At 71.7% G+C, this 56,739-nt stretch carries 53 protein-coding genes and 1 pseudogene (1 of these 54 only partly in view); 25 read left to right on the forward strand and 29 right to left on the reverse strand.

Translation table 11 applies throughout. From position 1 onward, the window contains the following. Positions 1-744: pseudogene (locus tag NBZ83_RS02380) on the forward strand (hypothetical protein); the annotation flags it as partial. 280 nt (positions 745-1,024) lie between these two features. After that, complete coding sequence (locus NBZ83_RS02385; RefSeq protein WP_261565802.1) at positions 1,025-2,290, forward strand: ornithine cyclodeaminase family domain; 1,266 nt, start codon at positions 1,025-1,027, stop codon at positions 2,288-2,290. 6 nt (positions 2,291-2,296) lie between these two features. Here the strand turns inward: NBZ83_RS02385 and NBZ83_RS02390 are convergent, their stop codons facing one another. The 5 genes from NBZ83_RS02390 to NBZ83_RS02410 all read right to left on the reverse strand — a co-directional run bounded on the left by NBZ83_RS02390 (position 2,297) and on the right by NBZ83_RS02410 (position 6,639). Continuing rightward, the gene (locus NBZ83_RS02390) at positions 2,297-3,220 is read right to left on the reverse strand and encodes an ROK family glucokinase (protein WP_438803141.1); all 924 of its coding nucleotides are present in this window, start codon (positions 3,218-3,220) and stop codon (positions 2,297-2,299) included. A gap of 191 nt (positions 3,221-3,411) precedes the next feature. Further along, a complete protein-coding gene (locus tag NBZ83_RS02395) occupies positions 3,412-4,065 on the reverse strand; it encodes a hypothetical protein (protein WP_261565804.1) in 654 nt (217 codons plus the stop codon). Beyond that, complete coding sequence (locus NBZ83_RS02400; RefSeq protein WP_261565805.1) at positions 4,062-5,276, reverse strand: ArsA family ATPase; 1,215 nt, start codon at positions 5,274-5,276, stop codon at positions 4,062-4,064. The genes NBZ83_RS02395 and NBZ83_RS02400 overlap by 4 nt, the downstream gene beginning before the upstream one ends. A gap of 6 nt (positions 5,277-5,282) precedes the next feature. Next, positions 5,283-5,717, reverse strand: coding sequence for an SRPBCC family protein (locus tag NBZ83_RS02405; protein WP_261555615.1), 435 nt, complete (start codon positions 5,715-5,717; stop codon positions 5,283-5,285). Between the two features lie 154 nt (positions 5,718-5,871). Then, on the reverse strand, positions 5,872-6,639 hold the full coding sequence (locus NBZ83_RS02410) for a metallophosphoesterase family protein (protein ID WP_261565807.1): 768 nt from the start codon (positions 6,637-6,639) through the stop codon (positions 5,872-5,874). Between the two features lie 299 nt (positions 6,640-6,938). Here NBZ83_RS02410 and NBZ83_RS02415 point away from each other — a divergent pair, with 299 nt between their 5' ends. After that, complete coding sequence (locus NBZ83_RS02415; RefSeq protein ID WP_261565808.1) at positions 6,939-8,744, forward strand: AMP-dependent synthetase/ligase; 1,806 nt, start codon at positions 6,939-6,941, stop codon at positions 8,742-8,744. Positions 8,745-8,785: 41 nt separating this feature from the next. On the opposite strand, the gene NBZ83_RS02420 is transcribed toward NBZ83_RS02415, so the two are convergent. From NBZ83_RS02420 to NBZ83_RS02430, 3 genes are all read right to left on the reverse strand, one after another. Next, positions 8,786-9,925: a glycosyltransferase family 4 protein gene (locus NBZ83_RS02420; protein ID WP_261565810.1), complete on the reverse strand. Its 1,140-nt coding sequence runs from the start codon at positions 9,923-9,925 to the stop codon at positions 8,786-8,788. Between the two features lie 82 nt (positions 9,926-10,007). Further along, on the reverse strand, positions 10,008-10,253 hold the full coding sequence (locus tag NBZ83_RS02425; protein ID WP_261565812.1) for a hypothetical protein: 246 nt from the start codon (positions 10,251-10,253) through the stop codon (positions 10,008-10,010). A gap of 193 nt (positions 10,254-10,446) precedes the next feature. After that, complete coding sequence (locus NBZ83_RS02430; protein ID WP_261565814.1) at positions 10,447-11,757, reverse strand: NYN domain-containing protein; 1,311 nt, start codon at positions 11,755-11,757, stop codon at positions 10,447-10,449. 362 nt (positions 11,758-12,119) lie between these two features. On the opposite strand from NBZ83_RS02430, the gene NBZ83_RS02435 reads away from it, so the two are divergent. After that, positions 12,120-13,541: a DUF4352 domain-containing protein gene (locus NBZ83_RS02435; protein WP_261574244.1), complete on the forward strand. Its 1,422-nt coding sequence runs from the start codon at positions 12,120-12,122 to the stop codon at positions 13,539-13,541. Positions 13,542-13,608: 67 nt separating this feature from the next. Here the strand turns inward: NBZ83_RS02435 and NBZ83_RS02440 are convergent, their stop codons facing one another. After that, positions 13,609-14,004: an HIT family protein gene (locus NBZ83_RS02440; protein WP_261565817.1), complete on the reverse strand. Its 396-nt coding sequence runs from the start codon at positions 14,002-14,004 to the stop codon at positions 13,609-13,611. Between the two features lie 155 nt (positions 14,005-14,159). Next, positions 14,160-14,573 (reverse strand): VOC family protein, encoded by a 414-nt coding sequence (locus tag NBZ83_RS02445; protein WP_261565818.1) that lies wholly within the window; start codon positions 14,571-14,573, stop codon positions 14,160-14,162. Positions 14,574-14,775: 202 nt separating this feature from the next. Between NBZ83_RS02445 and NBZ83_RS02450 the strand changes: the two genes are divergently transcribed. Next, on the forward strand, positions 14,776-16,608 hold the full coding sequence (locus NBZ83_RS02450) for a DEDD exonuclease domain-containing protein (protein WP_261574245.1): 1,833 nt from the start codon (positions 14,776-14,778) through the stop codon (positions 16,606-16,608). Between the two features lie 27 nt (positions 16,609-16,635). Here the strand turns inward: NBZ83_RS02450 and qcrB are convergent, their stop codons facing one another. Genes qcrB through ctaE form a run of 4 tightly spaced genes read right to left on the reverse strand, consistent with a single transcriptional unit; the run spans position 16,636 to position 21,099 of the window. After that, positions 16,636-18,243, reverse strand: coding sequence for a cytochrome bc1 complex cytochrome b subunit (qcrB, locus tag NBZ83_RS02455; protein WP_261565823.1), 1,608 nt, complete (start codon positions 18,241-18,243; stop codon positions 16,636-16,638). Then, entirely contained in the window at positions 18,240-19,565 is a 1,326-nt protein-coding gene (gene qcrA, locus NBZ83_RS02460; protein ID WP_261565825.1) for a cytochrome bc1 complex Rieske iron-sulfur subunit, read from the reverse strand. Before qcrA ends, qcrB begins: the two co-directional genes overlap by 4 nt. After that, the gene (gene qcrC, locus NBZ83_RS02465) at positions 19,562-20,455 is read right to left on the reverse strand and encodes a cytochrome bc1 complex diheme cytochrome c subunit (protein WP_261565827.1); all 894 of its coding nucleotides are present in this window, start codon (positions 20,453-20,455) and stop codon (positions 19,562-19,564) included. The genes qcrA and qcrC overlap by 4 nt, the downstream gene beginning before the upstream one ends. A gap of 5 nt (positions 20,456-20,460) precedes the next feature. Next, a complete protein-coding gene (gene ctaE / locus NBZ83_RS02470; protein WP_261565829.1) occupies positions 20,461-21,099 on the reverse strand; it encodes an aa3-type cytochrome oxidase subunit III in 639 nt (212 codons plus the stop codon). Between the two features lie 562 nt (positions 21,100-21,661). On the opposite strand from ctaE, the gene NBZ83_RS02475 reads away from it, so the two are divergent. Then, a complete protein-coding gene (locus NBZ83_RS02475) occupies positions 21,662-22,096 on the forward strand; it encodes a hypothetical protein (protein WP_261565901.1) in 435 nt (144 codons plus the stop codon). A 270-nt stretch (positions 22,097-22,366) separates the two neighbouring features. On the opposite strand, the gene NBZ83_RS02480 is transcribed toward NBZ83_RS02475, so the two are convergent. The 4 genes from NBZ83_RS02480 to NBZ83_RS02495 form a co-directional block, all read right to left on the reverse strand. After that, positions 22,367-22,906 carry an SseB family protein gene (locus NBZ83_RS02480; protein ID WP_261565830.1) on the reverse strand — a complete coding sequence of 180 codons (540 nt, stop codon included), beginning with the start codon at positions 22,904-22,906 and terminating at the stop codon, positions 22,367-22,369. Between the two features lie 352 nt (positions 22,907-23,258). Beyond that, positions 23,259-23,855: a DUF3501 family protein gene (locus NBZ83_RS02485; protein WP_261565832.1), complete on the reverse strand. Its 597-nt coding sequence runs from the start codon at positions 23,853-23,855 to the stop codon at positions 23,259-23,261. 188 nt (positions 23,856-24,043) lie between these two features. After that, positions 24,044-24,484 (reverse strand): rubrerythrin family protein, encoded by a 441-nt coding sequence (locus NBZ83_RS02490; protein WP_009742898.1) that lies wholly within the window; start codon positions 24,482-24,484, stop codon positions 24,044-24,046. Between the two features lie 24 nt (positions 24,485-24,508). Beyond that, a complete protein-coding gene (locus NBZ83_RS02495) occupies positions 24,509-24,949 on the reverse strand; it encodes a Fur family transcriptional regulator (RefSeq protein ID WP_261565834.1) in 441 nt (146 codons plus the stop codon). Positions 24,950-25,353: 404 nt separating this feature from the next. On the opposite strand from NBZ83_RS02495, the gene NBZ83_RS02500 reads away from it, so the two are divergent. Together NBZ83_RS02500 and trpD are read left to right on the forward strand one after the other, a co-directional pair. Beyond that, entirely contained in the window at positions 25,354-25,782 is a 429-nt protein-coding gene (locus NBZ83_RS02500; protein ID WP_261565903.1) for a hypothetical protein, read from the forward strand. Between the two features lie 98 nt (positions 25,783-25,880). Continuing rightward, positions 25,881-26,960: an anthranilate phosphoribosyltransferase gene (gene trpD, locus NBZ83_RS02505; protein WP_261565836.1), complete on the forward strand. Its 1,080-nt coding sequence runs from the start codon at positions 25,881-25,883 to the stop codon at positions 26,958-26,960. 170 nt (positions 26,961-27,130) lie between these two features. On the opposite strand, the gene ctaF is transcribed toward trpD, so the two are convergent. The 3 genes from ctaF to ctaC are packed head-to-tail and all read right to left on the reverse strand — an operon-like array spanning position 27,131 to position 30,203. Next, the gene (gene ctaF / locus NBZ83_RS02510; protein WP_261565838.1) at positions 27,131-27,532 is read right to left on the reverse strand and encodes an aa3-type cytochrome oxidase subunit IV; all 402 of its coding nucleotides are present in this window, start codon (positions 27,530-27,532) and stop codon (positions 27,131-27,133) included. Positions 27,533-27,546: 14 nt separating this feature from the next. After that, positions 27,547-29,229 (reverse strand): aa3-type cytochrome oxidase subunit I, encoded by a 1,683-nt coding sequence (ctaD, locus tag NBZ83_RS02515; RefSeq protein WP_438803140.1) that lies wholly within the window; start codon positions 29,227-29,229, stop codon positions 27,547-27,549. Next, positions 29,226-30,203 carry an aa3-type cytochrome oxidase subunit II gene (gene ctaC / locus NBZ83_RS02520; RefSeq protein ID WP_261574246.1) on the reverse strand — a complete coding sequence of 326 codons (978 nt, stop codon included), beginning with the start codon at positions 30,201-30,203 and terminating at the stop codon, positions 29,226-29,228. Before ctaC ends, ctaD begins: the two co-directional genes overlap by 4 nt. 246 nt (positions 30,204-30,449) lie before the next feature. On the opposite strand from ctaC, the gene NBZ83_RS02525 reads away from it, so the two are divergent. Together NBZ83_RS02525 and NBZ83_RS02530 are read left to right on the forward strand one after the other, a co-directional pair. Then, positions 30,450-31,598 carry a cysteine desulfurase family protein gene (locus NBZ83_RS02525; RefSeq protein ID WP_261565841.1) on the forward strand — a complete coding sequence of 383 codons (1,149 nt, stop codon included), beginning with the start codon at positions 30,450-30,452 and terminating at the stop codon, positions 31,596-31,598. Between the two features lie 166 nt (positions 31,599-31,764). Then, positions 31,765-32,049 carry a sulfurtransferase TusA family protein gene (locus NBZ83_RS02530; protein WP_261565843.1) on the forward strand — a complete coding sequence of 95 codons (285 nt, stop codon included), beginning with the start codon at positions 31,765-31,767 and terminating at the stop codon, positions 32,047-32,049. A 19-nt stretch (positions 32,050-32,068) separates the two neighbouring features. Here the strand turns inward: NBZ83_RS02530 and NBZ83_RS02535 are convergent, their stop codons facing one another. Together NBZ83_RS02535 and erpA are read right to left on the reverse strand one after the other, a co-directional pair. Further along, complete coding sequence (locus tag NBZ83_RS02535) at positions 32,069-33,049, reverse strand: carbohydrate kinase family protein (RefSeq protein WP_261565844.1); 981 nt, start codon at positions 33,047-33,049, stop codon at positions 32,069-32,071. Between the two features lie 215 nt (positions 33,050-33,264). After that, positions 33,265-33,627: an iron-sulfur cluster insertion protein ErpA gene (gene erpA / locus NBZ83_RS02540; RefSeq protein WP_261565846.1), complete on the reverse strand. Its 363-nt coding sequence runs from the start codon at positions 33,625-33,627 to the stop codon at positions 33,265-33,267. A gap of 475 nt (positions 33,628-34,102) precedes the next feature. Here erpA and nadA point away from each other — a divergent pair, with 475 nt between their 5' ends. The 3 genes from nadA to NBZ83_RS02555 are packed head-to-tail and all read left to right on the forward strand — an operon-like array spanning position 34,103 to position 36,943. Continuing rightward, entirely contained in the window at positions 34,103-35,308 is a 1,206-nt protein-coding gene (gene nadA / locus NBZ83_RS02545) for a quinolinate synthase NadA (protein WP_261574247.1), read from the forward strand. Next, complete coding sequence (locus NBZ83_RS02550; protein WP_261565849.1) at positions 35,308-35,922, forward strand: DUF3043 domain-containing protein; 615 nt, start codon at positions 35,308-35,310, stop codon at positions 35,920-35,922. The genes nadA and NBZ83_RS02550 overlap by 1 nt, the downstream gene beginning before the upstream one ends. Positions 35,923-35,977: 55 nt before the next feature. Beyond that, on the forward strand, positions 35,978-36,943 hold the full coding sequence (locus NBZ83_RS02555) for an aldo/keto reductase family protein (RefSeq protein ID WP_261565851.1): 966 nt from the start codon (positions 35,978-35,980) through the stop codon (positions 36,941-36,943). A gap of 53 nt (positions 36,944-36,996) precedes the next feature. Here NBZ83_RS02555 and NBZ83_RS02560 read toward each other — a convergent pair whose 3' ends face one another. The 3 genes from NBZ83_RS02560 to NBZ83_RS02570 form a co-directional block, all read right to left on the reverse strand. Next, entirely contained in the window at positions 36,997-37,602 is a 606-nt protein-coding gene (locus NBZ83_RS02560) for a TetR/AcrR family transcriptional regulator (protein ID WP_261565853.1), read from the reverse strand. 41 nt (positions 37,603-37,643) lie between these two features. Further along, positions 37,644-38,129 (reverse strand): nitroreductase family deazaflavin-dependent oxidoreductase, encoded by a 486-nt coding sequence (locus NBZ83_RS02565; RefSeq protein ID WP_261574248.1) that lies wholly within the window; start codon positions 38,127-38,129, stop codon positions 37,644-37,646. A gap of 287 nt (positions 38,130-38,416) precedes the next feature. Beyond that, complete coding sequence (locus tag NBZ83_RS02570) at positions 38,417-38,629, reverse strand: hypothetical protein (protein WP_261565856.1); 213 nt, start codon at positions 38,627-38,629, stop codon at positions 38,417-38,419. Positions 38,630-38,971: 342 nt separating this feature from the next. Here NBZ83_RS02570 and NBZ83_RS02575 point away from each other — a divergent pair, with 342 nt between their 5' ends. Beyond that, complete coding sequence (locus tag NBZ83_RS02575; RefSeq protein WP_261565857.1) at positions 38,972-39,142, forward strand: hypothetical protein; 171 nt, start codon at positions 38,972-38,974, stop codon at positions 39,140-39,142. A 27-nt stretch (positions 39,143-39,169) separates the two neighbouring features. Then, positions 39,170-40,621: a bifunctional adenosylcobinamide kinase/adenosylcobinamide-phosphate guanylyltransferase gene (locus NBZ83_RS02580; protein ID WP_261565859.1), complete on the forward strand. Its 1,452-nt coding sequence runs from the start codon at positions 39,170-39,172 to the stop codon at positions 40,619-40,621. A gap of 32 nt (positions 40,622-40,653) precedes the next feature. Here NBZ83_RS02580 and NBZ83_RS02585 read toward each other — a convergent pair whose 3' ends face one another. After that, the gene (locus tag NBZ83_RS02585) at positions 40,654-41,031 is read right to left on the reverse strand and encodes a PIN domain-containing protein (RefSeq protein WP_261574249.1); all 378 of its coding nucleotides are present in this window, start codon (positions 41,029-41,031) and stop codon (positions 40,654-40,656) included. A 221-nt stretch (positions 41,032-41,252) separates the two neighbouring features. Between NBZ83_RS02585 and NBZ83_RS02590 the strand changes: the two genes are divergently transcribed. The 8 genes from NBZ83_RS02590 to NBZ83_RS02625 all read left to right on the forward strand — a co-directional run bounded on the left by NBZ83_RS02590 (position 41,253) and on the right by NBZ83_RS02625 (position 50,148). After that, on the forward strand, positions 41,253-42,185 hold the full coding sequence (locus tag NBZ83_RS02590) for a MurR/RpiR family transcriptional regulator (RefSeq protein ID WP_261574250.1): 933 nt from the start codon (positions 41,253-41,255) through the stop codon (positions 42,183-42,185). A gap of 110 nt (positions 42,186-42,295) precedes the next feature. After that, complete coding sequence (locus NBZ83_RS02595; protein ID WP_261565863.1) at positions 42,296-44,470, forward strand: outer membrane protein assembly factor BamB family protein; 2,175 nt, start codon at positions 42,296-42,298, stop codon at positions 44,468-44,470. Next, positions 44,467-45,402, forward strand: a complete 936-nt coding sequence (locus tag NBZ83_RS02600) for a carbohydrate ABC transporter permease (RefSeq protein ID WP_261565865.1) — start codon at positions 44,467-44,469, stop codon at positions 45,400-45,402. Before NBZ83_RS02595 ends, NBZ83_RS02600 begins: the two co-directional genes overlap by 4 nt. Then, positions 45,399-46,229, forward strand: a complete 831-nt coding sequence (locus tag NBZ83_RS02605; RefSeq protein ID WP_261565867.1) for a carbohydrate ABC transporter permease — start codon at positions 45,399-45,401, stop codon at positions 46,227-46,229. The genes NBZ83_RS02600 and NBZ83_RS02605 overlap by 4 nt, the downstream gene beginning before the upstream one ends. A gap of 118 nt (positions 46,230-46,347) precedes the next feature. Continuing rightward, on the forward strand, positions 46,348-47,676 hold the full coding sequence (locus NBZ83_RS02610; RefSeq protein ID WP_261565868.1) for a type 2 periplasmic-binding domain-containing protein: 1,329 nt from the start codon (positions 46,348-46,350) through the stop codon (positions 47,674-47,676). Positions 47,677-47,682: 6 nt separating this feature from the next. Beyond that, positions 47,683-48,786, forward strand: coding sequence for an ABC transporter ATP-binding protein (locus NBZ83_RS02615; RefSeq protein WP_261565870.1), 1,104 nt, complete (start codon positions 47,683-47,685; stop codon positions 48,784-48,786). Then, complete coding sequence (locus tag NBZ83_RS02620) at positions 48,783-49,514, forward strand: HAD family hydrolase (RefSeq protein WP_261565872.1); 732 nt, start codon at positions 48,783-48,785, stop codon at positions 49,512-49,514. The genes NBZ83_RS02615 and NBZ83_RS02620 overlap by 4 nt, the downstream gene beginning before the upstream one ends. Further along, complete coding sequence (locus NBZ83_RS02625; RefSeq protein WP_261565873.1) at positions 49,507-50,148, forward strand: metallophosphoesterase family protein; 642 nt, start codon at positions 49,507-49,509, stop codon at positions 50,146-50,148. The genes NBZ83_RS02620 and NBZ83_RS02625 overlap by 8 nt, the downstream gene beginning before the upstream one ends. Here the strand turns inward: NBZ83_RS02625 and NBZ83_RS02630 are convergent. Next, complete coding sequence (locus NBZ83_RS02630; protein WP_261565875.1) at positions 50,141-50,989, reverse strand: helix-turn-helix transcriptional regulator; 849 nt, start codon at positions 50,987-50,989, stop codon at positions 50,141-50,143. The genes NBZ83_RS02625 and NBZ83_RS02630 overlap by 8 nt on opposite strands. 179 nt (positions 50,990-51,168) lie before the next feature. Here NBZ83_RS02630 and NBZ83_RS02635 point away from each other — a divergent pair, with 179 nt between their 5' ends. Beyond that, positions 51,169-52,191, forward strand: coding sequence for an aldo/keto reductase (locus NBZ83_RS02635; protein ID WP_261565877.1), 1,023 nt, complete (start codon positions 51,169-51,171; stop codon positions 52,189-52,191). A 149-nt stretch (positions 52,192-52,340) separates the two neighbouring features. Beyond that, positions 52,341-52,985, forward strand: coding sequence for a GNAT family N-acetyltransferase (locus NBZ83_RS02640; protein ID WP_261565879.1), 645 nt, complete (start codon positions 52,341-52,343; stop codon positions 52,983-52,985). Between the two features lie 94 nt (positions 52,986-53,079). On the opposite strand, the gene NBZ83_RS02645 is transcribed toward NBZ83_RS02640, so the two are convergent. Further along, positions 53,080-56,739, reverse strand: the 3' portion of a protein-coding gene (locus tag NBZ83_RS02645; RefSeq protein WP_261574251.1) for a DUF4062 domain-containing protein. It continues 270 nt past the right edge of the window; only the last 3,660 of its 3,930 coding nucleotides appear in the window; the start codon falls outside the window, past its right edge — the gene reads right to left on this strand; it ends in the stop codon at positions 53,080-53,082.

Genomic DNA, 56,739 nt, shown 5'->3' on the forward strand with positions numbered 1-56,739 from the left:
CCGCCGACCCCGCCGACCTCGGCAGCCCCGCCGACCTCGGCAGCTCGATCGGACCCCGCGGCCGCGGCCACGGGGAAGCATGAGGCAGACGGTGTCACCCCTGCCGGGGGTGGCCTGTCCGGCCCGGTCGACGGGGAGCCACCCCGGCCTGGGCCCGGCGGATCCGCCGCGCGGTCCGAGCCCCGGTCTCAGGAGGCCGACGACGCGGCCTTCCTCGACCTCATCGCGCACTTCGACGACGAGCCGGAGGCCCGCCGGTGGCCGGCGGTGGAGGACATCGGCGACACCCGTCGCCCGACGGTGATCATTTTGCGCCCGCCGTTCGAGCCCGGCGACCTCCCCGCGCCGGACGGCCACACCGATCCCGGCCTGAACGAAGCGCCGCCCCCGGGGCTGAATCCACCCGGCATCGGCCACGGGGGCAGCGCCGACCCGGCCGACTTCGTCGTGATCGACCTCGGCGGATCGACGGACGCCCCGGCCGACCCGGCGTACGACCACTACGTGCCGCCGCCCGCGCCGCCCCTGCCCCGGATCCGGCCGGTGACCCGATGGGCGCTGGGCTCGATCGCCCTCGGGGTGGTGTTCCTCGTCGTGCCAACCTTGATCGGCTTCAATCAGTCCCGCACGCAGGACGTCAGCGGCGTGCTGCTGATCCTCGGTGGGGTCGGCACCCTCGTCGCCCGCATGGGTGACCGACCACCCACCGATTTCGACGGCCCCGACGACGGCGCGGTGATCTGACCGCGACGGTTCGACAGGCGTTGGCCGCCGCGATGAACCTGCGGCGGCGAACCGGCGGTGCGGCGCCGGTGCTCGGCCGCGTGCCGAGACGCGCACCGCGCCGACGCCCCCGCGACCCGGCGCACACGGGGAAACGGGTCGCATCCGGGGCACACCGGAAGAAGAGCAGGGCAGATGCGCGGCATCGGCCTGAGGACGACGTCGGCATGGCAGCCGTCGTGGCGGGACCGAGGCGTGGCGGCACCAAGTCGTAGTGGCACCGAAGGGAAAGGCGTTGGGCGTGCGTTATCACGAGAAGGTCGAGGTGCACGGGCACCTCATGGACACCGGTGTGCTGGCCCGGGTGCTCGACGACGTGCTGGACTACGGCGGCGACTACCGGGTGGATCACATCGACCTGGGACGCAGCCACGACGACGAGTCCCACGCGGTGATCACCGTCGGCGCCGAGACGCCGCGCCGGCTCATGCGCATCCTCATGCGGATCCAGGTGCATGGCGTCAACAAGGTCGAGGCGGGAGCGGCGCGCTGCGAGCCCGCGGACCGCGACGGCGCCTTCCCGCCGGACTTCTACTCGACCACCAACCTGGAGACCGTCGTCCATCTCGACGGCCAGTGGGTCCCGGTGGAACATCCCGAGATGGACTGCGGCCTGGTCGTCTCGGGGGGGCGGGTGCGCACCGTACCGGTGACGGACGTCCGGGCCGGCGATGTGATCGTCTGCGGGGTGGACGGCGTGCAGGTCGTCCTGCCGGTCACCGACCACTCCAGTCGGATCTACGCCGAGTACGAGGCACTGGGCGCACCGCTGCCGAGCTCCGCCCAGCCCCAGGCGGTCCTCGTGAAGGCGATCGCCCGCCAGGTCCGTGAGGTCAAGGCCGAGGGCGCCCAGGTGCTGTGGGTGGCCGGGCAGACCGTCGTCAGCACCGGCGCCGCGCCCGCGCTCGTCGCCCTGGTCGAGGCCGGCTACGTCGACGTGCTGTTCACCGGGAACGCGCTGGCGACACTGGACGTGGAGGCCGCGCTTTACGGCTCCCCGCTCGGCCTCGGGCCGCTGCGCAGCGGCCGAGTGCAACGCGGCAGCGAGCAGCACATCCGCGCGATCAACGCGATCCGTCGCGAGGGCTCGATCCGGGGCGCGGTGGAGTCCGGCGTCCTCACCCAGGGGATCATGCACGCGATGGTGAAGGCGAACAAGACCTTCGTGCTCGTCGGCTCGGTGCGCGACGACGGCCCGCTGCCCGACGTCCACACCGACGTCGTCGAGGGGCAGCGGGCGATGCGGGCGGCGCTGCGCGGAGTCGGCTACGCGCTGATGGTCGCCAGCGCACAGCACTCCGTGGCCACCGGCAACATCCTCCCGGCGTCGATCCCGGTCGCCTGCATCGACGTGAACCCGACCACGGTGCACGCCCTCACGGAACGCACCAGCGCGCACGCCGTCGGGGTCGTCGCCGACACGGGCCTGTTCCTGGAGGAGCTCGCCGTCGAGCTGGTACCGGACTTCCGCCCGCCCCGCCCGGGGCCCGGCGGGGCGGGGTTCTGAGCCCGCCTAGATCCGGGCGAGGTCGGCGGCGCCGACCAGACCGGCCTGGGAGCCGAGCTCGGCGATGACCACCTCGGCCCGGGGCCGGTGCTCGCGACCCGGCACCGTCTCGGCGAACCGCTCGCGGGCGGGGCCGAGCAGCAGCTCCCCGGAGTCCGAGACCCCGCCGCCGATGACGAAGCGGTCCGGGTCGAGCACAGCGGTCAGGCTCGCCATGCCCTCCCCGAGCCAATAGCCGATCTCGGTCAGGCAGCGGATGGCCGCCAGGTCGCCCTTGCGGGCCGCCTCGGTGACGTCCGGGCCGGTCAACCGCTCGGCGTCGCCGCCGCACGCGGCCAGCATCGCCGCGGCAGCGGCCGGGTCCGAGGCGGCGATCTGGCGGGCGGCCCGGACCAGCGCCCGGCCGCTGGCGTACTGCTCCCAGCAGCCGCGATTGCCGCAGCCGCACAGGTGGCCGTCGGGCACCATCCGCAGGTGGCCGGTCTCGGCGCCGATACCGAACGCGCCGCGGTAGAGCTCGCCGCCGAGGACGATGCCGCTGCCGATACCGGTGCCCACGGTGAGGCAGACCAGGTCACGCCGGCCGCGGCCGGCACCGAACCGGTACTCGGCCCAGGCCATCGCATTGGCGTCGTTCTCGACGACGACGGGCAGCCCGATGCGGCCACTCACCTCGTCGCGCAGCGGCTCGTCCCGCCAGGCGAGGTTCGGGGCGAACAGGACCCTCGAGCGGTCCGCGTCGATCCAGCCGGCCGCGCCGATGCCGACTGCCTTCACCTCGTAGTCGGCGCGAAGCTCCGCGACCACGGCGGCGATGGTGTCCGCGACCTCGGACGCCGAATGGCCCGGGGTGGGCCGGCGGATCGACGCGAGGACGACGCCGGCGCCGTCGACGACGCCGGCGGCGACCTTCGTTCCACCGACGTCCACGCCGATCGTCAGGCCCGCGGTGCGCCGATCTTTGTCGACTGGCGTCTCGGCGGTGGCGGGCGGCAAGGGGCTCTGTGGGGCGTCCGAACCCGGGAAACGGGTTGAGGAGGAGTCCGGGGTGCCGGGACGATCCGGGTTACCGGGACGATCCGAGCTGCCGGGACGATCCGAGCTGCCGGAAACAATGGTGCTCACGTGACATCGATCCTCTGGACGCGGGGTCTGGGCGCTGTGGCGGAACGGGTGCCTGCGGCGGCCCCCGGCCGCGGGCCCTGATGGGTGGTGCGCCCCGCGCCCGGGGACGCGGGGTCGGGAGGAGTGCCGGTCTCGTTGCGGGCGTGGGTCTCGTTGCCGGAGTAGGCGTCGAGAGCCAGGCGGAAGGCCGCCGCCAGCGACTCCGCCGCGGTCAGCAGATGGCGGACCACCTCAGGCCGATCTCCGGCGAACATCGCCAGCAGCCGGCACAGCGGGCACGATGTGCACGGCCGTCCGTGGCCGGTGCAGTCCGGCCCACCGTCCGTATCAGCCGCGCCCGCGGGGGCGTCGGCATCGGCCGACGCGTACGCGCCGGCCCCCGCACCGCCGGCGGCGACACCGCCGGCGGCGTCGGCAACGGTTTCCCAGAGACGGCCACCCGATCCGGTGCCGGCCAGGCCGCGCAGGGCGTCGGCGAGCAGGGCCGCCTCGACCGCAAGCGGCCCGGGCGGGGGTGGACGGTCCGTCGTTCGCCTGCCGGAATCGCCGTTCGGACCAGCACCGCCGTTCGGACCGGAATCGCCGTTCGGACCGGAATCGCCGTTCGGACCGGAATCGCCGCGGGGCGGGTCGGTCGAGGCGGAGGTCATGCCCGCACCCACTGGTCCGGATCGGGCACGAAGGAGACCACCAGCCGATCGCCGCGCAACCGGGCGGTACTGACGTCGCAGCGGCGCAGCGCCGCGGGCAGCGGGACCGCGCGACGGAACGCCCCGACGGTGACGATCAGATCGTCACCCAGCCGGGCCAGGTCGATCTGGGAGCTGTCGACGAACGGAAGACCGAATGACAGCGCGTACCCGTCCTCGGTGCGTTCGACCCGCGGCGCCTCGCCGGCCCTGGTAGGCGCGGCGCCGAGGACGCCCGCCGGGTCGAGCTCGCCGTAGGTCGCCGCGCCGAAGGCCGCGAGCTCCTCCAGGCCGACCGGCTCACCCGGACGGTAGCCCACCGGGAGGATCGGGGTCGGCGCGAACGCCCCGGTGATCTCGGCGAGCGCCTCTCGGTGGGCGGCGGCCCAGCCGGCTCGCCAGGCGTCCGCCCCGGCCGGGGAGAAGATCCGGTTGACGACCACACCGTCGAGGGTGAACCCGTGCAGCGACAGCGCGGTGAGGCTGCTGCGCGCTGCGGCCAGTGCCCCGCTCTCCGGGGTGAGCACGAGCCGGATGCTGGTGGCCGCGTGGTCGGTGAGGATCGCCCGCAGGTCCACGGCGGCGCGGTGCACCCGGGAGACGGTGTCGTAGGCGGGCGCGGCGAGGTTCCCCCAGCGTCCGCCGAACGCGCCCGCCCACCCGAAGCCGGGCCGCAGCCAGCGGGCAAAGGCGCCGTCGGGCGGCAGCAGTCGCCGGCAGTACCACGACAGCGTCTCCGGGAAGGCGAGCAGCCGCAGCAGTCCGGCGACCGGGCCCCCGTCGACGATGACGACGTCATGGTCGGCGCTGGCCAGGCCGTCGCGCAGTTCGAGCAAGGTCAGCGTCTCGATGGCACCGGGCAGGAAGGCCAGCTCCTCGAGCTCGACCGGGTCGACGTCGAAGGACGGCCAGGTGCCGGCCAGCACCTCGCGCACGGCCGGCCAGCGCGTGCGGACGGCGCGGCGCAGGTCAACCTGCTGGCCGGTGAGCCCTGGTTCGAGCGGGGTCGGATCGGCGCCGATGGGATGGTCAAGCGCGCCGGCGAGCCCGGCCGCGGGGTCGACGGACAGGACCAGGGTGCGATGACCCCGTTGCGCGGCAAGGATCGCGGTCGCCGCCGCCACCGTCGTGGTGCCGGCGCCGCCCTTCCCGGTGAAGAGCACACACCGCACGTGCGCTCAGCTCTCGACGTGCTTCTTGAGGTCCTTGAGAGCGGCATCCACGATGCCGCTCTGTACCTTGCGCCGGAGCAGTCCCGGAATTTTGATCTTGGTCTCCGCGGTGAGGTCGTAGGTGACCTCGGTGGTGCCGTCGCCGCGGTCGCGCAGGGTGTAGCTGCCGTCCTGCGACGACATCGCCTGCCCCTCGACCATCGACCAGGTGACCTGGACGTCGTCGGACCAGACGTACTCGTTGACGAACTCGTCCTTGACCACGACGGCGTTGATCCGGAAGCGGGCGCGCCGGGGCCGGCCGTCCGGGCCGACGTCGAGCACCTCGGCCTCCTCGATCTGACCGACCCAGGTCGGGTAGGCGGGGATGTCTGCGATCGCCCCCATCACCGCGGCGGGCCTGGCGTTGATGACGATGGTCGATCGGGCGTGGTCCGCCATGGGAGAGCAGCACCTCCACATTCGTCAAGCACGTCTGAAGGAGCACGGCGTCGCCGGCCCACCGGCAACCCGGATCTCTCCGGGATCCCGGATCATTCCCCGACCGATCGCCTGAGGCTACCGGACCCTGGGCCAAATCTCGCCCAGCGGCCAGCTACCACTCGAGGACGAACGGGGTGCCTCGGGCGTTGAAATGACCGACGTTCACGCAACGCGTTCCGTCGATCTCCAGACTGGTGGCGAGAGGTTGGTGAACATGCCCGAAGAGCACGTAGCGGGGCCGAGTGGCGTGAATGGCCTCAAGGATCGCGACGCTGCCCCGCTCGAAGCGCCGGGCCTTGACGTCATAGACCAGCTCCGGCAGGTGCGGCGGAATGTGGCAGCACAGAACGTCGACCTCGCCGACGGCGGCCACCTTCGCGGCGAAGACGTCGTCGTCGATCTCGTACGGCGTGTGCATCGGGGTCCGCAACCCGCCGCCGACGAAGCCGAATCGCCAGCCGCCGATCATTGTGGTCTGCCCGTCCAGCAGGGTGATGCCGTCGCGCAGGTAGTCGGGGTAGAGGTGGGGCAGGTCGACGTTGCCGAACGTCAGATAGGTCGGGGTGGGGAAGGCCGCGAACAGCCGCTCGTACTGGCGGCGGATGGCGGTCTCGACGATCTGGGCCCGGTCGCCGCCGAAGCGCGCCCACAGCGAGCGCGACCACTCCCGCGCCTCGTCGAAGCGCTGCGCCGTGCGCAGCTCCACCATCCGGCCGACGGCCTCGGCGCCGAACAGATCACCCATGATCCCCCGACTGTGATCATGGTAGTCGATGAACAGGATGAGGTCACCGAGGCAGATGAAGACGTCGGCGCCCTCGGCGGCGGCCGGCAGGGCGTCCGCGCGGCCGTGCACGTCGCTCACCACGTGGACCCGCATACCAGGAAGCTTAGGCCGCGAAGAGGGACAACCGGCCCGGTCCCGACGGGTCGGTCGGCCGGCACCGCAGTGCCATCCGACACCCACGCGCGCAGGGCGGGCCCGCCCCGTCGCGAGCAGCCACCATCCGTACGCGGACGGGCCGCGCCCCCCCGTCGCTGCAGGCACGGTCGCCAGCATCCGGTCCGCCCGCTAACGTCTGGTGCCCTGGGCGGACATCCACCGTTCGGCGGCGTCGTCATCCGACGGACGCCCGAGGGCATCCGTAGGACGCACGAGAGCACCTGGTAGGAGTCGCAGTGCGGGAGTACACCTCTGCACCCCTGGTCACCATCGCCGACAATGCGACGCTGACGGACGCCCTGTTCCGACATGCCGCCGCCCGACCGAACAAAATACTGATTCGTCACAAGGCGGCCGAAGAGTTTGTCGGGATGACGACCGGCGAGTTCCACGATCACGTGGTGGCCACCGCCCGGGGACTGGTCGCCCACGGGGTGGAAACCGGTGCCCGGGTGGGGATCCTCAGCCGCACGCGGTTCGAGTGGACCGTGGTCGACTACGCCGCCTGGGCCGCCGGCGCCGTCTCCGTGCCCATCTATGAGACATCCAGCCCGAGCCAGATCGAATGGATCCTCCGGGATGCGGGGATCGAGCTGCTCGTCGTCGAGAACGCCGAGCTCGCCGAGCGGGTCGAGCAGATCCGCGGCGAGACTCCCACCCTGCGTGACGTGCTCATCCTCGACGACGGCGCGCTGGCCACCCTCGCCGCCGACGGCGCGGGCGTCAGCGAGGAGCGTCTCGCCGCGGCGCGGGCGTCCCTCGATGCCGACAGTCTCGCGACGATCATTTACACCTCCGGCACCACCGCGCAGCCGAAGGGCTGCGAGATCACCCACCGGGCGTTGCTGTTCACCGCGGAGGCGTCCATCGCCATGCTGCCGGAGGTGTTCAACCCGGACTCCGCCACCCTGCTGTTCCTGCCGCTGGCCCACGTGTTCGCCCGGATGCTGCAGGTGGGCGTGGTTCAGGGGGCCTACGAGCTCGCCTACACACCGGACTCGCGCACCCTGCTGCCGGACCTGGCCAAGGTGCGGCCCAGCTTCCTGCTCGCCGTTCCTCGGGTCTTCGAGAAGGTGCACGCCGGCGCGCGACTCAAGGCGCACGGCGAGGGCAAGGGCCGCATCTTCGACGCCGCCGAGAACACCGCCGTGGCCTACAGCGAGGCCCTCGACCGCGGCGGCCCCGGGCCGCTGCTGCGGCTGCGGCACCGACTGTTCGCCGTGCTGGTGTATGGCAAGCTGCACGCGGCGCTGGGCGGGCGGGCCCGGATCGCGATCAGCGGCGGAGCACCGCTGGGCCCGCGGCTCGGTCACTTCTTCCGCGGCATCGGCTTCACCGTCGTGGAGGGCTACGGCCTGACGGAGACCTCGGCGCCGGCGACGGCGAACCGCCCGCACTCGGTGCGGATGGGCACCGTTGGGCAACCCCTGCCGGGGGTGACGGTCCGCGTCGCCGACGACGGGGAGATCCTCATCCGGGGCGACCTGCTGTTCCGCGCCTACCGCCACAACGAGACCGCGACGAAGGAAGCACTCGACACCGAAGGCTTCCTGCACACCGGCGACCTCGGGTCACTCGACGACGACGGGTTCCTGCGGATCACCGGCCGGAAGAAGGAACTGCTGGTCACCGCCGGAGGTAAGAACGTCGCCCCGGCTCCGCTGGAGCACGTCATCCAGTCCCACCCGCTGATCAGTCAGGCGATGCTCGTCGGCGACCAGCGCCCGTTCATCGCGGCGCTGGTCACCATCGACCAGGAGGCCTTCGAGCACTGGCGCGACGGTGCCGGCAAGCCCGCCGGGGCGAGTGTCGCGGACCTCGTCGACGATGCCGACCTGCGTGCCGCGGTGCAGCAGGCGGTCAACTCGGCGAACGCGACGGTGTCGCACGCCGAGAGCGTCAAGAAGTTCGTGATCCTGCCCCGGGACTTCACCGTCGAGACCGGGGAGCTGACCCCGAGTCTGAAGGTCCGGCGCTCGCTCGTGATGGACCGCTTCGGCAGTGCCGTCGAGGGCCTCTACGCCGACGCCCGCCGCTCCTGAGGCACCGGGCCGCCGAGATCGGGCCGGGTCTCAGCCAGCTCTCAGCCGGGTTGGCCGGGTTGGCCGGCGAGCAGCGAGCGTAGCTCGGCGCCGAGCACGTCCCAGCGCCAGCGCAGCTCGACCCAGGCCCGCCCGGCGGCGCCCATCGACGCGGCCCGGTCCGGATCGGCGAGCAGGTCCCCGACGGCCCGCTCCACCGCGCCGAGATCGGTGCCGTCGACGACGAGGCCGGTGCGCTGGTCGAGCACCGCGTCAGGGGCACCACCGCTGTTCCCGGCCACCACCGGCAGGCCGCTCGCCGACGCCTCCAGGTAGACGATCCCGAGACCCTCCACCTCCAGCCCGCCGAGCCGGGACCGGCACGGCATGGCAAACACGTCGCCGGCCGCATAGTGCGCGGGCAGCTCCTCCCAGGGCACCGAACCGGCGAACGTGACGTGCTCGGCCACGCCGCTGTCCCGGGCGAGCCGTTCGAGGTCCGCGCGATGCGGTCCGCCGCCGACGATGAACAGCGCCGCACCCGGCACCCGGCACCGCAACGCCGGCAGGGCACGCACCAGCATGTCCTGCCCCTTGCGCGCGACGAGGCGGCTCACGCACACCACCACCCGCCGCCCGGTCAGGCCGTACCGGCGGCGGGTCTCCTCCCGCCCGGCGCCGGGGCGGAACAGCGCCGCGTCGACGCCGCTGGGCAGGCGGGCAAGCATCGGATGAGCTCCGAGCACGGGCCCGATCCTGGCCCGGGTGTAGTCGGTCAGATAGGTGACGACGTCCGCGGTCGCGCCGATGCGACGCAGTAGCTGGCGGGCGGCGGGCAACGCCGCCCAGCCGACCTCATGCCCGTGGGTACTCGCCACGACGCGGCCCACCGCCGTGTCCTGGCGTAGCTTCGAGCCCAGTAGCGCGAGCGGGGCGGCGGCACCGAACCACACCGTGTCGCAGCCCTCCGCCCGGGCGATCTGACGAGCCCGGCGCAGCACGTCCGGGGTCGGCAGCATGAGCGAGGACCGGTGGCGCACGACCGGGAAGTTCTGCGCGGCGTCAAAGGCCGCGGCGCCCTCCCACGACGGGGCGTACACGACGATCTCGCCGGCCGGCAGCCGCGCCGCGAAGTTGTGCACGTAGGCCTGGATGCCTCCCGGGCGGGGCGGGAAGTCGTTGGTGACGGCCAGTACACGCATTCGCCCATGTTCTCCCACACCGATCGGCAGCCACCGCCCGGCTCCGGCCCCACGCCCACTCGCGCCTCGACACGGCGGCCGCTCAGCCGGCGCGGCGCGGCGGCCGGGCCGCCCCGCGCTCGGCGGCACCGCGAGGCACGCGCTGCAGCACCGAGCCGGCCAGCTCCGCCAGCGGCGGCAGCAGCCCAGCGGCGCTCAGCACAGCGAGCGCGCGGCGCTCCTGCGGGTCCCACTCGATGCCCCCGCCCTCCTCCACGAACATGACGGTGACCACGCAGTCGGCGCACCGGGCGCCGCGGCCGACGCAGGAGTCGCAGTCGATCAGCATCGCACCCACCTTCCCAAGGACCGGCCGGTGACGGCCGGCGGCGGCACAATCCGCGCACCGATGTCCCGACGCGATCGACGGTAGAACCCGGGTCCGACAACTTTCGACAGCCGGTTGGACAGCGTGCGGCGCAACGCCTGGGACGGCTCGACGACGGTCCGGCTCGCGCTCGGGTGGTCTGGACGCCTGAACGCTAGCGGCCGAGCCGCGCCAGCAGCGCCGCCGACGGCACTGCCCGGGCCCCGGCCGCGGCGCTGTTCTCCGCCACCTCCCGGTCGGAGGTGACGACGAAGACCGGGCGGCCCTGCGGCTCCATCCGCACCAGCCGGATGATCTCCTCGTCGGCGAGCTGCCCGGGGCGGCTGAACAGCACCCGAACCCCACGGGGCGTCGCAACGCCGATCGGGCGGGCGACGACCGCGGTCGCGTCGAAGACCACCGTGACCTCGCTGTCCGGGTTGCGCCCGGCGAGCGCGCCGAGCCCCGACAGCAACCGTTCCCGCTGTGCCTGCAGGGTGAGCCGGCCGTAGCCGCGCTTGGTCACGTTGTACCCGTCGATGATCAGATGTACGCCGGGCACGCCGAGCACCTCGTCGATGAGGGTGGGGTCGTCGTCGGGCCGACCACGCGCCCCGACGAACGCCTGCGGCGCGCTGCTCGGCCCGTCGCCGCCGCGGGCGAGCAGGTCCGCCGGCCGGGCGACCATCGTCGGCAGGTCGAGCTCGCGACGCACCCCGTGGGCCGAGGCGATAAGCGTGTCGAGCAGGACACGCATGCGGGCGTCGTCCACGCTGCGGGAGTCGCGGGAGTCCCTGCGGGCGGCGGCCAGGGCGCTCTCCAGCTCGGCGACCCGGCCGCGCAGTCGGCGCACCTCGGACTCGGCGTCACGGCCGGCGACGAGCGCCGCGTCGCGGGCCGTCTCGGCCGTGGCCACCGACTCCCGGGCGGCCTCCTCGGCACGGCGGATCCGATCCGACGACGCCCGCAGCCGCCGCCGGGCCTCCTCCGCCTCGACACGGGCCGCCGCGAGGCCCTCGCGCAGCTGCCCGAGCTCGCCGGCGGCGCTGCGCTGGTTCGCCTCAAGCTGGTCGGTGAGCCGGCGGATCGTCCGTTCGGCCTCGTCGGCCCGGCCGCGGACCTCCGCCTCGGCGGCCGCGACCGCGGCCAGCTCGACCAGTTCGGGCCAGTGCGGGACGCGCAGCAGGTAGGCCACCGCGGCGACCTTCTCCGGCGGGGCGGCCGGCGGCGGCCCACTGGCGGAATCGGCGGCTTCGGCCAGTTCCGGCTGGTGCCGACGGATCCACTCGGCGACTCGGCCGCGGAACACCTCGCTGTCAACGGCGGCGGCCAGCGGGATCGCGCCCGCCTTCGCCCGCCGGGACGCCTTGAACCGGCGTACCGCGACAAGCGAGGGCGGAACGTCGGACTCCGGCAGGTCGGCGAGCGTCTGCGCGGCGAGCTCGATGACGTACTCCCGCACGGGCGCGGGCAGCGGCCCCGTCACAGCCCGCTCCCGCGTGGGGCGACCGCCGCGGACACGGTCCGGACAGACCGCGCGCGGAAATGTCCCTCAGCGTCCGGATGACGCGAGAAATCGGACGGGCCGCGTCTGCGACGGCTCGTCCGACCGGCCAGACAGCTAGGCACGTGGGACTCCGGAGCCGACGGGAAGAACGATGAAGGTACAGCCTATCGAGAGAGCTCAGAGGGCTCACGCGGACCACCGCTGTGGGATCACCGACCGGTGAGCCCAGCCAAGGCGGGCATTGTCTCATGCGATAGCCGGCTTATGTAGCCTCGCGTGGTGCGTTCCCCCACGCTCGATTTATTCCAAACGCGGCCCGGGCTGCGTCGGAGAGGACCATCGTGACCGACCAGAACCCTCCTCACCAGCCCCCCGGCGGTGACGGGAGCCAGGAGACGTGGAAGCAGCCGAGTAATCCCTGGCACCAGCCCGCAGAGACGCCGAGCGAGGGCGCCGAGTCCGGCCCGGCCGGCTCGACTCCCCCGCCGGCCCCGGTCTGGGGCACCGGGCCGAACCAGTCCGACGAGCAGACCCGACTCGCCTGGTCCACCGGCACCACCCCGGCGCAGGGCGGAATTTCCGCGAGCGGACCACAGGGCACCGGGCCCGCCGGCGCCGGGCAGCAGTGGGGAACGGACCCGCGCCCCGGCGCGGAGCAGTCCTGGCCGCCTCCGCAGCAGTCCGGCGGCGGTCCCGCCGGCTGGGGGCAGCCCGGCGCGGGACAGCCCGGCGCGGAACACCAAGGCTGGGGGCAGCCCGGGGTGGGACACCAAGGCTGTGGGCAGCCCGGGGCGGGACAACCTGGCAGCGACCAGCAGGGCTGGGGGCAGCCCGGGGCCGGCCAGCCGACCCTCGACCACCAGCAGGGCTGGGGGCAGCCTGGGGCGGGACAGCCGGGCGGCAACCAGCAGGGCTGGGGGCAGCCGGGTGGCTGGCCTCAGGGCGGCTATCCCCCCGGTGGCGCCGGCGCGTACCAGGGTGGCGCGGCCTACCAGGGCTCGGGCGGCTACCCCGGCGCGCAGGGTCCCTACCAGCAGAACCCGCCCGGCGGCTGGCAGCAGGCCGGCTGGCAGCAGGGTGGCGGCTGGCAGCAGGGTGCCCCCCCGCCGCCGCAGCGGCGCCGCAACCCGCTGTTCGTGGTCGTGCCGCTGGCGGTCGTCGCCGCGATCGTCCTTGGAGTGGTGATCGCCCTTGCGGTCGGGGGTGACGACTCGGACGACATCACCGCGCCCGTACCGGCACCGTCGTTGAACGCACCTGCACGTCCGGAACCGACGGCGGCCGCGCCGAGCGCCACCGCGACGGGTCCGATCGGTGTCTCGAACTGCGTCGCGGTCACCCCGCAGGGTGCACCGGGGGCCGGCGTGGCGGGCATCGGCGGCTCGGGGACCGTTGACGGCGAGGCGAACTCCTCCGTCAGTGACTTCGAGGCCCGGGTGACCCTGAACAGCGTCTGCTCGACCACCGGAAAGGTGACCGAATACGGCGACCCGCCGAACCAGGGTTCCTACTACGTGCTGAACGTGACGGTCGAGGTGACCCACGGGGACACCTCCGCCTCCCCGTCGGACTTCTACGTCCAGACGTCGGACGGGACGCGGTACGACGGCAGCTACGACAACGTGGAGCCGCGGCTGTCCGCGTCGACGGTGAAGGCCGGACAGAAGGTCCGCGGCAACGTCGTGATCGACGCGCCGCCCGGGCACGGCCTGCTGAACTGGGAGCCGCTGTTCGCGGTCAGCCCGGCCAAGTTCCAGCTCTGAGCCCGCTGCGGGCGCACCGGGTGGGATGACCCGGGATGGCCCCCGTTGAACCCGCCTGATCTCGGCGTCAGCCGACGGCGGCGCGGATCCGTTCCGCGACGGCGTCGAGTTCGGCCGAGTCCGGGTTGTGGTCGACGAGCGCGAAGTCGATCTGCGACTCGTTCTCGATGGGCAGGAGGTGCACGTGCACGTGTGGCACCTCCAGCCCGGCGACGAGCGCCGCCACCCGCCGGGGCCGGAAGGCGGCGTCGATGGCCCGACCGACCCTCGCGGCGGCGGTCCACAGCGCCGTCTGGACGCTGTCGGGCAGGTCGATCCAGTGGTCGATCTCGGCACGCGGGACCACCAGCGTGTGGCCCGGCCGGATCGGCGCGATCGTCAGGAACGCCACCGTGTACTCATCGGAGTACACGATGCGCCCGGGAAGCTCGCCGTTGATGATCCGGGTGAAGACGCTCGGCATGGCTCACGACCCTACCGACCATGTCCCGCCGCGGGCCGACCGGCAGGCGCGGCCCGGCGGACGCGCCGGCACCCGCCGACGACGACGCCGACCTGCCGGCCAACGCCCGACTTGCCGGCCAGCGCCCGACCTGCCGTCCGACATCTGCGCGGTCATCAGACGTAGGGCCGGGCGAAGCCGGCCGGACCGGCCGTCATCACCCGGAACTCGTTGCCCTCCGGATCGGACAGAACGTACCCGCGCTCCCCGTCGTCGTCGTACCGGCCGACCCGGCGAGCGCCGAGGGTGGACAACCAGCCGATGACCCGCTCGGCGTCGACCGCGTAGAGGTCCAGGTGCAGCCGGCTGGGACCCCCGCCACGGCGGGCCCCCGGCCGCAGCAACAGCTTCGGCCCCGCACCAGCGGGGTGGCGCAGCAATGCCGCGTCGTCGTCACGCCGGTCCACCTCGTAACCCAGCGCGGTGGACCAGAAGCGGACCATCACCTCCACGTTCGCGCAGTCCACTGCGACTCGCCCCACCCGGATGCCGTTCGTTTCAAACCACGCCACCTGCGCATGATTTCGCATTCGAGGCCGGTTGGCCCGCCGAGTTGCCGCCGCGTGTCTGCGGCGTGGCGCCGCCCGAGGCGCAAGACAGCCCCACACCGGCCGCGATGACGCCCGCATGCAGGCCCATCTTCATCCGCCACGGGCGCCCCGCGGCCCCTGCCTCCGAGTTCGAGGGGCGACCCGCGGCGAAACTGTCGGCGGCAGGGCTTACCGTGACGCCGTGCGTCCAGACCCTGCAGACCGCCCCACCACCGCCGACGCCGGCCTCCTCGCCGAGGGCGTCCCCGGGCACCGCCAGACCAGCCTGGACGAACTCGGCCGGCCGCTGTCCGACCTGACGTTCGTCGTGGTCGACCTCGAGACGACGGGGACCTCGGCGGCGACCGCCGAGATCACCGAGATCGGCGCGGTGCGGGTGCGCGGCGGCGAGGTGCTCGCGGAGATGTCCACCCTGGTCCGGCCGAGCGTGGGCATCCCGCCGATGGTGTCGGTGATCACCGGGATCACTGACGCGATGGTGGCCACGGCCCCCGCGGAGGCCGAGGTGGTGCCGACGTTTCTGGAGTTCGCCCGCGGTGCCGTGCTGGTCGCCCACAACGCTCCGTTCGACCTCGGCTTCCTGCGTGCGGCGGTGCAGCGATGCGGCTACCCGCCGCCGGCCTGGGAGCACCTCGACACCCTGCGCATGGCGCGGCGGCTGATCAGCCGCGACGAGGCCCCCGACTGCCGGCTCGCCTCGCTGGCCCGGCTGTTCCGCAGCTCGACCGAGCCCTGCCACCGCGCGCTGGCCGACGCCCGGGCCACGGTGGATGTGCTGCACGGGCTGTTCGAGCGGCTCGGCAACGCCGGGGTGCGCACGCTGGAGGAGCTGCACGAGTACAGCGCCCGGGTCTCGCCGGCCCAGCGCCGCAAGCGCCACCTCGCCGACGGGCTGCCGACCGGGCCGGGGGTCTACATCTTCCGCGACGCCGACGGGCGGGCCCTCTACGTCGGTACCTCTCGCTCGGTCCGGTCCCGGGTGCGCAACTACTTCACGGCGAGCGAGCCCCGCACCCGGATGGCCGAGATGGTGGCCTTGGCCGAGCGGGTGGACGCCATCGGCTGCGCACACGCCCTGGAAGCCGAGGTTCGGGAACTACGGCTGATCGCGGAGCACAAGCCACCGTACAACCGCCGCTCCCGCTTCCCGGAACGCACCGTCTACCTCAAGCTCACCGACGAGCCGTTCCCCCGGTTGTCCCAGGTCCGCGCCACCCGGGACGGGGCGACCTACCTCGGTCCGTTCGCCAGCACCCGCGGCGCGGCCGACGCGGCCGACGCGCTGCTCGCCGCCGTGCCGCTGCGCCAGTGCACCGGTCGGCTTTCGCCGCGCGTCCACCGTCCCGCCTGCGCCCTGGCGGATCTCGGCAGGTGCGGTGCGCCCTGCGACGGCCGGGAGGATGTCGCCGCCTACGCCCGCCACGTCGCCGCCGCCCGGGCTGCGATCACGGGCGATCCAGGGCCGGTCATCGCCGCGTCGGCCCTGCGCATCGACCGTCTGGCCGGCGAGCAGCGCTACGAGGAGGCCGCCGTCCACCGCGACCGGATGGTGGCGTTCGTCCGCGCCGCCGCCCGCGGTCAGCGACTCGCCGCGCTGACCCGCATCGCGCAGCTCGTCGCGGCAGCGCCGACCGCGCAGGCCGGCTGGGACCTGGCCGTGGTTCGCCACGGCCGGCTGGTGTCCGCGATCAGCGTGGCCCCGGGAGTCGACCCGCGCCCCTGGGTCGACGCCGCGGTCGCGAGCGCTGAGACGGTGCAACCGCAGCCGGGTCCCGCGCCGTGCGCCTCCGTCGAGGAGACCGAGCGGATCGCCCGCTGGCTGGCCGGGTCCGGGGTGCGGCTCGTGCACCTCGACGGCGAGTGGAGCTGGCCGGCGGCGGGCGCCACCCGCGCCGCGCTGCGCTACGCCGACGTCCATCGCTCCCCCGACCTGCCGGAGCCGGCGGCAACGGCCGCGGGGCCGGCCCGCCGGCAAGGCGGACCGGCCCCGCGGCCGGTGTCAGCTCAGCGCTGACGGATCAGTGGCGGTTGTTCAGGTTGTTCAGTGCTTGCCGCCACCGACCGGGGTGCTCGGACCGCCGGGGCCGGTCTCCTTCTCCTCGACGAAGAAGCCGCTCACCGCCTTACCGGCGCGGCGGGCGAGGCCCTTGCCGTCGCCGTCACCGTGACCGTTCGCCGACGGCAGCGCGAACCGGTCGTTCGGAACCTGCGGGTGGTCGGGCACCGGGGTCGGCTTCGGCCGGTGGTCCTCCACGAACTCCCCGCTGGGCAGCTGGCGGATGATGCCGGTCTCGATGCCGTGATGCTCGACCTCGGCATCCTTCTCCTGCAGGCTGAGGCAGATCTTCTTGGTGATCGCGTAGGCAATCGGCGGGACGATGATCAGGCCGATGCGGCCGGCCCACGTCATCGCGTTCAGCGAGATGCTGAACGTCTTCGCGATGACGTCGTTACCACCCGAGATCCACAGGACCAGGTAGAAGCTGATCGACATCGCACCGAGCGCGGTCCTGGTCGGCGCCTCCCGAGGCCGCTGGAGCAGGTTGTACGACTTGGTGTCGCCGGTGAACCTGGCCTCCAGGAACGGGTAGAGCGCCAGCAGCGTGAACAGGATGCCGGGCAGGACCGCCGTCGGCCAGAACACGGCCGGGACGGTATGGCCGAGGCCGCGGAACTCCCACGGCGGCATCAGTCGGGTCGAGCCGTCGAGGAAGCCGATGTACCAGTCGGGCTGGGACGCCGAGGAGACCTTCGACGGGTCGTACGGACCGAACATCCAGATCGGGTTGATCTGCGCGAGCCCACCGAGCAGGGCGAGCATGGCGAAGACCATCATGAAGAACCCGCCGGACTTCACCGCGAACACCGGGAACACCCGGTGGCCGACGACGTTGTGCTCGGTCTTGCCCGGGCCGGGGAAGTCGGTGTGCTTCTGGTGCCACAGGATGCCCATGTGCGCGCCGATGAGGGCGAGCAGCACACCGGGCACCAGCAGGATGTGGATCACATAGAGCCTGGGCAGGAAATTATCGCCCGGGAACTCGCCGTTGAACAACAGGAACGACGCCCACGTCCCGATGATCGGAATGGACTGGGCGATCGAGGCGGCGATCCGCAGACCGGTGCCGGAGAGCAGGTCGTCCGGCAGGGAGTAGCCGGCGAAACCCTCGAGGATGGCGAGGATCAGCAGGCCGACCCCGATCAGCCAGTTGACCTCGCGCGGCTTGCGGTAGGCGCCGGTGAAGAACACCCGGAACAGGTGGACGACGATCGACGCGACGAAGATCAGCGCGGCCCAGTGGTGGATCTGGCGGAACACCAGTCCGGCCCGGGTGTCAAAGCTGATGTCCAGCGTCGAGGCGTACGCCCGGCTCATCTCCACGCCCTTGAGCGGGACGTAGGAGCCGTTGTAGATGACCTCGGTGTTCGACGGGTCGAAGAACAGCGTGAGGTAGATGCCCGTGAGCAGCAGAACGATGAAGCTGTAGAGCGCGATCTCCCCGATCATGAACGACCAGTGGTCGGGGAAGACCTTGTTCAGGTTGCGCCGCAGCCCGGGCTGGGTGCCGAACCGCTCGTCGATGGCGCGGTTGGCCTTGCGGACCGGGGTCGGCCGCTTGACGAACTCCGGTGGGGATGCGGTTGTCATGAGCGCTCCCAGAAGGCGGCACCGACCGGCTCGTCGTAGTCACCGTTGCGGGCGTAGAGGAATCCGTCGGCGTCCGCGGCGATGGCCAGCTGCGGCAGCGACCGACTGGCCGGCCCGAAGATCGCCCGGCAGCCGTCCAGCACGTCGAAGACCGACTGGTGGCAGGGGCAGAGCAGGTGGTGGGTCTGCTGCTCGTACAGGCTCACCGGGCAACCGGCGTGCGAGCAGATCTTGGAGTAGGCGACGTGACCGTCGATCGACCAGTTCTCCCGCCCCTTGCGCGGCCGGTCGATACCCGGTGGCAGCCGAATGAGGATCGTGGTGCTGTCTGCCTTGGTGTGCACGTCGGTCTTCGGCTTGTAGGTGGTCGTGCCGTCCGACTCGGTCACCGGGATGGCCGGGAAGACGGTCTCGATGCCGCCGATGGAGATGTCGCCGAGCTTGACCAGGCGGCCGTCCTCGGTGACCAGGCGCGAGCCCTTCACCCAGGAGGTGTGGTCGAGCTTCTTACCCGGCTTGGAGTTGGTCAGGTTCAGCAGCGGCACCACGACCAGCCCGCCGAGCACGGTGCCGGCGCCCAGCAGGGTCCGGCGCAGCAGCGGGAAGCGGGCGAGACCGGTGTCGGCGAAGCCGGCGGTGATCTCGGCCTCGGTGACCGCGATCTCCTCCTTGGGGGAGGTGAACTCGTGGCGATCCTGGACGGCCTGCTCGTGCGGCATCAGCCGCTTGGCCCACAGGATCATGCCGATGCCGAGGCCGCCGACGGCCAGGCCGAGCGCCGAGCCCAGGCACGGCGTGTAGTACGCCTGGTGCTTGTCACCGACGAAGTTCGTGATGACGAAGCCGACCGTGCCGACCACCGAGATCAGGAACCAGCAGGCGATCAGCCGCTCCGCCCGCCGCTCGGCGCGGCGGTCGACGTCCTCGGCCCGCGGCGGGCGGACGGTGACCCCGCCACCGCCGCCAGCGTGCGTGCCGTAGGTCGGCTGGGCCACCCCGGCGGCACCGGTCCGCATCACCGTGGTCTCGGGATCGCGGGTGGAATCCGTCTGGTTCGGCGGGGTGCCCAGGGCCTCCGGGCCGTCGGAGGTGCCGGCCGGGACGTCTGGGCCCCCGGCCGAGATCCCCGACCCCCCGGCAGGGGCGCCCGAGGTGTCGACCGGGTGCTTGGCCCGCTTGAAAATGCTGCTCATCGAGTCCTGGTCCGACTTGTCTGCTGGCTCACCCTGGTAGCCCGCGTAGTGCACGCGTTCCTGGGCGGAGTCGCCTGGCTGGTCCCCTCCGCCCGAGCCCGCCGTCCCCGGGCCCGTCTGGTCACTCATACCTTCTGCCTCGCTCCGATCCACAGGCACACCACGAGCAGGCCGCCAATGCCTACCAGCATGGCCAGCAACCCTTCCGGCACCGGGCCGTACTTGCCGAGGCTGAAGCCACCGGGACTCTTGCTGTCGGTCAAGTGCTTGACGTAGGCCGCCACGGCGACGGCGTCCTCTTCGTTGACCTGACGGTCACCGAACACCGGCATGGACTCCGGCCCCGTACGCATGGCCTCGACGATCTGCGTCGGAGTGGACTCGCTCAGCGAGGGCGCAAACTTACCGTAGGTCAGCGGGGCACCCTGGGCGACCGCCTGATGGCACTGCGCGCAGTTGGCCCGGTAAAGCTCGCCGCCGTGAGACAGGTCGGCGTCGCTGAGCGCCTGGTCGGTGACCTTGGGCACCTCCGGTCCGCCGCCGAGGCTGTCGACGTACGCGGCGAGCTGGTCGATCTGCGTCGCCGAGTAGATCGGCGGCTTGCGGTCGGCCTGCGCGGCCGGGGCGGCCAACGGCATGCGTCCGGTCGAGACCTGGAAGTCCACCGCGGCGGCGCCGACGCCGATGAGGCTGGGGGTGTCCTTCGTGCCCTGCGCGCCCAGGCCGTGGCAGCTGGAGCAGCCCTGCTGGTACAGGGCGCGGCCCTGCCGGACGGCCTCGTTGGCGTCCGCCGTCTGCGCGGCGTTGCCGGTGGGAGCCAGCATCGTCCACAGCACCCCGGTGGCCAGCAGGCCGAGCACGAGGACGAGGGCGGAGGATCTCCGGCGCCGGCGCGCGGAAGGACCACGCTTGCGCGCGGACCGCTTCGTGGTGGCGACCGGTGTCGCGACCTTGCTCGGCGTGGAGTCCGACGGCGGGTCCGACGGTGTGTCGGACGGTGTGTCCGGGGTTTCAGTCATGTCGCTCACTGGAGGAGGTAGATGGTCGCGAACAGGGCGATCCAGACGACGTCGACGAAGTGCCAGTAGTACGACACGACGATCGCCGATGTCGCCTTCTCCGGCGTGAAGCGCCCGAACGTCGATCGACCCAGCACCATGGCGAAGGCAACGAGACCACCGATGACGTGCAAGCCGTGGAACCCGGTGGTCAGGTAGTACACCGAGCCGTAGGCATGCGAGGACATCGTGAACTTGTTCTCGCCGAAGTACTCGTTCGCCTGGCCGCCGACGAAGACGAGGCCCATGAGCAGCGAGATCAGGTACCAGCGTCGCAGTCCGAAGACGTCACCGCGCTCGGCGGCGAACACCCCGAGCTGGCAGGTGACGCTGGACAGCACCAGGATCACGGTGAAGAACAGTGCGTACCCGACGTGCAACTCCACGGGACCGTGTTCGGAACCGACGGGATCACCCGTCGTCGGCGGCCAGTTGCCGCTGTTCACCGAACGGATCGTGAAGTACATCGCGAACAGGGACGCGAAGAACATCAGCTCCGACGACAGCCACACGACCGTGCCGACCGAGACCATCGAGGGACGGTTGGCCGTCGGGTGTGGTGGAGGAGCCTTCTCGAGGACGGGGGCTGAGGCCACGACGGTCATTCTGGCACGCGATGCTCCAGGCGCCACCGTAGGTTCGACGTTCGGTAGGACTACGACTCGTCGATGACCGGTCCCAGCCGCCGCGTGGACCGCTCCACTCACCGCACAAATCGCTGCGCCGCAGCCGAAACCGCAGGTCCTCGGGGCGCGGCGGCGAGGTTCGAAAAAACCATGACGATCGGCGCCAGCCCGACGGATGTTGTGTGCCTCACCCCTCGCACGTCCACCGCAGGAGCCAGGTCGCCCGGCCCGGCGAACCCGGGCCGGACGGCCCGGCCCACGTGGCCGCCCGCGTGTGTTGCGACCGCCCCCGCCGACCGAAACGGCAGGTCAAGGCGCCTTTTGGACGCCGCGAGCACCCGGATGGACCCGGGCGGCGGGCGAGTTGGGGACGATCGACGGGCAGGTCGGAACGATCGCGGGACGCATCGGGACGATCGTGGGGCTCCGCTGCGTCCGACCGGACGCCCGCCGCGCGAAAAGGGGGCGGCAGATGGAGAACGGACGGCGAGCCGATCGCGTGCCCGCCGACTCGATGGTCGGAAGGAAGTCGAGGTTGCCGATGCGATGGCCCTGGCGGGCCGAGCGCACCACAGCGCCGGTCCTGGTCGACGACGGCTCGCTCGCCGTCCTCGCCTCGTCGTTCGATCCGACCGCCGGTGAGAGTCCGGCACTCGCCGCCCTGGCCGCCACCGGCCATCCACCCGGCACTCCCGTGCTGCTCCGCCACCTGTTCGTCCTCGCCGAGCCTCCCGACGCACACGAAGCCCCCGGCGCGGGGGAAGCTGCGCTACGGGCCGTGGTCGAGCGAGACGGCTACAAGGTCCACCGGCTTGGTCAGCGACTCGCAGTGACGCGCCAGACGGTCCCGACGATCCTGGCCGTGGCCCAGGAGCGGGCCCGGATGACGGGCCTGGAGATGCGACTGCCCCTCACCTACCTCGGATGGCAGGCGTTGGCCTCGCCGCCCGCCGGCCAGGAAGTCACCAAGAGTTGACGGCACCAGGTCGAACCGTCAGCCCACATCGGCGATTGCGCCCGGTGACGGCGCCCGGTGACGGCGCCCGGTGACGGCGACCGCCGCCGTGGGTCCTGCCGGGCTGGCGCAGTCCGTTTTCCAGACGACTGAGGCCGGCCTCACACCCAGGCGGAAGGCGTGTGGCCGGCCCAGAAGCCGCGAGCGAACCCGCGGGCATCGCTCCCCGACCGGGCGGATCGGCCCGGCCGGGGACGTCGATCGGATCGTCGAGCGGACTGCTCGACCAGGTCAGGCGGACATGGCGGCGAGTGCCCGCAGGCCCTCCGCCGGCAGGGCGATCCCGGTTTCGGAACCCGGGTCGACCGCCAGCAGCAGGTCGTCGGACGGCCAGATCCGGCCGAGGGTCGCGATCTGCACCGTGCGGTAGCGGGCGACGTCGGGCAGGGCCTCGGTCAGGCGTTGCTCGGAGGTGAACGTCGGAACGAACTGGGTCCCGTCCTGACGCTCCGCGACGGGTAGTTGCAGAACCTCACTCTCCTCCGACAGGTCGGTGATCTCGTTACCGAGGTCGGGTAGCAGGACATCCGCGAGGGCGAGGTCACCGAGCGCGGAACGCTCGTCGGCCCCCTCGGCCAGGCGGTGCAACGCGTCGAGTGCCGCCGCGCCCTGCTCGGACGCCCGGCCACCGGCCGTCTGCGCCCCGCCGGGCCCGGCGCCGCGGTCGGTCGCGCCGGCATAGGCCGGGTCGCGGTCGGCAGCGCCGCGGGACTGGTCGGGAGCGCCTGGGCCGGCGGAGGCAAGGTCGGGACGTAGCTGGTCATCGGTCACGGGTGACTCCCTTGACGTGGATGAACGTGCTGACGTGAGGTGCCGTAAGCCCTTCGCCTACCCGGTCGCGGGCGCCCCGAACGGATGACCCGCAACAAATCTCGCCAGCCGCCCGCAGCGGCCACCGACCTCGCACTTACCCAACTACCCATTCCCCGGATCGCTGGCCCTGATGTGGGACGTCGGCCCGTTTCGGCACGGGCACGGGCCCTGGCAGTCTGATCTCAGAGGGGAGCTGAATCCTGGCATGCCCGCTTCGGCGGACCAGCCGTCAGGTCCTGACGGTGCTGTCCGAGGCTTGGCGGAATCGAGCAATCCTCGCGGGCCCTGACAACTCGGGCTGCGGGGTGAGTCAGGGGCGCAGGGCGAGGTCGGCGATGAGGGCGCGGCGGGTGGCGGCGGTCAGCGGGGTGGACTCGCTGTACTCGGCGTGGTCGACGACGAGCTCGGCGGGGACGTCCGGGTCGCGGAAGGCGTCGCGGAGCTCGTCGGTCAGCACGAAACGCACCATGTGCACCGAGACTGTCTCGGACGGGACGTCCGGGTCCTCGTCGAGGCCGGGGATCTCCTCCCCCGCGACGCGGCTGCCACCGATCTCCAGAGCCAGGCTGTGCTGCAGGCCGGCGAGGCGGCTGAGCTCCTCGCGCACCGTTTCGAGCACGTTGAGCTCGATGAAGACGGTGGCGGTCAGGACGTGGCTGCCGGGCAGCAGGCGGGAGTACGCCTCGATCTCGTGGGCGACGTCGGCCGACGCCGTCAGCCGCTCGGTGTAGACCATCTCCTGCACCTGGTAGCGCAAGGTCTGCTCGTTCTCGAACTCGGCGAGGACGATGTCACCGACCCGGACGCGGCGCTCGGCGCGCACGGGGAGCATCTGGCGGCGCAGCAGCGGGCGGCTCTCCGCGTATTCCTGGTGGTCGGTGGTGATGTCGGCGACGGTCAGCGCCATGGCGCGGCCTCCTTGTCCGGAAGCGAGGGTGGTGATCGACGAGTGGTGGGGCGGTGGTCGGGTAATCCGGGTGCGGGGGCGACGGTAGTGCGGGGGCGACGGTGGTGCGGGCGGGAGCGCCGCACCGGCGGTGGCCGGCTCCGACGGAAGGATGCTCGGAGCCGGCCACCGGTGTGATGCGAGGCCGATCAGGCGTCGGCGGTCTCCTCGGCGTTGAGGGCGTCGAGGGCCTTCTTGAACCGGCCGGCGTGGGTCTTCTCGGCGCGGGCGAGGGTCGAGAACCAGTCCGCGATCTCCTCGAAGCCCTCCTCGCGGGCGGTCTTCGCGAAGCCGGGGTACATGGCGGTGAACTCGTAGGTCTCGCCGGCCACGGCGCTGGCCAGGTTCTTGGCGGTGGTGCCAAGCGGCTCGCCGGTGGCCGGGTCGCCGACCTCGGCGAGGAAGTCCAGGTGCCCGAAGGCGTGCCCGGTCTCACCCTCCGCGGTGTCGCGGAACAGCGAGGAGGCGTCGGTCAGGCCCTCGATGTCGGCGCGACGGGCGAAGTACAGGTAACGCCGGTTGGCCTGGCTCTCGCCGGCGAACGCCTCCTTGAGGTTCTCGTGGGTCTTGGTGCCGTCAAGCTTCGGCATGAAGCGCTCCTTTGGCATGGGTGTTCACTGTGAGCCGGTCCCGCCCGCGGCGCGGGCCGGATCGGAGCTGTTCGCCTGACAGTCCGGACACATCCCCCGGAACTGCAGGTCGTACCCGGTGATGGCGAAGCCCGAGCGACGGGCGATCTCCGCCATCATTCCGTCCGGTACGGGGTGATCGAGGTCGACCGCTCGGCCGCAGCCGTCGCAGACCGCGTGGTCGTGGCGGCAGGTGTTGGCGTCGTACCGGGCCGCCGCGCCGTTGCCCAGGTTGAGTTCCAACGCCCGACCAGTCGACACCAGCAGCGAAAGGGTGCGGTACACCGTAGCGCTGCCGATCCGTGGGGAGGTGCGGCGTACCCGCTCGTATACCTCGGCCGCGGTGGGATGGTCGTCGGCGGCCCGTAGGACCTCCAGGACGGCCATCCGTTGGGGGGTCAGTCGAAGATCAGCCAGGTCGGTCATGGGATCACGCCCGTCGGTCGCAGCGGAGCACAGGGCCCGTCGTCCCGGGCGCATGCCCGGTTGTGTCGCTGACGGCTGGCTCCACTGGTTGAGAACGAATCTCAGTATCACTGTTGTTCCCACCTTCTGGCAACCGCCCCGGACTGCCGCCGAGTGCGGTGGACCCACGCCGCGGACCCACGCGATGGGCCCTCGCGGCGCCGCCCGCTCGGCGGGCCCGGTGGAGAAGGGATGACGCGACCCCACGGCCGGGTAATCTTCGGAGCGGATCGTGCCGGTCATCCGGTCGTTTCCCATCGGCTTCCGGTAGCCCGCCCACGGCGGGTCCGGTCCCGGTAGGAACGGCGGTCCGCCCCGGGCCGCCGGCCGGCGGTGGCCACCTGATGCGAAAGGCCGTGGACGCCATGAGCACCGTCCTCGTCTACGCCGACCGCGCCGACGTGCGCGCGCGAGTCATCACCGCGATCGGTCGGCTGCCCGCCGCCGACCTCGGCCCGCTGGAGTTCGTCGAAGCCGCCGACGCCGCCGCGGCGATCGACGTCGTCGACCACCACGAAGCCGATCTGTGCATCTTCGACGGGGAGGCCACCCCCACCGGCGGCATGGGCCTGTGCCGCCAGCTGAAGAACGAGGTGACCGACTGCCCGCCGACGATCCTGCTCGTCGCCCGGGCGGACGACCGGTGGCTGGCGACCTGGTCGCAGGCCGACGCGGTCGTCCCCCACCCGGTCGACCCCGGCCGGCTCACCGAGTCCGTCGTGACGCTGCTGCGTGCACGGGCCGGCGGCGCGGCGGCCCGGCGGCCGCTGACGGGCGCCCAGCTCGCCGGCTGACGCAGGTGACCATCGAGACCACCGTGCCCCCCACTGGGCCATCCACTGGACCATCCGCTGGGCCATCCGCTCGGCCACCCGCTGTGCCGGTCACCGCGGTGACGAGCTGGCCGGAGCTGATCGGCGCCCTGCTCGCCCGCGAGTCCCTGGACTCGGCGCGGACGGCCTGGGCCATGGACCAGATCATGTCCGGCGCCGCCTCCCCCGCCCAGATCGCCGGGTTCGCGGTGGCGCTACGCGCCAAGGGCGAGACGGCGGCCGAGATCGGCGGCCTGATCGCAGCGATGCGCACCCACGCCGCTGCGCTGCGGATCCCCGACGACGTCCGAGGACGCGCGGTCGACACCTGCGGGACGGGCGGCGACCGGTCGAACACCGTCAACCTGTCCACCATGGCCGCCCTCGTCGTCGCCGGCGCGGGCGTACCCGTGATCAAGCATGGCAACCGGGCCGCGTCGTCGGCCTGCGGCTCGGCCGACCTGCTCGCCGAGCTCGGCGTGGTCATCGAGCTGCCACCGCCCGGCGTCGAAGCGTGTCTGCGGGTGGCCGGCATCGCCTTCTGCTTCGCCCGGATCTTCCACCCGGCGATGCGGCACGTAGGCGGCCCACGCGCCGAGATCGGCGTCCCGACCGCGTTCAACATCCTCGGCCCGCTGACCAACCCGGCCAACCCGGGTGCGCAGGCCATCGGGGTCGCCGACGCACGCCTGGCGCCGGTCGTCGCGCAGGTCCTCGCCGACCGTGGCACCCGCGCTCTGGTCTTCCGCGGCGACGACGGCCTCGACGAGCTCACCCCGACGACCACGTCCACCGTCTGGGTGATCCCCGGCGAGGCAGTCGGGGGCCCGGCCGTGTCACCTCGTCGCGAGCAGTTCGACCCGCGCGACGTCGGCATCCACGTGCCGGACATCGCCGCCCTGCGCGGCGCCGACGCCCCCCACAACGCCGCCGTCACCCGCACGCTGCTGGCCGGTGAGCCGGGGCCGGTCCGCGACGCGGTGCTGCTCGCCGCCGCCGCCTCCCTGGTCGCCGCGGCGGGCCCGACCGAGGCGCCGATCACCGAGCAGATCGCCGGCATGCTGCCCCAGGCCGCGAGCGCCATCGACTCCGGCGCCGCCGCCGCGGTCCTGGCGCGCTGGGTGGAAGCCAGCCAGGCCGCCGCGGCCATCACCCGCTGAGCCCCCGGGCACTGCCCGGGGTTACAGCTCCCCCCTTTGCCTTGCTCATTTGGGCACGGAAAGGGCAGGGAAGACACGTGTGGGGCCGGCCGATGCCGCAGCATCTGCCGGCCCCACACGCACTGGCGCAGAGGTCGCGGCCGGGTTTACCCCGAGCCGCGGGGCGCGTCTCAGTCCTCGGGCACCGGGGGGTGCCAGAAGTTCTCGAACACGAGGCAGGTCGCGAACACCACGACCATCGCCAGGCCGAGGACGAGCAGCCAGATCCCGAAGACGAGGCCCATGGCCGCCGTCACCGAGCTCGCGCCGATGAAGAACGGGTAGTAGCTGCCGGGAGTGAAGTGCCCGAGCTCGCCGGCGCCGTCCGCCACCTCGGCGTCGGGCAGGTCCTGCGGGCGCATGCCGATCCGGCGTCCGGTGAAGATCAGGTAGCCGCCGACGAGCAGGCCCAGCCCGGTGGTGAGGGTGAGCGCCGCGGTGCCGGTCGGGTCCTTCGCCCAGAACCAGTAGACCAGCGCCGCAGCTCCGGCGAAGACGCCGAAGAAGCTGAAGATGATGCCTTCCACCTTCATACGATCACCGTCCCCTAACCGATCTCAGGTGTCGCGTGATAATCGACCCGACCGACTGTGGCCGGGAAGTGCAGGTCGAACGCGGGCCGCTCGGAACGGATCCGCGGCAGCGTCCGGAAGTTGTGCCGCGGCGGCGGGCAGGAGGTCGCCCATTCCAGCGAGTTACCGTAGCCCCACGGGTCGTCGACGGCGGCGAGCTGACCCTTGCGGTACGAGTGCCACAGGTTGTAGATGAACGGCAGCGTCGACAGGGCCAGCAGGAACGACCCCGCCGAGGAGACCGTGTTCAGGGTGGTGAAGCCGTCGGACGGCGCGTAGTCGGCGTAGCGCCGCGGCATGCCACGCAGGCCCAGCCAGTGCTGCACCAGGAACGTGGCGTGGAAGCCGAAGAACACCGTCCAGAAATGAATCTTGCCCAGCCTGTCGTTCATCATCCGGCCCGTGACCTTCGGGAACCAGAAGTAGGTGCCGGCATAGGCGGCGAACACGACGGTCCCGAAGATCACATAGTGGAAGTGGGCGACGACGAAGTAGCTGTCGCTGACGTGGAAGTCGATCGGCGGGCTGGCCAGCAGCACTCCGGTCAACCCGCCGAACAGGAAGGTCACCAGGAAGCCGATGGCGAACAGCATCGGCGTCTCGAAGGTGAGCTGCCCGCGCCACATCGTGCCGATCCAGTTGAAGAACTTGATACCGGTCGGCACCGCGATCAGGAACGACAGGAAGGCAAAGAACGGCAGCAGCACCGCGCCGGTGACGTACATGTGGTGCGCCCACACCGCGATCGACAGGGCGCCGATGCCGATGGTGGCGTAGACGAGGCCCTTGTAGCCGAACAGCGGCTTGCGGGAGAACACCGGCAGGATCTCGCTGATGATCCCGAAGAACGGCAGGGCGAGGATGTAGACCTCGGGATGGCCGAAGAACCAGAACAGGTGCTGCCAGAGCAGCGCGCCGCCGTTCGCGGCGTCGAACACGTGCGCACCGAACCGGCGGTCGGCCTCCAGTGCCAGCAGCGCCGCGGCGAGCACCGGGAACGCGACCAGCACGAGGATCGAGGTGACGAGGAAGTTCCAGCAGAAGATCGGCAGCCGGAACATCGTCATGCCGGGCGCGCGCAGCGTCAGGATCGTAGTAATCATGTTGACTGCGCCGAGGATGGTGCCGAGACCGGAGATCGTCAGGCCGACGATCCACAGGTCGGAGCCCGCCCCAGGCGAGTAGACGTCGTTGTTCAGCGGCGAGTAGGCGAACCAGCCGAACGACGCCGCGCCGTTCGGGGTGAGGAAGCCGGCCACCACCGTGAGGCTGCCGAACAGGAAGAACCAGTACGACAGCGCGTTGAGCCGCGGGAACGCGACGTCCGGCGAGCCGATCTGCAGCGGCACCAGGAAGTTCGCGTAAGCGAACGCGATCGGCGTCGCGAACATCAGCAGCATCAGCGTGCCGTGCATCGTGAACAGCTGGTTGTACTGCTCGTTGGAGAAGTACTGCAGGCCCGGCCGCGCAAGCTCGGCCCGCATCATGATGGCCAGGATGCCGGCGAACAGGAAGAACGCGAACGAGGTCACGAAGTACATGACCGCGATGTCCTTGTGGGACGTCGTGCGCAGATAACCGAGCAGGTTCGTTCGCTTGGTTAGGTGGGGTTGCTCGGGCTCGGCGTGGCCGACGCCCTGTTCTTGCACGAGGGTCACTGTCCGCTCCCGGTGGTGGCAGTGGTTGCGGTGCTGGCGGCGGCGGTCGTCGTCCCGCCGGACGTCGACGGAACGGGGGCGTTCTGCCGCTCCGAGATGAACCTGTCGTACTCGTCCTGCGGCACGACCTTCACGTAGAAGTTCATCCGGTCGTGATCGGTCCCGCAGAGCTCGGCGCAGCGACCGATGAAGGTACCGGTCTTGGTCACGGTGAGCTCGAACTGGTTGACCCGACCGGGCACGACGTCCCGCTTGAACAGGAACTCGGGCACCCAGAAGGAATGGATGACGTCCGGCGAGGACTCTTCGAACCGGATGGAGCGGTTCTGCGGCAGGACCAGCACCGCGGGCTCACCGGGCCGGCCGGTGACCTCGATCTGGTTCGGCCCCTTGTGGCCCGCGCCCGGGTCGAGGTACTTGAACTGCCAGTTCCACCGGAAGCCGATGACGTCCACCGTGACGTCCGGGTGGGCCGAAAGCTTTGTGATCTTCGACTCGTCGCGCGCGGTGTAATAGAACATCGCACCCACGATCACGACGGGAACGACGGTGTACAGGATCTCGACGGGCAGGTTGTAGCGAATCTGCCGCGGGAGCACGTCGCTGCGCTTGCGGAAGGCGACGACCGCGTAGAGGATCATGCCCCAGACGACCACGCCGACAATCAACGCGGCGATCGCCGAGCCCTGCCAGATATTGAGCAGCCGCGGGGTGTGGTTGGTCACACCGTCCGGGTAGCCAAAGTTGGGTTTGTCGCAGGCGGTCGCCGCGATCCCCACGACGGCAAGCGTGCCGACCAGGCGCAGGGGTCGGCGACCCGGCCGCGCCCGTCGCCTCTCATGGGCGCCGACCGTGCCAACCGCCTCGACCGCGTCGTTCGCGACCCCGCCCGCGCTGCCAGAGTCAGCCGGCGTCGTCGGCGTGTCCTCGACATCCGCGACCGACGGCCGGGTCCGACCGAAGGATCTCCTCACCAGGTCCTGCCTCCCACGACTAGCGGCCCGCGTCGACGGGGCGGAGGCTGTCCGCCGCCATCCGCGAAGCCCCAGAAACGCCATGTCAACCCGGTCGATCCCTCCGGACGACATGCTGTCTTCGACACGCTGTAGATGGTGCGGCAGCAGCGTATCTCAGCGGCCCGGCAGCTTCTCGCCACAGGCCCCATCAAGGGCCTGTGACGCACGACCCCTCAGGGCCCGCCACGGCGTAGCGTCACACCCGTGTCGACCTATCTCGACCATGCGTCGGCCACGCCCCTGCACCCCGCGGCGCGCGACGCCCTCAGGGTGGCGCTTCAGGACGGCTGGGCGGATCCGGCCCGGCTTTACCGGGAGGGCCGGCGCGCCCGGATGCTGCTGGACGCGGCCCGCGAGACGGTCGCAGGGGTCCTCGGCACCCGGCCCGACGAGGTCAGCTTCGCGGCGAGCGGGACCGCGGCGGCCACGCTCGCGTTGCTCGGCACCGCGGCGGCCCGCCGCCGCGCCGGCGATGTGATCATGGTGAGCGCGGTCGAGCACTCCAGCGTGCTGCATGCGGCGCAGCACCACGAACAGGCCGGCGGGCGGCTCGTAGAGGTGGGGGTCGACCGCTTCGGGCGGGTGGATCCGGCCGCGTTCGCGCCGGTTCCCGGCACCGCCGTCGCCAGCCTCCAACATGCCAACCACGAGGTCGGCACCGTCCAGCCGGTCGCCGAGGTCGCCGAGCGCCTGCATGCCGCGGGCGTCCCGCTGCACACCGACGCCGCCGTGACGGTCGGCCGGGTGCCCGTCGACCTGGGCGTGCTCGGCGCGGACCTGCTGACCGCCAGCGCCCACAAGTTCGGCGGCCCGGCCGGGGTGGGCATCCTCGCGGTGCGCACGGGAACCCGCTGGCGCAGCCCCTGGCCGGCCGACGAGCGCGAGGGCGGACGGGTCGCCGGCTATCCGAACGTCCCCTCGATCGTGGCCGCCGCCGCCGCACTGGCCGCCCGCACGGCGGAGCTCGCGGCGGAGGGCCCACGGCTGGCCGGCTACGTCCGTGATCTGCGGCGTCGGCTGCCCGACCTCATCGACGGGGTGGAGCTGCTCGGCGATCCGGACCGGGCCCCGACTGCGCCGCACATCACCGCGTTCTCCTGCCTGTACGTCGAGGGCGAGGCGCTGCTGACCGAGCTGGACCGGGCCGGCATCGCGGTCAGCTCCGGGTCGAGCTGCACCTCCGACACCCTGACCCCGAGCCACGTGCTGGTCGCGATGGGCGCGCTGACCCACGGGAACCTGCGGGTGTCGTTCGGCCGCGATTCCACCCAGGCCGACCTCGACGCCCTCCTCGAGGTCCTGCCAGGCGTCGTGCGAGCCGTACGGGCGCGACTCGGGGCGGACGAGCTGTGACCGGTTGGCCCAGGACGCCGCGACATGCGGCCGGTCGGCCCGGGACGGCGGGCCCGGCAGCCGGGCGACCAACGTCACCCGGATCCACCGACGCCCGGCCCGGCACGGAACGGCACGTGACCGGCCGGCGCGCGACCGGCCGGGTGGGCAGGGAGATGGGCCGGCGATGACCACCGACAGGCCGGCTGACACCGGAACGGGGCCCGATCGGGCCATCGCCGCGCCGGCGGGCACGGTGGACTCCCGTGGCCGGCGCTGCCCACTGCCGATCATCGACCTCGCCCGCGCCTTCGGCTCGGTGGCGCCCGGCGACACCGTCACCCTCTGGGCGGACGATCCGGCCGCCGGCCCAGACGTGGCGGCCTGGTGCCGGCTGCGGGGTCAGCTCCTGGTCGCGGTGCGCCCGCTGCCGGCCGGCGGCGAGGAGTTCGTCATCCGACGCCTCGCCTGAACCCGGCCGCCGAAGCGGCTCAGATCACGGGCAGGTGCTCGGCGATCTGGGCGGCCGCGTCGGCGCCGTAGGCCTCGGTGATCCGCTTGAGCATGTCGGACGGCTCGGCCGTGTACTCCTGCGGGCCGAGAGTCTCCAGCACCAGAGTGGCGAGCAGGCAGCCCACCTGGGCGGAGCGTTCGAGCGGCAGCTCCCACGACAGCCCGGCGAAGAAGCCGGCGCGAAACGCGTCACCGACACCCGTCGGGTCCGGGGTAGCCCGCGCGGGCACCACGGGGACGCGAATCGGGTCGCTCTCCGGCGCCTCGATCACCACGCCGTCCTTGCCGTGGGTGGTGACCCGCACACCGACCTTCGCCAGGATCTCCGCGTCGCTCCAGCCGGACTTGCTCGCCAGCAGCGCCTTTTCGTACTCGTTGCAGAACAGGTAGGCCGCGCCGTCGACGAGCTCGCGGATCTGCGGGCCGTCCAGCAGCGCCAACTGCTGGGACGGGTCGGCGGCGAAGGCGTAGCCGCGTTCACGGCACTCCCGGCTGTGCCGCACCATCGCGTCCGGGCTGTTCGGACTGATGATCACGATGTCCAGCCCGCCGAAACGGTCCGCGATCGGCCCGAGCTCGATCTCGGCGGCCTCGTTCATCGCCCCCGGATAGAAGGAGGCGATCTGGTTGAGATCCTCGTCGGTGGTGCAGATGAAACGGGCCGTATGCGCGATCTCACTGACCCGGACGGCGGTGGTGTCCACGCCGTGCCGGTCGAGCCAGGAACGATAGTCGCCGAAGTCCTCCCCGACGGCACCGACGAGGATCGGGTGCAGGCCGAGCCGGCCCAGACCGAATGCGATGTTGGCCGCCACCCCACCGCGGCGGATCACGAGTTCGTCGACGAGGAAGGACAGCGACACGCTGTGGAGCTGGTCGGCGAGCAGCTGCTCGGCGAACCGCCCCGGAAAGCGCATGAGGTGGTCGGTGGCAATGGAACCCGTCACGGCAATACGCACGATCGTGGAGCCTACCGTCACCCGACCCAGCCCGGAGCAGCCGGGAGACGAAGAAGCCCGGCCCGACCGTGGTGGCTCGAGCCGGGCTTCTTCGTCAGGATCTATGTCGCGGCGTCGTCGGGATGCCGACTACGACCCCCCGTGCCGCTGGTGAGAGGAATGCACCAGGGTCAGGGGCGGTCACGAACGGCACACAGGGGCGACCGCTCAGTCGATCAGTGGAACGAGTCGCCGCAGGCGCAGGAACCCTGCGCGTTCGGGTTGTCGATGGTGAAGCCCTGCTTCTCGATGGTGTCGACGAAGTCAATCGTCGCACCGCCGAGGTACGGGGAGCTCATCCGGTCAAGGACGACCTTGACACCGGAGAAGTCCAGGACGGTGTCACCGTCGAGGGAGCGCTCGTCGAAGAAGAGCTGGTAGCGCATTCCGGAGCAGCCCCCGGGCTGCACCGCGATGCGCAGCTTGAGGTCATCGCGGCCCTCCTGCTCCAGCAGGTTCTTGACCTTGCCGGCAGCCATGTCGGTGAGGTTGACGGTCGAGGACTGCGTCGCGGTCTCCGTCGTGTCCTGAACGGTCATAAGGACTACTCCTGCCCTTGCTGGACGTGCCTGGCGTACCAGGCTCACTGGTTCCGGTCGGGTACTGCGCTTCCGGTCGGTTGCATCCGGTCGGGTACTGCCTGCAACCAGCCGAGTCGCCTCGGCCGGCGCCTCGGACACGGCACAGCGTCTGCGCCGACGTTCATGCTCAACACCATGGGACTGGATCCGCTTCCCATCGTAGCGACGCCATCGGGACCCGGCCATGGTGCCGACTCGTGGGCCACGAGACGCCGATCACCTCAGGTCACATTCGTGACTGTGTTCACGCTCATGACGGAACCAGACCGGCAACCCGGACAAGCCGGCGTCCGACCGGCGGAGCTCCGCATACGATGGCCGCGGGGAGTTAGAGTCTCATCGACCATTCGCGGACGGCCCCGGCGGGATCGCCGGTCGGTCGGCGCGGACGACCAGGCGGCCAGGCTGCGGGCCGGTCGACCGGAGGAGCGCCATGACCATCAATCCGACCCTGGGTGGGGATCCGGCCCTCGCGCAGGTGGGCGTCGCCCCGTCTCCCCTGGCCCTGCTGCTGCTCGGCCGCGGGTCGGATCCGGCGAGCGAGCGTGGCGTCGACTGCCCCGGGGAGTTGCCTCCCGCCGCGGACCCCACCCTCGCGGCCCGCGCCGCCGCCGCAAAGACCGCGCTCGGTGACCGGGTCTTCATCCTGGGGCATCACTACCAGCGCGACGAGGTCATCACATTCGCCGATGTGACCGGCGACTCGTTCAAGCTCGCCCAGCAGGCCGCCGCCCGCCCTCAGGCCGAGGCAATCATCTTCTGCGGCGTGCACTTCATGGCGGAGAGCGCCGACATCCTCACCGGCGCGCACCAGCGGGTCATCCTGCCCGATCTCGCCGCCGGCTGCTCGATGGCCGACATGGCCACCGCCGAGCAGGTCGAGCAGGCCTGGGACGACCTGCTCGACGCCGGCGTCGCCGCGGACACCGTCCCGGTCAGCTACATGAACTCCTCGGCCGCCATCAAGGCGTTCACCGGCCGCCACGGCGGCACGATCTGCACCTCCTCGAACGCCCGGCGGGCGCTGGAGTGGGCGTTCGGCGAGCGCGGCGGGACGAAGGTGCTGTTTCTGCCCGACCAGCACCTCGGGCGCAACACCGCCGTCGGCGAGCTGGGGATGACCGAGGCGGACTGCGTCGTCTACGACCCGCACCGGCCCGGCGGCGGACTGACCCACCGCCAGCTGCGCGAGGCAAAGATGATCCTCTGGCGCGGGCACTGCTCGGTGCACGGGCGCTTCACCCGCGACAGCGTGGACGAGGTGCGCGCCCGCGTCCCCGGAGTCACCGTGCTCGCGCACCCGGAGTGCCGCCGGGAGGTCGTCACCGCGGCCGACCTGGTCGGCTCCACGGAATACATCATCTCCGTCGTCGACGCCGCCCCGGCCGGCGCGGCGTTCGCCATCGGCACCGAGCTGAACCTCGTGCGGCGGCTGGCGAAGCGGCACCCCGACAAGACCATCGTCTTCCTGGACCGTACGGTGTGTTTCTGCTCCACCATGAACCGGATCGACATGCCGCACCTCGTCTGGGCGCTGGAGTCACTCGTCCGCGGCGAGACGGTCAACCAGATCGCCGTCGACCCGGACGTGGCCACCTTTGCCCGGAAGGCACTCGATCAGATGTTGGCACTGCCCTGATGGCCCTGCTGAAGCGGCGTGGCCCCGCCGAGGTCGACGCCGAACCGCTCGCCGAGCAGGTCGAACCGGTCGAGCTGGACCCGTCGGCCGACCCGCGGCGCACCGCGGCGAAGGGGCGGCCCACGCCGAAGCGCTCGGACGCCCGGGCCTCCCGGGGCAAGAGCGCCGCGCCCACGGGCAAGGGTGCGAGCCGCCAGGACGCCAAGTCCTCCCGGCGCCGGCAGAGCCAGGAGTACCGGGCGGCGATGATGTCCGGGGACGTCAGCCGGCTGCCGCCGCGCGAACGGGCCCCGGAGCGGGTGCTGGCCCGCGACCTCGTTGACACCCGGATCACCGTCGGGCCGTTCTTCCTGGTGGCCGCCGTCGTCTACTTCGTCGGCGGGCTGATCCCGAACGGCGTCGTGCGGCTCGCCGCGACCCTGCTGATGCTGATCGGCATCATCGCGGTCGTCGTCGACTCGATCGTGCTCTCCTGGCAGGTCAGCCGCAAGGTCGCCGAGCGCTACCCGGACTCGCGGGTGCGGGTGCGCGCCTACGCGGCGCAGCGGGCCCTGCTGCCGCGACGGTGGCGCCTGCCCCGGCCTCGGGTGTCTCGCGGCGACTCGCGGCACTAGTCCGCTCACCGGTATGTGCATCCCCTTCCGGGTGGGTCCGTCGTAGGTTTGTGACGTGAAACATCGACGCCTGGGACGCACCGGCCTGTCCGTCAGCGAGATCTCCTACGGAAACTGGATCACCCACGGTGATCAGATCGAGGCGGACGCGGCGACGGCATGCGTACGCGCCGCCCTCGACGAGGGCATCACGACTTTCGACACCGCGGACGTGTACGCGGGCACCCGCGCCGAGAGCGTGCTGGGCGACGCCCTGCACGGCGTGCGCCGGGAGTCCTACGAGCTGTTCACCAAGGTCTACTGGCCGACCGGCCCCGGTGAGAACGACAGGGGCCTCGGGCGCAAGCACATCATCGAGTCCGCCCATGCCTCGCTGCGCCGGCTGCGCACCGACCATCTCGATCTCTACCAGGCGCACCGCTACGACCCGACGGTGCCGCTGGAGGAGACGCTGCGGGCCTTCGACGACCTGGTCCGCGCCGGCAAGGTGCTCTACATCGGGGTCTCCGAGTGGACCGCCGAGCAGATCACCGACGCGGTGCGCATCGCGGGCGAGCTGGGCCTGGACCGGATCATCTCCAACCAGCCGCAGTACTCGATGCTGTGGCGCACCATCGAGGCCGAGGTGGTGCCCGCCAGCGAGCAGGCCGGCATCTCCCAGATCGTCTGGTCGCCGATCGCGCAGGGCGTGCTGACCGGCAAGTACCTGCCCGGCCAGCCCCCGCCGAGCGGCAGCCGCGCCACCGGCGGAGCCGGCGCGACGTTCATCGCCCGGCTGCTCAACGACGACGTCCTGGCCGCGGTGCAGAACCTGCGCCCGATCGCCGCGGACGCCGACCTGAGCATGGCCCAGCTCGCCGTCGCCTGGGTGCTCCAGAACGACAACGTCGCCTCGGCGATCATCGGCGCCTCCCGGCCGGAGCAGGTGCGGGAGAACGTCAAGGCCGCCGGGGTGACCCTCGACCCGGCCCTGCTCAAGCGGATCGACGACGTGCTCGCCGACGTCATCCAACGCAACTGAGGCCGCCGCCGAGCCCGATCGAGGTGACCGGTGAGCCGCGGGGCGGGCGGGGCTCAGCCTGAGCGGTCGTCGTCGACGGGCCGGCGGAAGGCGGCGGTCAGCGCGGCCCAGGTCCGATCCAGGTCCGAGCCCGGCAGGTACCGGCCGTCCAGCTCGAGGATGATCGTGCCGTGCGCCGCCGCCCACAGCGCCTGCGCGAGATAGGGCTCCCCCGTGGCCCGGTAGAACGGCTCGCCCGCCCACTCCTCCACACCCGCGGTGAGCTGATCGCGGCGCAGCGGGCCGGCGGTGACCAGCCGGTAGAGGTTCGGCTGCGCGCGGGCGTGCGCGCGGTAGGCCGCCAGCAGGTCGCCGAGCACGCCCGCGGCGTCGGCGCGGTCGACGACGCCGTGCAGCAGGTCACCGGTCTCGACGAGGGCGGCGTCGACCAGCATGGTCTCCAGCTGCGTCTTGCCGGCGAGGTGTTTGTACAGCGAGGGCGCGCGGATGCCCAGCAGCTCGCCGAGCCGGCGCATCGTCAGCGCCGCCGCGCCCTCGTGCTCCAACACCTCCCGCGCGACGGCGATGATCTCGCCGACCCGCGGCGAGGTCGGCGCCAGCTCGGGCCGGGGCGCGACGGGCGCCAGCGGCAGCCCGCCCAGGGCCTGCGGTGTGCCCATCGGTCCCCTCTCCCGCGGCGCCGGGGTGACGAGGCCGCCGATCAACCCACGGTCAGCGCGAAGACCGGATGGCGGGGCGCGATCCGGCGGATCTCCTCGTCGGTGGAGTCGGGCCCGATCCCGTCGAAGAAGGCGCCGACCTCGGCCTTCCAACGCTTCAGGTAGGCCCGTAGCACGGCGACGCTGTCCGCCGGCTCCAGCTCGTCGGCGTGGTAGAGCGTACGCGAGCGCCCCCGCAACAGATACAGCTCGCCGCCCGCGGCGCGGACGTTGCGGACCCACTGCCCGTGGCCGCGCGCCGACACCAGGTACTGCCGCCCCTCGTGGGTGAGCAGGTTCACCGGGGTCCGCCGCGGCTGGCCGCTGGCCCGGCCGCGCACCTCCAGCACCCGGCTGCCCAGCACGCTCACGCCGGCCCGGGTCACCAGGGCCACGAGGCGGTTGGCCACGTTGCGGGTGAACCAGCCGGGCGCGAGGTAGTGCGCGCCGGTGGGACGGGACGACGCCTGGTCACGCTGCTCGGTCATCAGCTTGTACCTCCGGAACGACGGATCAGCTAACACCGTTAGCCGCAACGTTAGCTAACAGCGTTAGCCTCAGGCTTGTCAACCGCGATCGCCGGAGTTCAGCCCGCGACCAGCGGGTAGGCATGACCAGGCCGTTGCGATCGGCGGCGGATGCGTGGGAAAACGCCTTCATGTCTCTTCCACCGGGCTCGGCGTCTGGTCTATCCCTGCGGAAGAGACAGGCAGCGCCGCTCCCATGCAGACCGCGTCGCGCGCGAAACCGCGTCACACGTCAGGCCCGGCACGGCTCAGGTGACCGGCCGCAGGCTCATCGGGCCGTAGACGCGCCGTCCGGCGTCAAGCAGCGTGACCTGGACGACGCCCGCCTCGAGCAGGTCACGCCACGTCTCGCCGAGCCAGGTCTCGGCGTCGCCCTGGCTGGTGAAGGATTCGGAGCTCGACGCACCGCCGACCGTGACGATCACTCCGTCGTCGCCCTCGTAACGCCAGGTCCAGGTCATGCGTGGGTCCCTTCACCGGGGCGGCCCGAGTCGGCCAGCCGCCTTGCGCGATCGCCCGATCGGTCGACCGGTGGACCCATCCAACCGCGTGCCCTGCGTCGGCGCGGCGCCGCGGATCAGCGTGCCGCCCATCGCCGCCCGCGCCAGGGCCGATGCTCCGCGGCGGATCGGCTGAGCGGACCGACGGTTCGGTGCCGCACGCCACTGGCGCGCATGCGGACCCCCACGCCAGGATGTCCTCGACGCCGGTAACGTCAGCCCTGACGGACATGGTCACGGAACCACCCGGGACATCCGGTCGAGCGCACATCCGGTATATCCGGTCGAGGAGGAAGAACCCGCGTGGGAACGACCGTCTACAACGCCGCAGCCTTCGCCGCCGAGTCCGCGGAGCACGACCCGCCCCTGACCTGGTGGGCTGCCGTGATCGTCACCTTCGTGGCCATCTTCCTGCTGGCGGCCGTGCTCGCGCTGATGACCCGATGGGAGCGCAAGCGCCACCCGCACGGTTGATCCGGACGCGGTGACGGGGGCCCCACGGTGCGGGTGACGCTGCTCGGCACGGGTTCGGCGGACGGCTGGCCGAACCCGTGGTGCGACTGCGCCTCCTGTGCCTGGGCACGCAGGCACGAGGTCCGCGGCCAGACCGCCGTTCTCGTCGATGACGCCCTGCTCCTCGACTGCGGCCCCGACGTGCCGCGGACCGCCGCCCGGCTCGGTGTCCGGCTCTCCGGCCTGCGCCATCTGCTGATCAGTCACGCGCATCCCGACCACCTCGGCCCCGAGAGTCTGATGTGGCGGTCGTGGTCGTCCGCCGCCGGTCGGCCGCTCGACGTCGTCGGGCCGCCCGCGGCGCTGGCGGTGTGCCGCGAGTTCCTGACCCGCTGGGAGGGCGCCGACCCGGCACGGGAGGGCTCCGACCTGCGATTCGTCCCGGCAACGGCGGGTGGCGGGTCGCCAGTCGATGGTCCGCTGCGCCTCGGCGCGGGCGACGCCGGGTACCTCGTGCGCCCGCTGGCCGCCCGGCACGGCGACGCGAGCATCGGCCCGGCGGTCCTTTACGACGTCACCGCCCCCGACGGCGGCCGGCTGCTCTACGGCTGCGACACCGCCGCGCCGCTGCCCGCACCGACGCTCGCCGCGGTGACCGGCCGGGCGTACGACGTGGTGCTGCTGGAGGAGAACAACGGGGATCGGCCGGGCTTCGGCGAGCATCTCGACCTGGCCTCCTTCGCCGAGGTCGTCGCGGAGCTGCGCCGCCGCGGCGCCGTGGTCGACGGCACCCGGGTGCTCGCCGTCCACCTCAGCCACCGCAACCCGCCCGGGGACGAGCTGGCCCGCCGGCTCGCTTTGCTCGGCGCGCAGGCTCCCGGCGACGGCGCCGTCCTCGACCTCACGCCTCGCGCGCCGCTCCGGCTCGTCCAGTCCCCCGCGCCCGCCACGCAGCCCGCGAGTCCCGCCGCGCAGCCCCCGCCGCACCGGGTACTGATCACCGGTGGGGCCCGGTCGGGGAAGTCCGCCGAGGCGGAACGCCGGCTGCTCGCCGAGCCGGCGGTGGTGTATGTCGCCACGTCCGCGCCCCCGGACGCCACGGACGCCGAGTGGTCGGCGCGGATCGCCGCGCACCGCGAGCGCCGACCAGCGGCGTGGACGACCGTGGAGACCCTCGATCTGGTGCCGCTGCTGCGCTCGCCGGGGCCGCCGCTGCTCGTCGACGGCGTCGGGCTGTGGGTCGCCGCGCTGCTCGACGACCCGGCGGAGCTAGCGACACGGGTGGGTGAGCTGGTCGAGGCGTGGCGGCACACCGCGCGCCGCGTGGTCGCAGTGACCGACGAGGTCGGCTCCGGGGTGGTGCCGGCGTCGGCCGCCGGCCGACGATTCCGCGACGCCCTCGGTCTCCTCAACGCCGAGCTCGCCGCCGCCTCCGACGAGGTCTGGCAGGTCGTGGCCGGCACCGCGATCCGGCTACGCCCCCGAGCCGCGGACTCGTAAGCCGTCGACCGCGGATTCGAGCCCCATCCACCTCACCACAATCTGTCATCATGCCCGGGATTACACGTGTACACCGGAAGATCATTGGGCGGGGCCGTGGCTGCGATCCTGGTGGCGTCATACGCGCGGGCTGAAGACTTGCGGCCGGCCCGCCGCCGTGCGGCCGCCACCCGCCCGAACGCCCGCGCCGCCGGCGCGTCGAAAGGCAGCGGGTCGAAAGGCAGCGGGTCGAAAGGCAGCGGGTCGAAAGGCAGCGCGTCGAAGTCGGCCTCCGCCTGCTGAACATGAGCCTGGCGGGCGGCGCGCTCCCCATCCGTCGTCGCGACCAGCGGCCGGGCCGAAAGCTCGACCAAGGTGACCGCGGTGATGAGCGGCTCCGCCGGAAGGCTGGCCGGGTCCTCGATCCGCAACAAGATGATCTTGCTGCTCATGTTGAGGATGCCACGCTGCGGCCAGTGACAGCGAGTGCAGTCGCTGTGCACGCACCGGCAGTGACGCGGGTCGAACGCATCGAGACTTCGACGTTATGAAACGTGGTTCCGACCTATCGATCCAGGTGAAACGTTCATCCGTCCTTCACCTGGCCACGATCGAATGTTCCGGGGCGGGTCTTAGCGTGAAATTCGTGACCATGACCCCACAGAACACCACCCAGCCCGGACTCGCGGGTGACGCGCCACCCGGCTCGCCCGGCTCGCCCGGCTCGACTGGCTCGACTGGCTCCTTCGGCCCGATCATGGAGCACGTCCGCGCCCACTCCGCGTCGCTGTCGGCGGCCGAGCAGCGTGTCGCCCGAGCCATCCTGTCCGACCCGGTCGGGGTCGTGCATCTGTCGGTCAGCGACCTGGCCCAGATCGCCGGAAGCTCCCCGGCGACGGTGGTGCGGTTCTGCCAGGCGCTGGGTCTGCGGGGCTTCCAGGAGCTGAAGCTGGCGCTGGCCCGCGAGTCGATCCCGGCCGAGCGACAGCTGCTCGACGAGATCGAGCCGGGCGACGGTCCGGCCGAGGTGACCAGCAAGGTCCTCTCCGGCGCGGCCAATGCCCTGCAGTCGGCCGCCCAGTCGGTCAACTCCGAGGCGATGGGGCAGGTCGCCGAGTTGCTCGGTGACGCCCGTCGCATCGTCTTCGCCGCCGTCGGTACCTCGGCCTCGCTCGCTGGCGACGTCGCCTACCGCTTCACCACCATCGGACTCGACGCATCCTTCGCCGCCGACGTGCACATCCAGCACGTCACGGCTCGGATGCTCACCGCCGAGGATCTGTGCTTCGCGATCAGCCACACCGGCTCGACCGTCGAGACCCTGGCCACCGTCCGTGCCGCCGCCGCCGCGGGCGCCGCGACCGTGGCGCTGACCAGCTTCGCCACCTCACCGCTCACCGAGCTCGTCGATCACGTGCTCGTGGCCGGAAGTCGAGAAACCGCCTATCGCATCGAGGCGATGACCAGCCGCATCGTCCACCTGACCATTCTCGACGCGCTGTTCGTGCTGCTGGCCCTGCGCCAGCCCAACGCCCAGCTCGCCCTCGCCGAGACCGCCGACATCCTCATCGAACACCGCCTGTAACACCGCCTGTAACACCGCGTGTAACCCCCGCTGCACCCAACCAGTTCCGCCGACCGCCGTGACCCCAACGGCCATGCCGTGCTGCCCGAAAGCAGCGAGAGGGAGAAGCAATGCAAGGAAAAGTGCTCGGCGCACGGGGGGAGCCCGTCCCCAACGTGATGATCAGCGACGGCCAGACAATCACTCGCACCGGCACCGACGGCATGTTCAGCCTGACCCCCACCGGGCCGTTCGTGTTCCTCACCCGCCCGGCCGGCTTCACCGCGACCCCGTGGTTCGTTCCGGCTACCACCACCGACGTCACCTTCACCCTCACCCCGGGCGAGACCGCCGACAGTGGCGTCTACCGGTTCGTGCACGTCTCGGACCTGCACGTCTCGGTCGACAACGGCACGAAGTTCTACCCGCCGGGCTCGGAGATCGGTTCTCAGGACGCGCTGAGCCTGTTCCTGCGCGGGCTGCCCGAGCGGGCGGCCGAGGTGCAGTCGGTGATCGCCACCGGCGACCTCACCGACCTGGGCAGCGACGCCGAGTTCGACGCGCTGCGCCGGGCGGTCGACACCTCGATCCTGCCGGTGCACGTGCTGCCCGGAAACCACGACCACATGGCCGGCGGCGGCGAAGTCGGATTCGTCGTCAGTCGAAACAACTACGCGATCAACACCGGCGAGCCGAGCGGCTACGAACGCAACCTCGGTCCCCGCTGGTTCTCCTTCGACCTGCCGGGCCTGCACGTGGTGGCACTCGACTGGCACACCCACGAACTCGGCCTCGACGACGCGGCCCAGGACGCCTGGCTGCGGGCCGACCTCGAGGAGATCGGGCCGAACACGCCGTGGATCCTGCTCAGCCACGACCAGCCCTGGACCTCCATTCTTGACGGGCTGCCCAGCGACCCGGTAGCCACCTTCTCCGGGCACCGGCACACCTCCCGGGTGATTCGCCTTGGCAGGACGATCCACGTCAACACCCCGACGCCGCTGTTCGCCGGGCTGGACTACTCGCCGCCGTCGTACCGGATCGTGCGCTGGGACGGCGAGCAGCTCGGCCTGGAGACACGGGCCGTCGCCCGCACCGGCCTGGAGCGGGCCACCTTCGCGATGCCGGCGGCGATCCGCCTGCGCGCCGCCGAGGGTGACGCCGCCGAGGGTGACGCCGCCGAGGGTGACGCCGCCGAGGGTGACGCGGTCGTGCGCTGGCGCCACCAGCTCTCCGGAGCCGGTCACCGGGCGCCGGTCCGCGTCGAGGGCGACCGGGTCATCGCCGGCGCCAAGCGCGAGGACCTCCCCTCGGGCGCGGTCGAGGTGCTGTCGCTGCGCGACGGATCCCAGCTGTGGCAGGCCGAACTGCGGGCCTCGATCAAGGGCACGCCGGTGACCCACCACGGTCACGTCATCGCCGTCGAGGTGAGCGGCGACGTCGTCAGCCTGGACGCCGAGACCGGCGCCGAACGCTGGCGGATCCCGTCACCGGACCCGCTGCGGCTGTTCGCCTGGGCCGATCCGGTGATCGCCGACGGCATCCTCATCGTCGGCGACCTGTCCCACGTGCGGGCCCTGGACGCCGACACCGGCGAGCTGCGCTGGGAGCGCACCGACCTGTGCTCGTACCAGACGCTGGTCTCGCACTCGAACCCGCTCGCGCTCGGCGCCACCATCATCCTCTGCAACTTCCCGTCACCGATCGGCATCGCCGGCCTCGACCTGCACACCGGCGAGGTCACCTGGCAGCTCGGCGGCGACCTCACCGACCTCATCGGCAGCCTCTGGCCCATCGGCACCCCGCTCCACGACCAGGCCAGCGACATGTTGTGCGTACCGACCCCGTCGGGGTTGTCGGCCATCGACGCCCGCACCGGCGCGGGCCGCTGGAAGCTCACCGCCGAGCTGCCGTTCAGCCCGGCCACCCCGGCCTCGGTCCCCGACGGCATCGCGACCGTCTTCGCCGGCACCGACGTCGTGCTGCTCGACCGGGCCGACGGCTCGGTCCGATGGCGCACGCCGATGGAGTCGGCCTCCGAGCTCGCGATGGCCAGCTACACCCGCACTCCGCAGGTGCTGTTCGCCGGACCGGTACCCGTCCCGGTCGAGGACGGCTCGGTGCGGCTGCTGGTCTCCGGCCTCGACGGGCGCATCTACACCCTCGATGCCGCGTCGGGCAAGCGGCTGGCCGAGGTGAACGTCGGCGCCCCGGTCGCGGCGCCGGTGGCCGTCACCGACGAGCTGATCATCGCCATCGCGGTCGACGGCGTGGTCACCGCCATCGAACGAAGCGCCCTGATATGACGACCATCCTCGACAAACCGATGCCGTCGCCGGCCGCGGCCGACAAACCCATCAAGCCCATCGACCCCAACCGCACCCGCGCGACGCCCTACGTCTTCGTCGCCCCGGCGATGAGCGGCATCGGGCTGTTCGTCCTGCTGCCGGCGCTGCTCTCCTTCATCGGCAGCTTCTTCGCCATCCCGCTCGCCCCCGGCGCGAACTGGAAGTGGGTCGGCTTCGACAACTACACGTCCGTGTTCGGCGACCCGGCCGCGCACCGGGCGATCGAGAACACCCTGCTGTACTGCGCGATGACGATCATCCCGAGCCTGGTCCTCGGACTGCTGCTCGCGCTGCTGGCCGAGAGCCTGCGACACGGTCGGACCCTGGTGCGGACCGCGCTGTTCCTGCCGATGACGGCCAACCTGGTCGCGATGGCCGTGGTCTTCAAGTGGATCTTCGCCCTGCAGGGCGGGTTCGCCAACCAGGCGCTCGCCTGGATCGGTATCGCGCCGGTCAACTGGCTCAACGACACCCGGTACTCGCTGATCTCGGTGGCCCTCGTCGGGGTCTGGCGCGGTGTCTCGCTGACCATGCTGCTGTTCCTGGCCGGGCTCACCACCATCCCCGGGGCGATCCACGAAGCAGCGGCGGCCGAGGGCATCCGCGGCTGGGCCAAGCTGCGCACGCTGATCCTACCGATGATGAAGCCGACGATCGTCTTCGCCACGGTGCTCTCGATCCTCACCTCCATCCAGGCCTTCGACCAGATCAACGTGATGACCCAGGGCGGTCCCCAGGAGTCCTCGGAGACCGTCCTCACCTACACCTGGAAGGTCGGTTTCTCGTACTTCCAGCTCGGTAAGGCGTCGGCTCTGTCGTTCGTGCTGATCGCGGTGCTCATCGGCATCGGACTGATCCGCCGCCGCGCGTTCTCGGCGGAGCAGCGATGACCACCAGCCCAGTTCCCGCGCGGCTGATCAAATGGCTGCTGGTACTCATCGCCGTCGTTATCTCGCTGTTCCCCTTCTACTGGATGCTGCGGACCGCGCTCGCCCCGCAGAGCCAGCAGCTCGCCGACGGGCTGGGCTTCTGGCCCTCGCACCTGGACTTCGGCAACTTCGCCCGCGCCTGGAACAAGGCCAATCTCGGTCAGGCACTGCTCAACGGGCTCATCATCACCGGCGCGATCCTGCTGCTGCAGCTGATCACGTGCGTGCCCGCCGCCTACGCCTTCGCCAAGATCCGGTTCAGGGGCAGCGGCGTCCTGTTCGGGGTCGTGCTGGCCTGCCTGCTCATCCCGACCCAGGCCACCATGGTGCCCACGTTCATCGGCATCAACATCTTCGGGCTGGGTGACACCCGGATCGGGCTCGTACTGCCGTTCTACAGCAGCGCGTTCGGCATCTTCCTGCTCCGCCAGCAGATGCTCTCCATCCCCGACGCGCTGCTCGACGCGGCCAGGACCGACGGGCTCGGCCCATGGCGCACCCTGCTGCGGGTCGTCGTGCCGATGTCCATGCCCTCGATCGCCGCCTTCGCGGTCTTCTCGGTGTTCACCCACTGGAACGACTACCTCTGGCCGCTACTGGTGGCCCGCAGCCCCGACCTGGCCACTCCCCCACTGCGGCTCGCGGTGTTCCAGCAGGCCGACATCGGCTTCGACTACTCGGCCCTGGCCGCCGGCGCGGCCATCGTCACCGCACCCATCCTGATTCTCTTTCTGTTCGCCCAGCGCCGCTTTGTCCAGGGCATGGCCGGCGGCGAAATCGCCGGCTGACCGTCCCCGATCCGCCGAACCGCCGAACCGCCGAACCGCGCCAAGCGGTCCACGACTTCGCATTCACCTCCGCTCGCCCCCACGGAACTCCTCGCCGAACCCAAGGAGTAGGTCTGTCATGTCCACTCGTCGTTCTCTGCTCGGCACCGCGGCACTGGCCGCGGTCACCGCGCTGACTCTCGCCGCCTGCGGCAGCGGCTCCGGCTCGACTGCCGGCGCAGGCGGCCCAGCGCTGACGGGCACCGTCGCCAAGGCCGCCGACCTGGCCAACTGCAAGCCCGACGGCGTCACCCTCAAGCTCAACTTCGGCCCGCAGTCCGCGCCCGCGGTGAAGCTCGCCGTCACCGCGATGCAGCAGAAGTACCCGGGCCTGAAGTTCGACGCCAAGGCCTCGGCGACCGCTTCCTACAACGATCTGACCAAGCAGGTCGTCTCCGACGCCGCCGTGGGCAAGCCCGACGACCTGATCAACACCGGGCTGTCCCAGCTGACCTTCTGGGTCGACAGCTACCACCCGGCCGAGATCGACCAGAGCACGCTGCCCGCCGGCTACCAGAAGCAGTTCCTGGCTGCCGGCACCGCCAACGGCAAGGTCTACATCGCGCCGTTCCAGATCTCGGCCCCGGTGCTGCTGGTCAACCAGACGGCCCTGAAGAACGCCGGCATCGACCCCAGCACGCCGATCACCAGCTACGCCGAACTGATCAAGGCCGCCCAGACGCTGACCGCCAGGACCGGCAAGCCCTCGATCAACATCTCCACCGACGGGCTGCCCGACTGGTTCAGCCAGGGCTTCGTGCAGGCCGCCGGCGGAAAATTCGTCAACGCCGATGGCAGCGCCGGGTTCGGCGACGCCACCGGGGTCAAGGCGCTGAGCATCTGGAGCACCCTGGCCAAGGACAAGGTGCTGCTCAACGTCGGCGGCACCGACGCGATGGCCCAGTTCATGGCCGGCAACCTGCCGTTCATGGCCTACACGACCTCGATCGTGGCCACCATCGGAAAGGGCGTCGGCTCGAAGTTCCAGTGGATGCCGGTCGACCTGCCGACCCTCAACGGCACCGACGCCGGCCCCCTGCCCGCCGGCGGCAACGGCTGGCTCGTGCTGTCCCAGGACCCGTGCAAGGCCGCCTACGCCAACGCGATGATCTCGCTGATGCTCAGCAAGGACATCTCCCTGGCCGCCAGCGGCACCGGCTACAGCTACATCCCGGTGAACTCCGACGCCGCGACCGAGCTGCTGGCCGGATCGACCGCGACCCCGCAGCTGAAGTACGCCTGGTCCTACGACAAGCCGCTGTCGGTCTGGGGCGGGTTCAAGGGCAGTGCGACGAAGCAGATCTTCGACACGCTGACCACCACGACCCAGCAGCTGTCCACCGGTGCCGATCCGCAGACGACGGTGGCCTCGGCGGTCCGCCAGGTCAACAAGCTTGTCGGGAAGTGAGGACCGATGCCCACCGTGGAACTGCGCGCAGTCGAGAAGAACTTCGGCACGGTCAAGGCCCTGGACGCGATCGACCTGTCGATCGCCGACGGCGAGCAGGTGGCGATCCTCGGCCCGTCCGGGTCGGGCAAGTCCACCCTGCTGCGGGTCATCGCCGGACTCGAGACGCATGACTCCGGGACGCTGACCGTGGACGGCGTGGACCAGCGCGCCGTTCCGGCCCACCGCCGCGACATGGCGATCGTGTTCCAGCACTTCGCCCTTTACCCGCATCTGTCCTCGCTGGGCAACATCACCCTCGGCCTGCGGTACGGCCTCAAGCTGTCCAAGCAGGAGGCACGGGCGCGGGCCCACGACGTGGCCACCCGCATGCAGGTCGAGCATCTGCTGGACCGCAAGCCGCGGGAGATGTCCGGTGGCCAGCGCCAGCGCATCGCGCTGGCCCGGGCGCTGGCCCGCAGGTCGGGCGTCGTGCTGCTCGACGAACCGCTGTCCGGCCTGGACGCCCAGCTGCACGCCGCGCTGCGCGTCGAGATCGCCGAGCTGTTGCGCTCGGTGAACGCCACCGGGGTGAACGTCACCCACGACCAGGTCGACGCCATGGCCATGGCCGACCGGGTCGCCATCGTCAACCACGGCACGGTCGAGCAGGTGGGCACCCCGGACGAGCTGTACGCGGTGCCAGCCACCGTGTTCGTCGCGTCGTTCGTCGGCAGCCCGCCCATGAACCTGGCCCCGGTGGGCGAGGACGGCTCGTCGGTGTTCGGCGCGCGGCGGCTGCGGGTGGACGGGCCGGTCACCCTCGGCGTGCGGCCCGAACGTCTGCACTTCACCGCAGGGGACGTCGACCTCGACTGGCGCGCCCGCGGACGCGTCGCCCTGATCGAACCGAACGGGGCCGACCGGGTGGTGCACGTCGAACTCGACACTCCCGGCCCCCGCCGCACCTTCGCCGTGCGCTGCCGCTCCGGCGAGCAGCCCCCGCTCGGCGCCGCCGTCGACCTGAGCTGCGCACCGAACGACGTGCACGTCTTCGCCGGCGAGCAGGATCGACGTCTGGGCACCGTCGCCGAACTCGGCGGCGAACTGGCCATGGCAGGAGCCCAGTGAGCCGCGAACACCCCCTCGACGGCGACCATCTCCTCGACGGCGACCACCCTCTCGACGGCGACCACCCGAGGAGCCGGCACGCCTGCGCGGGCATCGAGGCCACCATGGGTGACCTGCTGGTGCTTTTCGACTGGAACGGCACGATCGTGGCCGACGCGGACCGGGCCCAGGCCGCCACCAACACGGTGCTGACCGGGCGCGGGCTGGCGGCGATATCGGCCGAGGAGTTCAGCCGCGAGTTCTGCCTCCCCCTCGGGGTCATGTTCACCGCGCTGGGCGTGCCGACCGACGAGGCGCCGAGCGCCGAGCGGCAGTGGAACCACCTCATGGCCGCCACCACCTCCCCAGCCCGCGCCGGGGCCGGAGCGCTCCTGGAAACGCTGCGTGCCCGCGGAGCGCGGGTCGGCGTCGTGTCCGCCGCCGCCGCGGAAACCGTCTGGATGGACCTCAAGCACCTACAGCTCGACGACCTGCTGCACACCGTCGACGCCGGAATCGTCGACAAGCTCACCACCCTCGCGTCGCGACGCGGCGAGCGGGTCCGAGCCGTCTACGTCGGCGACACCGAATACGACATGGTCTGCGCGGTGGATGCCGGCTACACCGCCATCGGAGTCTCCGGTGGCTACTGCCAACCCGAGCGGCTGTTCGCTGCCGGCGCCGAGATCGTCATCGACGACCTCGGCGAGCTGATCCCCCTGCTGGAAAAAAAGACCGTCCATGACTGACACACCGCCCCTCCCGCCCGGGCTGCTTCTCGACATCCAGGACGGTCCCAACCCTTGGAGCGGGCTCGGCCTGCCCACCTCCGCCCACCGGTTCAGCTTCGTACTGATCTCCGACCGCACCGGTGGCGCTCGGCCCGGCGTCTTCGAACGCGGCCTGGCCGTGACCGACCTGCTGGCGCCCAGCTTCGCCATCCAGCTCGGTGACATGATCGAGAGCTATACCAATGACCAGGCCGAGCTGGACACGCAATGGGCCCAGATCGACACCATGTTCGCCCGGATGAACACCGACGTGTTCCACGTGCCCGGCAACCACGACGTCTCCTCCGACTTCCAGCTGCGGACCTGGCGCCGCCGCTACGGCCGTACCTACTTCCACTTCCGCTATCAGGACGCGTTGTTCCTGCAGCTCGACACGCAGGACACCCCCGACGTGATCCCCGCCGAGGCACTCGAGGGCCTCGAGCGCTTCGCCCAAGCACAGAGCACCGATCCGATCGGGCTGCGCAAGAGGGTCACCGTCACCGTCACCGACCGCGGCCCGATCCTCGTCAACGTCCTGCTCGAAGGTGTCCGCGACATCGACGGCCAACCCGTGCTCCCCCTCGCCACCCGCACTGTGCCGATCATGTAGCGCGCGTCGAGAGGTCCTGGAGGCCGACCACGCGCAACAGTTCCAGCCGCTCGTAGGATCTGCTGCCCGGACGGGCGGTGTAGACGATCAGCCGCTGGTCGTGCTCCGGGTTCAGCAGTACCTCGCAGTCCAGCTCCAGGAGGCCGACGACCGGGTGCAGGAAGTGTTTGGTGCCGGCGCGGCGCACGGCGACGTGGTGGGTGTCCCACAGCGCCGAGAACTCCTCGCTGCGGGCGCGCAGCCGGCATACGAGCGCTGCCAGCCGCGTGTCGTCCGGGCGGCGGGCGAGTGTGGCGCGCAGATCCGCCACTGCTGCGCGGGCGCCACGGTCACGGTCCTCGGCCGGGAAGAGTTCCCGCGCGGCGGGGTCCGTGAAGTAGCGCCAGGCGACGTTGCGCTCCGCCTCGGGGCGGGCGGACGCGTCACCGTAGAGCGCCTTGGCCATCGCGTTCTGCGCGAGGATGTCGCCGCGGTCGCTCATCACCTGGGCGGGAGTGTCGGTCAGCCGGTCGAGGAGGAGAAGCAGGCCGGGGCGGACATGCCCGGTGGTCGGCTGGCTGCGTGGGGGCTCCTCGCCGGCCAGATGGAACAGGTGGTCCCGTTCGTCGCCGGTCAGCCGCAGCGCGCGGGCGACGGCGGCGAGCATCTGGCGGGACGGGCGTGAGCCCCTGGCCTGCTCCAGCCGCGTGTAGTGGTCGGTGGACATGTCCGCCAGCTGCGCCACCTCCTCGCGGCGCAGTCCCGGGGTGCGACGCCGCGCACCCTGCGACAGCCCCACGTCGGCAGGGGCGAGTCGGGCACGGCAGTGGCGCAGGAAGTCGGCGAGTTCGGTTCTGTCCACACCTCCACCATGCCCGGGACGCCGGACGCAGCCAGGGACTGCCCGTCCCCGGATAAGGACGTCTCTCCCGCTGGCGCCCGCACCGCCGCACGCTGGAAGCCGGACCGCCGGACCGCCGGACCGGCGGCGCCCCGCGGGTGCGAGAGACGATCTTTTTGCGGAGAAAGGGCAGATGTTGCATGCAGTACCGCACGCTCGGCCGGACCGGTATCAGGGTCAGCCCCTATGCGCTCGGCACGTTGATGTTCGCCACGTCCATCGGTAACCCCGACCCCGACGACTCGGCCCGCATCATCCACAAGGCGCTGGACGCGGGAATCAACCTCATCGATACCTCCGACGCCTACCGCGACTCCGAAGAGGTCGTCGGCAAGGCACTCAAGGGGCGACGGGACAATGTCGTCCTCGCGACCAAGGTGAGCCGCCCGATGGGCGACGACCCCAATCAACAGGGCACCTCGCGGCGCTGGATCGTGACCGCGGTCGAGAACTCGCTGCGCCGCCTGCAGACCGACCACATCGACCTTTACCAGATCCACCGGCCGGACCCCGGCACGGACATCGAGGAGACGCTGTCCGCGCTCTCCGACCTGATCCACAACGGGAAAGTCCGTGCGATCGGGACGTCCACGATGCCGGCGTCCGACATCATCGAAGCCCAGTGGGTCGCCGAGCGGCGTGGGCTGACACGGTTCCACACAGAGCAACCGCCGTACTCGCTGCTCAACCGCGGTATCGAACGCGAGGTACTGCCAGTCGCTCAGCGCTATCGAATGGGTACGCTGGTGTGGGGCCCGCTCGGGCAGGGACTGCTCACGGGGCGCGTCCGCAGGGGTCAGCAGAACGAACTGCGCCGCGCCGGCTTCTTCAGGCACCTCAACGACGAGCGCCGTCTCGACACCGTCGAGCAGTTCATCTCGCTCGCCGAGGAGGCGGGCCTGCCGCTGACCCACCTCGCCATGGCGTTCGCAATCGCGCATCCCGGCGTGACCAGCGCGATCGCCGGGCTGCGCACAATGAGCCACCTCGACGACCTTCTCGCCGGCATCGACGTGGCACTCACCGACGACATCCTCGACCGGATCGACGAGATCGTCCCGCCGGGCACCGACGTCGGCACGCTCGACCAGGCCTACGTGCCGCCGGCTCTCCAGCAGGCGAGCCTGCGCCGCCGGCCCGTCAGCGAACGCACCGCCGCCTGAACCTCGTTCGCCGCGGTCTGCGCCACCTCGCGTCCCGCCGACCGCAACAGGTACGCGTACAGGGTGCCGGTGACGCCGGATGATGAAAATGCCGGTACCGCTCGCCAGGTCGATCCCCACCGCGCGCTGTATCGAGACCGACCCAGGAGGTGCTGCCCGGCAGGCCGGAGCTGGCCGCGGCGCTCAACCAGCCGGCGGCCATCACTGCGTCGCGCAGCTTCACGAAGCACCGGCCCGTGCCCTCCGGCGACCGTCGCCGTGGAAAATCAGGTGCGCTGGGGAATGACAGCCGGGACTATAAAGGCGTGGTCTGGTTCATGACGGAGGACGTCGAGACGTATCTCGCGGTGGCGGGTGGTTTTCTGCTGTCGCGGCTGACGGAGAACACGGTGTTGGCAACTGTCGCCGAGACCTTGCGCGCGGGCAACGGCGCTGTGTTCGGGGACGCGGTTCCGCTGTTCGGTTGTTGGCGGTCGGACGGCGGCGACGTCGACGGCGCCTTCCTGCATGGCGGTCTTACGTTGTGGGAGGTCGACGGGGTGCCGGTCTCGATGGCAGGACTTACTCGCAGCGTGGCCGATATGGTCCGCGTCGGCCCGGTTTACACCCCGCCGCATACCCGCCGACGAGGGTATGCCGGGGCTGTCACCGCGGCGGTGAGCCGGGCAGCGCTGGACGCGGGGGCGAAGGAGGTCCTGCTGTTCACCGATCTGGCCAACCGGACGAGCAATGGTCTGTATCAGCGGCTCGGGTACGAGCCCGTGGAGGATCGCGTGGTCCTGTCCTTCACGTGAGCGGCGTCAGCGTCGTCATGGGGCACTTCACAATTCACAATGGCCTTGATGCCCACGATGATCCGGCCGAAGGGGGTGATCGATAGCCCGGCGGTCAGGTGTCGAGGTCGTAGCGGTGCAGGCCGGCCGAGCAGGCCAGGATGATGCCGCCGCCGAGCTCGGGTGGCAGCCAGGCGCAGTCGCGGGCCCCGCCGTCGAAACGCATCACGGCGGCGCAGGTCCAGATCGTCGCGTCCCAGACGAGCAACGCACCGTCGCCGCCCGCCGTGGCCAGCCAGGCCCCGTCCGGGGAGAACCGGGCCGAGCGCACGGTGTGCAGGTGGCCGGTCAGCGTCGCGACGGGCGCGCCGTCGTCGACCTGCCAGATCCGCACGGTGTGGTCGGCCGCGGCGGAGGCCAGCAGTCCACCGTCAGGGGAGAACGCGACGCCGAGGATGGTATCGGTGTGCCCGGCCAGCTCACGGTGTAGCCGGCCGGTCGCGGCCTGCCACAGCTGCACGGTCCGACCCTTTCCCCCCGCGGCGACCCAGCGTCCGTCCGGGCTGACCGAACATGCATCAACGGCACTGCGCGCCGCGGACGAGGTGGCCAGCGGCGGCAGCGGGCGTCCGGTGGTGGCGTCCCACCGCGGCAGCGTGCCGTCCCGGCAGGCGGCGACGGCCCAGGAGCCGGTGGGGTCGAGGGCGAAGCCGACGATCTCGGCGTCGGCCGTCAGCGTTCCCAGGACGGCGCCCGTCACCGGATTCCACCGGCGCAGCGTGGTGAGGTCCGCGGGGACGAGCACCCAGGCGCCGTCGGGACCGGTCGCGGCGCCGCGAACCCGGTCCGCGGCGCCGCCGATCGCGACGCCGGTGCGCTCACCGGTGTCCAGCTCCCAGACGGCGCAGCCCCGCATCGGTTCGTCCCGCCCGCCGACGGACGGTTTCGGCAGGTCGACGTCCGTGGCCCACAGCCGGATGGCACCGTACCGGCCACCGGCGGCCACCCACGTTCCATCCGGCGCGAGGGCACAGGCCCGGCTGGCGACCGCCCCGGACAGGTCGGCCCGGTGCGCACCGGTCGGCGCGTCCCACAGCCGGATCGCGCCCTCCCGGCTCGTCGTCACCAGCAGCCGGCCGGCCCGGTCGACCGCGGCGGCGTGGATCGCCCCGGCATCCTCCCGGATCAGGCCGATCTGGCGGCCGGCGGGCATCGCCCAGCGGCGGAACGTGCCGTCGCGGCCCGACGATCCCAGCCAGGCGCCGTCCGGCGCGACGGTCAGCGACAGGACGGACCCGACGTGACCGGTCAGGGTCGTCGTCGGGCGACCGGTCGACGGGTCGCAGATCCGGATCACGCCGTCGTCGCCGGCGACGGCGAGCCAGCGGCCGTCCGGAGCCATGGCGCAGCATCGCAACGGTGCGTCCGCCAGTGTGACGGCCAGCAGCGGGCCCGCGCCGAAGGCATCCCACCCGCGCAGGGTCCCGTCGGCACCGGCGGACAGGACGCGGGCGCCGTCCGGACTGAACGTGCAGGCGGTGACCTCGCCGCGATGGCCGTGCAGCACCTGCGGCACGGCCGACCGGCCTGGTCGCCCCGGCTGATCCGGCTGATCCGGCTGGCCAGGTCGAACCGGGGAGCCGTCGTCCCACCGCCTCGGCACCGCCCAGATCCGCACCGTCCCGTCCGCTCCCACGGAGGCGAGCGCCCGGCCGTCCGGTGCGAACACGCAGGCGGAGACGTCGCCGTCGTGCCCCGCCAGCACCGCCTGGCCGCGACCGTCGGGCACCTCCCACAGCCGCACGGCGCCATCGCCGCCGGCGGAGGCCAGCAACCCCCCGTCGGGGGCGACGGCAAGCCCGTTCACCCAGCGCCGATGCCCGCTGAACGTGCGGCGCAGGGCCGGATGCGGCTGGTCGGGGCGCGACCATCGGTTGGTCAGCCGCGGCCTGGCGACGTGGGGCGCGAGGTCGGCCCGGGCGGCGTCGAGTTCGGCGCTGCCATCGAGCCGGCTGAGCAGGATCGCGCCGAGCGACTCCGGGCGCTGCGTCGGGGCGAGCAGGTGGGCGTTGCGCAGAACGGCCCGCCGCAGCGCGGCCAGCACGGGCGCATCCGCCACGACGTCCGCCGCGAGGGCGAGGTCCGCCTCGACCGCCACCGGACCGAACTGCGGACGCTCCAGCTTGGCCAGCGTCCAGCGCAGATCCCCGAGCAGGGCGGCCACCTCGGCCGTGCGGCCCGCGCCGACGAGATGACGGACGAGGTAGGTCCACACGTAGTCCGCCGACTCCGGCAGCAGCCACCACGGATCACCCGGCAGGAACTCGGACGGCGGGAACTCGGGCGGCGCGGCGGGCAGGAGGGTGTCGCGCAGGGCGTCGCAGAGCAGGGCGTCGAACTCGCGCAGGCGCTCCGACCCGACCCGCACCCGCAGGTAGCTGCGCAGCACGTCCTGGAGCAGCAGCGCGGGCGGGGACCGGCGGTAGGCGACGACCAGGCAGAGGTCCGCCAGCTCCTGGCAAAGGTCGTCGACCTCGTCCGGGTCCAGATCGCCCGTGGCCCCCCAGTAGGCGTCGAGCACCCGGCGCGGGATCTCCACGTCCTCGGGAAAGACCGCGAGCTCCAGGTAGCGTTCCAGGCGGTGCCCGGTCAGCAGGCCGAGGCTGGCCGCCAGGGTCGCCTCGACGGCCTCGCTGCGCCGCGCGGCGCGGCTGACGTCGAGCCTGGTCGGGCCACGCCGGTGCATCCGGCGCAGCACCCGCTCGGCGGCCCGCGGGACACTCATCCCATCGCGGACGTGCCGCACGAGCGCGCGGTTGACCAGACGCAGCAGCACCGGCCAGCGCCCGGTCACCCCCAGCAGCCGGCCGGCCGCCTCCGGCGCCTGCGCACCGAGGTCGCGCAGCAGCAGGGTCATGGCCTCCTCGGGGAGCATCGCCGGAATCTCGATCATCCGGGCTCGGGGCACGAGGTCACGCAGCCGGGTGGTGACGAGCCGGACGGTACCCGCCCCGCCCTGCAGGAACGGCTGCAACTGGGCCGGGTTCCACACGTCGTCGACGACCAGCAGCCGGGACTCGTCGCCGAGCAGCGTCCCGAGATGGAAACCGGCCTGTTCCGGGTCGGACAGGGTCGGCCGGACGCCGCAGAGCGCCTCGCTGAGATCGTTGATCCGGTCCGCCAGTCGAGCGCCGTCGAGCGTCTCCCCGATGGTCACCCAGAGCAGTCCACCGCCGAACGTCTCGGCGATCTCCGGTTGCCGGCAGACCTCCCGGGTCAGCGTGGTCTTCCCCATGCCGCCCGTGCCGTGCAGCACGACGGGTCCCCGGACGGCGCCGGGCCGCACCCCGCTCGCCGCGCCTACCAGGCCGGCCACGTGCACCGCGGCCGCCACGTGCAGCGCACTCGCGAGCACCTCGGCGAGAACGACCGAGGTAAGCGCCGGGCGGGGCACGACGTCGTCGCGGTCGCCGGGAAGCATCCACGGGCGATGCTGGCCGCCGGCGCGCGGGATCCCCGCAGCGCCGTCGACTGTGGCCAGGGCAGCGCCGCCCATGCCGACCACGCGCCGTTGGCTCTCCCGCAGCTTCACCAGGGCGTCGAGGACCGCCGTCTCCAGATCGCCGGCGCCACGAAAATCGGCAGTGATGATGCCGGAATCGCGCAGTCGGCTTCGGAACTCCTTCTGGCGTTCCGCGTGGCTCTCGTCGACGAATTCACCGAACGGAACCTCGGCGAGATAGTCCAGGAGGAACACCAGGCGGGGTATCCCGGC

The sequence above is a fragment of the Frankia gtarii genome, assembly GCF_025403375.1.
GTDB classification, from domain to species: domain Bacteria; phylum Actinomycetota; class Actinomycetes; order Frankiales; family Frankiaceae; genus Frankia; species Frankia gtarii.

Bases quoted from the DNA above. Each gene is read 5' to 3' on its own strand.
- NBZ83_RS02440 (WP_261565817.1), bottom strand. From the start codon at position 14,004: ATGCCGAGCGTCTTCACCCGGATCATCAACGGCGAGCTTCCCGGGCGC.
- ctaF (WP_261565838.1), bottom strand. From the start codon at position 27,532: ATGAAGGTGGAAGGCATCATCTTCAGCTTCTTCGGCGTCTTCGCCGGA.
- qcrB (WP_261565823.1), bottom strand. From the start codon at position 18,243: ATGACAACCGCATCCCCACCGGAGTTCGTCAAGCGGCCGACCCCGGTC.
- NBZ83_RS02600 (WP_261565865.1), top strand. From the start codon at position 44,467: ATGACGACCATCCTCGACAAACCGATGCCGTCGCCGGCCGCGGCCGAC.
- NBZ83_RS02565 (WP_261574248.1), bottom strand. From the start codon at position 38,129: ATGACCGAGCAGCGTGACCAGGCGTCGTCCCGTCCCACCGGCGCGCAC.
- NBZ83_RS02490 (WP_009742898.1), bottom strand. From the start codon at position 24,484: ATGCCGAAGCTTGACGGCACCAAGACCCACGAGAACCTCAAGGAGGCG.
- NBZ83_RS02500 (WP_261565903.1), top strand. From the start codon at position 25,354: ATGAGCACCGTCCTCGTCTACGCCGACCGCGCCGACGTGCGCGCGCGA.
- NBZ83_RS02410 (WP_261565807.1), bottom strand. From the start codon at position 6,639: ATGCGGGTCCACGTGGTGAGCGACGTGCACGGCCGCGCGGACGCCCTG.
- erpA (WP_261565846.1), bottom strand. From the start codon at position 33,627: ATGACCGTTCAGGACACGACGGAGACCGCGACGCAGTCCTCGACCGTC.
- NBZ83_RS02485 (WP_261565832.1), bottom strand. From the start codon at position 23,855: ATGGCGCTGACCGTCGCCGACATCACCACCGACCACCAGGAATACGCG.
- NBZ83_RS02635 (WP_261565877.1), top strand. From the start codon at position 51,169: ATGCAGTACCGCACGCTCGGCCGGACCGGTATCAGGGTCAGCCCCTAT.
- NBZ83_RS02445 (WP_261565818.1), bottom strand. From the start codon at position 14,573: ATGCGAAATCATGCGCAGGTGGCGTGGTTTGAAACGAACGGCATCCGG.
- ctaE (WP_261565829.1), bottom strand. From the start codon at position 21,099: ATGACCGTCGTGGCCTCAGCCCCCGTCCTCGAGAAGGCTCCTCCACCA.
- nadA (WP_261574247.1), top strand. From the start codon at position 34,103: ATGACCATCAATCCGACCCTGGGTGGGGATCCGGCCCTCGCGCAGGTG.
- NBZ83_RS02570 (WP_261565856.1), bottom strand. From the start codon at position 38,629: ATGACCTGGACCTGGCGTTACGAGGGCGACGACGGAGTGATCGTCACG.
- NBZ83_RS02420 (WP_261565810.1), bottom strand. From the start codon at position 9,925: ATGCGTGTACTGGCCGTCACCAACGACTTCCCGCCCCGCCCGGGAGGC.
- qcrA (WP_261565825.1), bottom strand. From the start codon at position 19,565: ATGAGTGACCAGACGGGCCCGGGGACGGCGGGCTCGGGCGGAGGGGAC.
- NBZ83_RS02595 (WP_261565863.1), top strand. From the start codon at position 42,296: ATGCAAGGAAAAGTGCTCGGCGCACGGGGGGAGCCCGTCCCCAACGTG.
- NBZ83_RS02475 (WP_261565901.1), top strand. From the start codon at position 21,662: ATGCGATGGCCCTGGCGGGCCGAGCGCACCACAGCGCCGGTCCTGGTC.
- NBZ83_RS02605 (WP_261565867.1), top strand. From the start codon at position 45,399: ATGACCACCAGCCCAGTTCCCGCGCGGCTGATCAAATGGCTGCTGGTA.
- qcrC (WP_261565827.1), bottom strand. From the start codon at position 20,455: ATGACTGAAACCCCGGACACACCGTCCGACACACCGTCGGACCCGCCG.
- NBZ83_RS02560 (WP_261565853.1), bottom strand. From the start codon at position 37,602: ATGGGCACACCGCAGGCCCTGGGCGGGCTGCCGCTGGCGCCCGTCGCG.
- NBZ83_RS02530 (WP_261565843.1), top strand. From the start codon at position 31,765: ATGACCACCGACAGGCCGGCTGACACCGGAACGGGGCCCGATCGGGCC.
- NBZ83_RS02615 (WP_261565870.1), top strand. From the start codon at position 47,683: ATGCCCACCGTGGAACTGCGCGCAGTCGAGAAGAACTTCGGCACGGTC.
- NBZ83_RS02610 (WP_261565868.1), top strand. From the start codon at position 46,348: ATGTCCACTCGTCGTTCTCTGCTCGGCACCGCGGCACTGGCCGCGGTC.
- NBZ83_RS02625 (WP_261565873.1), top strand. From the start codon at position 49,507: ATGACTGACACACCGCCCCTCCCGCCCGGGCTGCTTCTCGACATCCAG.
- NBZ83_RS02405 (WP_261555615.1), bottom strand. From the start codon at position 5,717: ATGGCGGACCACGCCCGATCGACCATCGTCATCAACGCCAGGCCCGCC.
- NBZ83_RS02425 (WP_261565812.1), bottom strand. From the start codon at position 10,253: ATGCTGATCGACTGCGACTCCTGCGTCGGCCGCGGCGCCCGGTGCGCC.
- NBZ83_RS02395 (WP_261565804.1), bottom strand. From the start codon at position 4,065: ATGACCTCCGCCTCGACCGACCCGCCCCGCGGCGATTCCGGTCCGAAC.
- NBZ83_RS02590 (WP_261574250.1), top strand. From the start codon at position 41,253: ATGACCCCACAGAACACCACCCAGCCCGGACTCGCGGGTGACGCGCCA.
- NBZ83_RS02550 (WP_261565849.1), top strand. From the start codon at position 35,308: ATGGCCCTGCTGAAGCGGCGTGGCCCCGCCGAGGTCGACGCCGAACCG.
- NBZ83_RS02495 (WP_261565834.1), bottom strand. From the start codon at position 24,949: ATGACCGACCTGGCTGATCTTCGACTGACCCCCCAACGGATGGCCGTC.